Origin of the sequence: Halopenitus persicus (genome assembly GCF_900107205.1) — an archaeon.
Taxonomy (GTDB): Archaea; Halobacteriota; Halobacteria; order Halobacteriales; family Haloferacaceae; genus Halopenitus; species Halopenitus persicus.
Genome location: NZ_FNPC01000002.1, coordinates 281,211 through 335,648, shown reverse-complemented (window position 1 = coordinate 335,648; position 54,438 = coordinate 281,211). Strand labels below are relative to the sequence as shown.

Annotated in this window: 56 protein-coding genes and 2 tRNA genes (2 of these 58 running past the window's edge); 22 read left to right on the top strand and 36 right to left on the bottom strand. The window is 69.0% G+C overall.

Annotated features, from left to right (window positions below):
* A protein-coding gene (locus tag BLV25_RS04670) for a DUF7095 family protein (protein ID WP_021073157.1) crosses the window boundary here: on the top strand, nt 1-420 show its 3' portion. The gene continues 237 nt to the left of window position 1, outside the view; the window shows 420 of its 657 coding nt (coding positions 238-657); its start codon lies off the left edge, out of view; its stop codon occupies nt 418-420.
* A gap of 59 nt (nt 421-479) precedes the next feature.
* Here the strand turns inward: BLV25_RS04670 and BLV25_RS04665 are convergent, their stop codons facing one another.
* The 7 genes from BLV25_RS04665 to BLV25_RS04635 all read right to left on the bottom strand — a co-directional run bounded on the left by BLV25_RS04665 (nt 480) and on the right by BLV25_RS04635 (nt 6,922).
* Nucleotides 480-1,412 carry a class I SAM-dependent methyltransferase gene (locus BLV25_RS04665; protein ID WP_092731110.1) on the bottom strand — a complete coding sequence of 311 codons (933 nt, stop codon included), beginning with the start codon at nt 1,410-1,412 and terminating at the stop codon, nt 480-482.
* A gap of 50 nt (nt 1,413-1,462) precedes the next feature.
* Nucleotides 1,463-1,939, bottom strand: coding sequence for a hypothetical protein (locus BLV25_RS04660; protein WP_021073155.1), 477 nt, complete (start codon nt 1,937-1,939; stop codon nt 1,463-1,465).
* 90 nt (nt 1,940-2,029) lie between these two features.
* On the bottom strand, nt 2,030-2,869 hold the full coding sequence (locus BLV25_RS04655; protein WP_021073154.1) for a deoxyribonuclease IV: 840 nt from the start codon (nt 2,867-2,869) through the stop codon (nt 2,030-2,032).
* Between the two features lie 75 nt (nt 2,870-2,944).
* Nucleotides 2,945-3,763 (bottom strand): lipoate--protein ligase family protein, encoded by an 819-nt coding sequence (locus tag BLV25_RS04650; protein ID WP_039400046.1) that lies wholly within the window; start codon nt 3,761-3,763, stop codon nt 2,945-2,947.
* 164 nt (nt 3,764-3,927) lie between these two features.
* Complete coding sequence (locus BLV25_RS04645) at nt 3,928-4,827, bottom strand: metal ABC transporter permease (protein WP_081758098.1); 900 nt, start codon at nt 4,825-4,827, stop codon at nt 3,928-3,930.
* A gap of 53 nt (nt 4,828-4,880) precedes the next feature.
* Nucleotides 4,881-5,810 (bottom strand): metal ABC transporter ATP-binding protein, encoded by a 930-nt coding sequence (locus BLV25_RS04640; protein ID WP_092731240.1) that lies wholly within the window; start codon nt 5,808-5,810, stop codon nt 4,881-4,883.
* 2 nt (nt 5,811-5,812) lie between these two features.
* Nucleotides 5,813-6,922 (bottom strand): metal ABC transporter substrate-binding protein, encoded by a 1,110-nt coding sequence (locus tag BLV25_RS04635; RefSeq protein ID WP_092731108.1) that lies wholly within the window; start codon nt 6,920-6,922, stop codon nt 5,813-5,815.
* A 170-nt stretch (nt 6,923-7,092) separates the two neighbouring features.
* Here BLV25_RS04635 and BLV25_RS04630 point away from each other — a divergent pair, with 170 nt between their 5' ends.
* The 4 genes from BLV25_RS04630 to BLV25_RS04615 all read left to right on the top strand — a co-directional run bounded on the left by BLV25_RS04630 (nt 7,093) and on the right by BLV25_RS04615 (nt 11,738).
* Nucleotides 7,093-7,302, top strand: coding sequence for a hypothetical protein (locus BLV25_RS04630; RefSeq protein ID WP_021073149.1), 210 nt, complete (start codon nt 7,093-7,095; stop codon nt 7,300-7,302).
* Nucleotides 7,303-7,402: 100 nt separating this feature from the next.
* Entirely contained in the window at nt 7,403-7,837 is a 435-nt protein-coding gene (locus BLV25_RS04625; protein WP_092731106.1) for an acyl-CoA thioesterase, read from the top strand.
* Nucleotides 7,838-8,015: 178 nt separating this feature from the next.
* Nucleotides 8,016-8,927: a serine/threonine-protein kinase RIO2 gene (locus BLV25_RS04620; protein ID WP_092731104.1), complete on the top strand. Its 912-nt coding sequence runs from the start codon at nt 8,016-8,018 to the stop codon at nt 8,925-8,927.
* A 207-nt stretch (nt 8,928-9,134) separates the two neighbouring features.
* Nucleotides 9,135-11,738, top strand: a complete 2,604-nt coding sequence (locus BLV25_RS04615) for a heavy metal translocating P-type ATPase (protein WP_092731102.1) — start codon at nt 9,135-9,137, stop codon at nt 11,736-11,738.
* A gap of 31 nt (nt 11,739-11,769) precedes the next feature.
* Here the strand turns inward: BLV25_RS04615 and BLV25_RS04610 are convergent, their stop codons facing one another.
* On the bottom strand, nt 11,770-12,663 hold the full coding sequence (locus BLV25_RS04610; protein WP_092731100.1) for a DUF7260 family protein: 894 nt from the start codon (nt 12,661-12,663) through the stop codon (nt 11,770-11,772).
* Complete coding sequence (locus tag BLV25_RS04605; protein ID WP_143114384.1) at nt 12,660-13,091, bottom strand: DUF7552 domain-containing protein; 432 nt, start codon at nt 13,089-13,091, stop codon at nt 12,660-12,662. Before BLV25_RS04605 ends, BLV25_RS04610 begins: the two co-directional genes overlap by 4 nt.
* Nucleotides 13,092-13,225: 134 nt before the next feature.
* Between BLV25_RS04605 and BLV25_RS17270 the strand changes: the two genes are divergently transcribed.
* A complete protein-coding gene (locus BLV25_RS17270) occupies nt 13,226-16,480 on the top strand; it encodes a hypothetical protein (RefSeq protein ID WP_092731096.1) in 3,255 nt (1,084 codons plus the stop codon).
* 166 nt (nt 16,481-16,646) lie between these two features.
* Here BLV25_RS17270 and BLV25_RS04595 read toward each other — a convergent pair whose 3' ends face one another.
* The 5 genes from BLV25_RS04595 to BLV25_RS04575 all read right to left on the bottom strand — a co-directional run bounded on the left by BLV25_RS04595 (nt 16,647) and on the right by BLV25_RS04575 (nt 19,905).
* Complete coding sequence (locus tag BLV25_RS04595; RefSeq protein ID WP_021073142.1) at nt 16,647-16,877, bottom strand: hypothetical protein; 231 nt, start codon at nt 16,875-16,877, stop codon at nt 16,647-16,649.
* 197 nt (nt 16,878-17,074) lie between these two features.
* A complete protein-coding gene (locus tag BLV25_RS04590; protein WP_021073141.1) occupies nt 17,075-17,494 on the bottom strand; it encodes a hypothetical protein in 420 nt (139 codons plus the stop codon).
* Between the two features lie 112 nt (nt 17,495-17,606).
* A complete protein-coding gene (npdG, locus tag BLV25_RS04585; RefSeq protein ID WP_021073140.1) occupies nt 17,607-18,275 on the bottom strand; it encodes an NADPH-dependent F420 reductase in 669 nt (222 codons plus the stop codon).
* 134 nt (nt 18,276-18,409) lie between these two features.
* Nucleotides 18,410-19,282 (bottom strand): TIGR01548 family HAD-type hydrolase, encoded by an 873-nt coding sequence (locus BLV25_RS04580; RefSeq protein WP_021073139.1) that lies wholly within the window; start codon nt 19,280-19,282, stop codon nt 18,410-18,412.
* A 92-nt stretch (nt 19,283-19,374) separates the two neighbouring features.
* Nucleotides 19,375-19,905: a UPF0146 family protein gene (locus BLV25_RS04575; RefSeq protein WP_021073138.1), complete on the bottom strand. Its 531-nt coding sequence runs from the start codon at nt 19,903-19,905 to the stop codon at nt 19,375-19,377.
* Nucleotides 19,906-19,944: 39 nt separating this feature from the next.
* Between BLV25_RS04575 and BLV25_RS04570 the strand changes: the two genes are divergently transcribed.
* Nucleotides 19,945-20,466, top strand: coding sequence for an archaemetzincin family Zn-dependent metalloprotease (locus tag BLV25_RS04570; protein WP_021073137.1), 522 nt, complete (start codon nt 19,945-19,947; stop codon nt 20,464-20,466).
* 83 nt (nt 20,467-20,549) lie between these two features.
* Here BLV25_RS04570 and BLV25_RS04565 read toward each other — a convergent pair whose 3' ends face one another.
* Entirely contained in the window at nt 20,550-20,948 is a 399-nt protein-coding gene (locus BLV25_RS04565) for a secondary thiamine-phosphate synthase enzyme YjbQ (RefSeq protein ID WP_021073136.1), read from the bottom strand.
* A gap of 110 nt (nt 20,949-21,058) precedes the next feature.
* Complete coding sequence (locus tag BLV25_RS04560) at nt 21,059-22,183, bottom strand: DUF373 family protein (RefSeq protein ID WP_021073135.1); 1,125 nt, start codon at nt 22,181-22,183, stop codon at nt 21,059-21,061.
* A gap of 144 nt (nt 22,184-22,327) precedes the next feature.
* On the opposite strand from BLV25_RS04560, the gene BLV25_RS04555 reads away from it, so the two are divergent.
* On the top strand, nt 22,328-23,326 hold the full coding sequence (locus tag BLV25_RS04555) for a radical SAM protein (RefSeq protein WP_092731094.1): 999 nt from the start codon (nt 22,328-22,330) through the stop codon (nt 23,324-23,326).
* Between the two features lie 49 nt (nt 23,327-23,375).
* On the opposite strand, the gene pyrE is transcribed toward BLV25_RS04555, so the two are convergent.
* The gene (pyrE, locus tag BLV25_RS04550; protein ID WP_021073133.1) at nt 23,376-23,945 is read right to left on the bottom strand and encodes an orotate phosphoribosyltransferase; all 570 of its coding nucleotides are present in this window, start codon (nt 23,943-23,945) and stop codon (nt 23,376-23,378) included.
* A 249-nt stretch (nt 23,946-24,194) separates the two neighbouring features.
* Between pyrE and BLV25_RS04545 the strand changes: the two genes are divergently transcribed.
* The 4 genes from BLV25_RS04545 (at nt 24,195) to BLV25_RS04525 (ending at nt 27,826) form a co-directional block, all read left to right on the top strand.
* The gene (locus BLV25_RS04545) at nt 24,195-24,377 is read left to right on the top strand and encodes an HVO_0416 family zinc finger protein (protein WP_021073132.1); all 183 of its coding nucleotides are present in this window, start codon (nt 24,195-24,197) and stop codon (nt 24,375-24,377) included.
* Between the two features lie 284 nt (nt 24,378-24,661).
* Complete coding sequence (locus tag BLV25_RS04535) at nt 24,662-26,227, top strand: single-stranded DNA binding protein (protein WP_039400034.1); 1,566 nt, start codon at nt 24,662-24,664, stop codon at nt 26,225-26,227.
* 161 nt (nt 26,228-26,388) lie between these two features.
* The gene (locus BLV25_RS04530; protein WP_021073130.1) at nt 26,389-26,820 is read left to right on the top strand and encodes a histone family protein; all 432 of its coding nucleotides are present in this window, start codon (nt 26,389-26,391) and stop codon (nt 26,818-26,820) included.
* A gap of 1 nt (nt 26,821) precedes the next feature.
* Complete coding sequence (locus BLV25_RS04525; protein WP_092731090.1) at nt 26,822-27,826, top strand: histone deacetylase family protein; 1,005 nt, start codon at nt 26,822-26,824, stop codon at nt 27,824-27,826.
* Between the two features lie 95 nt (nt 27,827-27,921).
* Here the strand turns inward: BLV25_RS04525 and cca are convergent, their stop codons facing one another.
* Entirely contained in the window at nt 27,922-29,352 is a 1,431-nt protein-coding gene (gene cca / locus BLV25_RS04520) for a CCA tRNA nucleotidyltransferase (RefSeq protein ID WP_021073128.1), read from the bottom strand.
* A gap of 247 nt (nt 29,353-29,599) precedes the next feature.
* On the opposite strand from cca, the gene BLV25_RS04515 reads away from it, so the two are divergent.
* Nucleotides 29,600-29,703: transfer RNA gene (locus BLV25_RS04515), tRNA-Asn, on the top strand.
* A gap of 148 nt (nt 29,704-29,851) precedes the next feature.
* Nucleotides 29,852-29,927: transfer RNA gene (locus BLV25_RS04510), tRNA-Ile, on the top strand.
* Nucleotides 29,928-29,966: 39 nt separating this feature from the next.
* Here the strand turns inward: BLV25_RS04510 and BLV25_RS04505 are convergent.
* Nucleotides 29,967-32,651 carry a phosphoenolpyruvate carboxylase gene (locus BLV25_RS04505; RefSeq protein ID WP_092731088.1) on the bottom strand — a complete coding sequence of 895 codons (2,685 nt, stop codon included), beginning with the start codon at nt 32,649-32,651 and terminating at the stop codon, nt 29,967-29,969.
* Nucleotides 32,652-32,772: 121 nt separating this feature from the next.
* On the opposite strand from BLV25_RS04505, the gene BLV25_RS04500 reads away from it, so the two are divergent.
* Nucleotides 32,773-33,399, top strand: a complete 627-nt coding sequence (locus BLV25_RS04500; RefSeq protein WP_021073126.1) for an MBL fold metallo-hydrolase — start codon at nt 32,773-32,775, stop codon at nt 33,397-33,399.
* Nucleotides 33,400-33,479: 80 nt separating this feature from the next.
* Here BLV25_RS04500 and BLV25_RS04495 read toward each other — a convergent pair whose 3' ends face one another.
* Nucleotides 33,480-33,629, bottom strand: a complete 150-nt coding sequence (locus tag BLV25_RS04495; protein ID WP_021073125.1) for a 50S ribosomal protein L40e — start codon at nt 33,627-33,629, stop codon at nt 33,480-33,482.
* 135 nt (nt 33,630-33,764) lie between these two features.
* Complete coding sequence (gene trxA / locus BLV25_RS04490; RefSeq protein WP_021073124.1) at nt 33,765-34,040, bottom strand: thioredoxin; 276 nt, start codon at nt 34,038-34,040, stop codon at nt 33,765-33,767.
* A gap of 213 nt (nt 34,041-34,253) precedes the next feature.
* On the opposite strand from trxA, the gene BLV25_RS04485 reads away from it, so the two are divergent.
* The 4 genes from BLV25_RS04485 to prf1 all read left to right on the top strand — a co-directional run bounded on the left by BLV25_RS04485 (nt 34,254) and on the right by prf1 (nt 36,781).
* The gene (locus BLV25_RS04485) at nt 34,254-34,415 is read left to right on the top strand and encodes a preprotein translocase subunit Sec61beta (RefSeq protein ID WP_021073123.1); all 162 of its coding nucleotides are present in this window, start codon (nt 34,254-34,256) and stop codon (nt 34,413-34,415) included.
* A gap of 66 nt (nt 34,416-34,481) precedes the next feature.
* Complete coding sequence (pdxT, locus tag BLV25_RS04480) at nt 34,482-35,075, top strand: pyridoxal 5'-phosphate synthase glutaminase subunit PdxT (protein WP_021073122.1); 594 nt, start codon at nt 34,482-34,484, stop codon at nt 35,073-35,075.
* A complete protein-coding gene (gene hisE / locus BLV25_RS04475; RefSeq protein WP_021073121.1) occupies nt 35,072-35,425 on the top strand; it encodes a phosphoribosyl-ATP diphosphatase in 354 nt (117 codons plus the stop codon). The genes pdxT and hisE overlap by 4 nt, the downstream gene beginning before the upstream one ends.
* A gap of 105 nt (nt 35,426-35,530) precedes the next feature.
* Nucleotides 35,531-36,781, top strand: a complete 1,251-nt coding sequence (gene prf1 / locus BLV25_RS04470) for a peptide chain release factor aRF-1 (RefSeq protein WP_092731086.1) — start codon at nt 35,531-35,533, stop codon at nt 36,779-36,781.
* A 17-nt stretch (nt 36,782-36,798) separates the two neighbouring features.
* Here prf1 and BLV25_RS04465 read toward each other — a convergent pair whose 3' ends face one another.
* The 10 genes from BLV25_RS04465 to ahaH all read right to left on the bottom strand — a co-directional run bounded on the left by BLV25_RS04465 (nt 36,799) and on the right by ahaH (nt 46,281).
* The gene (locus BLV25_RS04465; protein WP_092731084.1) at nt 36,799-37,179 is read right to left on the bottom strand and encodes a DUF6276 family protein; all 381 of its coding nucleotides are present in this window, start codon (nt 37,177-37,179) and stop codon (nt 36,799-36,801) included.
* A 101-nt stretch (nt 37,180-37,280) separates the two neighbouring features.
* On the bottom strand, nt 37,281-37,958 hold the full coding sequence (locus BLV25_RS04460) for a V-type ATP synthase subunit D (protein WP_021073118.1): 678 nt from the start codon (nt 37,956-37,958) through the stop codon (nt 37,281-37,283).
* Nucleotides 37,959-38,120: 162 nt separating this feature from the next.
* Entirely contained in the window at nt 38,121-39,542 is a 1,422-nt protein-coding gene (locus tag BLV25_RS04455; RefSeq protein ID WP_021073117.1) for a V-type ATP synthase subunit B, read from the bottom strand.
* A 2-nt stretch (nt 39,543-39,544) separates the two neighbouring features.
* Nucleotides 39,545-41,317 carry a V-type ATP synthase subunit A gene (locus tag BLV25_RS04450; protein WP_092731082.1) on the bottom strand — a complete coding sequence of 591 codons (1,773 nt, stop codon included), beginning with the start codon at nt 41,315-41,317 and terminating at the stop codon, nt 39,545-39,547.
* 1 nt (nt 41,318) lies between these two features.
* Nucleotides 41,319-41,648 (bottom strand): V-type ATP synthase subunit F, encoded by a 330-nt coding sequence (locus tag BLV25_RS04445; protein ID WP_021073115.1) that lies wholly within the window; start codon nt 41,646-41,648, stop codon nt 41,319-41,321.
* Nucleotides 41,645-42,691: a V-type ATP synthase subunit C gene (locus BLV25_RS04440; protein WP_021073114.1), complete on the bottom strand. Its 1,047-nt coding sequence runs from the start codon at nt 42,689-42,691 to the stop codon at nt 41,645-41,647. Before BLV25_RS04440 ends, BLV25_RS04445 begins: the two co-directional genes overlap by 4 nt.
* On the bottom strand, nt 42,688-43,266 hold the full coding sequence (locus BLV25_RS04435) for a V-type ATP synthase subunit E (RefSeq protein WP_092731080.1): 579 nt from the start codon (nt 43,264-43,266) through the stop codon (nt 42,688-42,690). The genes BLV25_RS04440 and BLV25_RS04435 overlap by 4 nt, the downstream gene beginning before the upstream one ends.
* A 23-nt stretch (nt 43,267-43,289) precedes the next feature.
* A complete protein-coding gene (locus tag BLV25_RS04430) occupies nt 43,290-43,544 on the bottom strand; it encodes an ATP synthase subunit K (protein ID WP_021073111.1) in 255 nt (84 codons plus the stop codon).
* A 258-nt stretch (nt 43,545-43,802) separates the two neighbouring features.
* Nucleotides 43,803-45,944: a V-type ATP synthase subunit I gene (locus BLV25_RS04425; RefSeq protein WP_092731078.1), complete on the bottom strand. Its 2,142-nt coding sequence runs from the start codon at nt 45,942-45,944 to the stop codon at nt 43,803-43,805.
* A 4-nt stretch (nt 45,945-45,948) separates the two neighbouring features.
* Complete coding sequence (gene ahaH, locus BLV25_RS04420) at nt 45,949-46,281, bottom strand: ATP synthase archaeal subunit H (protein ID WP_039400020.1); 333 nt, start codon at nt 46,279-46,281, stop codon at nt 45,949-45,951.
* Between the two features lie 254 nt (nt 46,282-46,535).
* Between ahaH and BLV25_RS04415 the strand changes: the two genes are divergently transcribed.
* Complete coding sequence (locus BLV25_RS04415; protein ID WP_092731076.1) at nt 46,536-48,125, top strand: nucleotide-binding protein; 1,590 nt, start codon at nt 46,536-46,538, stop codon at nt 48,123-48,125.
* Between the two features lie 71 nt (nt 48,126-48,196).
* Here BLV25_RS04415 and BLV25_RS04410 read toward each other — a convergent pair whose 3' ends face one another.
* Nucleotides 48,197-48,940, bottom strand: coding sequence for a DUF502 domain-containing protein (locus tag BLV25_RS04410; protein ID WP_092731074.1), 744 nt, complete (start codon nt 48,938-48,940; stop codon nt 48,197-48,199).
* A 98-nt stretch (nt 48,941-49,038) separates the two neighbouring features.
* The gene (locus tag BLV25_RS04405; RefSeq protein ID WP_092731072.1) at nt 49,039-49,878 is read right to left on the bottom strand and encodes a proline dehydrogenase family protein; all 840 of its coding nucleotides are present in this window, start codon (nt 49,876-49,878) and stop codon (nt 49,039-49,041) included.
* A gap of 162 nt (nt 49,879-50,040) precedes the next feature.
* On the opposite strand from BLV25_RS04405, the gene BLV25_RS04400 reads away from it, so the two are divergent.
* Nucleotides 50,041-50,583, top strand: a complete 543-nt coding sequence (locus BLV25_RS04400) for a CDP-2,3-bis-(O-geranylgeranyl)-sn-glycerol synthase (RefSeq protein WP_021073104.1) — start codon at nt 50,041-50,043, stop codon at nt 50,581-50,583.
* A 132-nt stretch (nt 50,584-50,715) separates the two neighbouring features.
* Nucleotides 50,716-51,264, top strand: coding sequence for an SHOCT domain-containing protein (locus BLV25_RS04395; RefSeq protein WP_092731238.1), 549 nt, complete (start codon nt 50,716-50,718; stop codon nt 51,262-51,264).
* 17 nt (nt 51,265-51,281) lie between these two features.
* On the opposite strand, the gene BLV25_RS04390 is transcribed toward BLV25_RS04395, so the two are convergent.
* The 3 genes from BLV25_RS04390 to BLV25_RS04380 form a co-directional block, all read right to left on the bottom strand.
* The gene (locus BLV25_RS04390; RefSeq protein ID WP_092731070.1) at nt 51,282-52,847 is read right to left on the bottom strand and encodes a carboxypeptidase M32; all 1,566 of its coding nucleotides are present in this window, start codon (nt 52,845-52,847) and stop codon (nt 51,282-51,284) included.
* An 81-nt stretch (nt 52,848-52,928) separates the two neighbouring features.
* Nucleotides 52,929-54,140, bottom strand: a complete 1,212-nt coding sequence (locus BLV25_RS04385) for a M20 family metallopeptidase (RefSeq protein ID WP_092731068.1) — start codon at nt 54,138-54,140, stop codon at nt 52,929-52,931.
* A gap of 51 nt (nt 54,141-54,191) precedes the next feature.
* Nucleotides 54,192-54,438: the 3' end of a UbiA family prenyltransferase gene (locus tag BLV25_RS04380; protein ID WP_039400005.1), read on the bottom strand. 695 nt of this gene lie beyond the right edge of the window; only the last 247 of its 942 coding nucleotides appear in the window; its start codon lies beyond the right edge, outside the window; its stop codon occupies nt 54,192-54,194.

Below are 54,438 nucleotides of genomic sequence, written 5' to 3'. Positions count from 1 at the left end.
AAGACGATCCGCACGGAGTGGGCGCAACGGTATCCGGACCTGGTGCGGACGAACCCGAACGGGTACGCGGCCCCGGAGAAGTGTCTGGCCGCCCACCTCCTTCCGGCCGACGAGCCGGTCCACCTCGAGGTCTGCAACACGGGGTTCGACCGGAACGTCACCCAGCGGCTGAACGGCGCCGTGGCCCGCGAGACCTACGCGGAGGTCCTCGACCCGCGCGGGGTCTGCCTATGGGTCGACGGCGAGCGCGACGACGAGGCGCTCGAGCGGCTCCGGGAGGGGTCCTTCGCGATGCCGACGCTCGAGGAGGCGCTGTCGATGCTGGGTGCCGACGACGACGTCGCCGCCGAGGCGGCCGAGACGGTGCACCGCGAACGGGACCGATCGACCGGATCGTCGGTTCGCGGCGACGTGGTGTGACGATCGGGCAACGGCTGTGACGCTCAAGCAGGGTGGTCGACCCGACCAGGCCTCGCCCGTCAGGCCGACTCGACCCGGCCGACCGTCACGTCGAAGGGAACGACCTCGACGCGCTCGTACTCGCGGTCGCGCATCGCGTCGACGACGTCGCGGCCCATCGACCGCCAGCGCGACCGCAGGTCGTCGTACCCGGCCGGCGAGAGCGCCGCCTCGAGCTCGGCCCGGTGGTCGGCGAGGCCGGCGCCGCTGGCCTTGCGGGCCGCGGCCGCCAGGGACTGGTCGGTATAGGGCGGCTCGATCCGTTTCTCGTGGTGGTAGCGGCGGGTCGTGACCGACTCGAGGCCCTCGCGTCGGAACAGCTCCCGCACCCGGTCGCCCAGGGCGACGTTCGTGCCGACGCCGTCGAGGTATGCGTTCCGGGCCTCACGCTCCAGCCGCTCCTCGGCGTCGACCGTCGAGGAGACGCCGACGTCGGCGTTGTTCGGCTCGATCGCGGCCACGAGGTCGCTCGAGACGCGCCGGAACTCGCGGATCGCCGCCCGCGGGTCGGGGAGATTGATCAGCAGCGCCTGACAGACGACGAGGTCGACCGCCGCATCGGCGACGGGAAGTCGCGTCGCGTCGCCGGCGAGGTATGACGGACGGTCGGCCGTGCTGCGAGGCTGGGCGCGCTCGTCGCGATCACGGGTTCGGTCGGCGTCGTCACGGGCCCGGTCGGCGTCGTCACGGGTCCGGTCGGTATCGTCGACATCGTTGTGACCGCGACCGCGCGACCGCGCGACCCGGAGCAGTTCACGATCCGCATCGACCCCGAGCACGGTCGCGCTCGCGGGCGTCTCGGCGGCGAGGACGCGCGTCAGCTCGCCGGTCCCGCACCCGACGTCGAGAACGCACTCGCGGTCCGCAAGGCGAAGCGGCGTCAGAGCCTCCCGGTCGTCGTCCCACATCCCGCGGCGGGTCCGGTCGAGGTACTCGGGACTGAACCGTCGCACGGCGGAGGCTACGTCGCGACGAGGTTAACAGTTGTTGAGTGGCCCCGCGGTCACTCGCCCGCGCCTCGCCCGCCGCCCTCACGAAACGCGTCGAGCGCGAGGACGGCGGTGACGCCGGTGCAATAGCCGACGAACGCGCTTGAGAGGCCGACCACGGAGAAGCCGATCGAGAGGCCGATCGACAGCCCGAGGACCGTCGCGTCGGCGCCGGTGCCGGGGACGCCGAGCAACCCACCAACGACGACGATCGCGCCGAAGACGACGCCGGGAACGACGCCGACGGCGAGGCAGGACGGGGCGCCACACCGAGCGTACGCGCCGACCAGCGCGATCGGTGCGGGGAGGTACAGCAGGATCGACGGGAGTGCGTCGTCGGCGAGAAAGCTCGTGACGTGGTGGGACGGGGCCACGGATCCCAGCGCCAACACCGCGAGCACGGTGACCGCGGTGACGGCGCCACACGCGCCGATCAGCGACAGTCCCCGGCGACGCCCCGCGCCGAACAGCAGCGACTCGGTGGTGACCACGGCGGGACCGACGGCCAGCAGCTACAAAAACCCGGCCCCTCGCGGACGGTCGTGGTGGACCTCGTGCGGACCCGCTCGACGTTCAGACGTTCACTCGGCCGCCCGGAGTTCACGAACCCGCTCGACGTTCCAGGCGTAGCTCCGGCCGTCCTCGGTCGGCGTCTCGAGGACGAACGGGAGGTCCCGGAGGTCGGGATGGGTGACGATCCGTTCCATCCCGGCGTCGCCGATGTGTCCCTCGCCGACGTGGGCGTGTTCGTCCTTGTTTGTCCCGCACTCGTGTTTGGAGTCGTTGAGGTGGAGACATCGGAGGTGCTCGAGCCCGACGACGTCGTCGAACTCCGCGATCGTCTCGTCGACGCTCGCGGGCGTGGAGAGATCGTAGCCGGCGGCGAAGGTGTGGGCAGTGTCGAGGCAGACGTCGAGGTCCGTCTCGGCGAGGTCGAGGACGGTCGCGAGGTGTTCGAACTGCCCGCCGAGCTTCGTCCCGGAGCCGGCGTCGGACTCGATCAGGATCGTGACGTCCTCGGGCACGTCCAGGGAGTCGATGACGGCGGCCGCGTTCTCGAGCCCGGCCTCCACGCCCGCGCCGGTGTGGGCGCCGAGGTGAACGTTCACGTACGGGACGTCGAGGGCGTCGGCCGCATCGAGCTCCGCCTGCATCGACTCGCGGGACTTCTCGCGGAGGCCCTCCTTGGGCGTACAGAGGTTGACGAGGTAGGAGGTGTGGATCACCCACGGTCCCGCGAGGTTCTCGGCCGTTCCCGCACGGAAGCGCTCGGCCTCCTCGGTGCCGATGTTCGGGTCCTGCCAGACCTGCGGGGAGTGGGTGAATATCTGGCCGCAGTTGCCACCGACCTCGATCTGGTTGTCGATCGCGTTGTCGACCCCGCCCGCGATCGAGACGTGTGCGCCGATCCGGAGTGTCATACCGAAGGCAGGAGATCGCGAGTCAAAGCCGCTTCGGAACGCGCCGTCCCGTCCGTGCCTGAAAGCGCCGTCCGCCTATCGCGAGCCGGGCTGCTCGTGCACCCACGAGTCGGATCGATACTTCTCGTCCGCGCGTTCGCGCGCTCGCGAAAGCTCCGCCTCCGTCCACGATCCCTCCGCTGCCGAGGCCCACTCGGCGAGCGTCTCCTCGAGCGTCTCGACGACCTCGGCCCGGTCCAGGTCGACGAGCTCGTCCATTCCGACGACCCGATCGCGGAAGCCGTCCGGGCCGATCGGCGGGTCGTCGAAGACGCCGAGATGGCGCTCGGCGTCGACGCTGAACGTCAGGGAGCCGTGCTGGATCACGGCGTCGTTGCGCCGGTACTGGGCGTTGCCGGCGATCTTCCGGCGGTCGTCCGCGGGCCCCGCCACGACGTCGTGGGCCGGATGCAGCTCCCGGAGGTAACACGCCGGATGGTGGATCTCCGGAAGGGACTCGGCGACGTAGTCGGCGTCGATGCCGATGCGGGAGAAGAAGTCCAGGATCGGCTCACAGAGCTGGTGATAACACTCCAGCAGCTCGCCGGGGACGACGTCCGCCGGGACGGCGATCGAGTACGCGATGTCGCCGACGACGTCGTGATAGATGCCGCCGCCGCCGGTCTGTCGCCGGGTGACGTCGACCCCGTTGGCTTCACACCACTCCCAGTCGACCGTCCCGGGGTCCTGCCGGTAGCCCATCGTGAGACAGCTCGGGTCCCACCGGTAGACCCGGACCGTCCAGGGTCCTCCCTCGGCGGCGGTGTCGGCCGCGACCTCGTCGAGCGCCATCTGCATCGGCCCCGACCGGGCCTCCTCCCGGATGAGCCGCCAGTCGCCGTCTGGTGCGTCCATACGCCGCGTTCGGATCGCGCCCGAAAAACGGTTGTGTTCCGCGGAACGCCGTCGGTCGTCGCGGTCCATCGCCCGCCCGGACGCACCGGCCGTCGCGGTCGAATCCGTCCTCGGTCGAGTCAATCTCGGTCGAATCCGTCCCGGTCGAGTCGATCCCCATCCAGTCAGCCCTCGATCGCGTCCGTCTCGGGGGCCGACGAGTCGGTCAGCGCGTCCCCCAGCTTTCCGAGGACCGCCGCGACGACGTAGAGCCCGACGGCGACGAGTACGATGACCGGGCCGCCGGTCGCGCCGCCGTAGTAGGCGGCCGCGATCCCGAGGACCACGGCCAGCTCCGCGAGGACGACCGCGATCAGGATCGACTCGGTGAAGCTGCGGGCAAGCTGGGTCGCGCCCGCGACGGGGACGACGAGCATCGCCGCCACCAGGATCACGCCGAGGATCTGCATCGCGCCGACGACGACGAGCGCGGTGAGCACCACCAGCAGCCGGTTATACCAGTTCACGGGGATCCCCGAAACCGCCGCCGCGGTCTCGTCGAAGGTCACGTACAGGAGCTGGTTACGCGTGACGACGACCGTCGCGACGACGACCAGACAGAGCGCGAGCAGGACGACCGCGTCGAAGGGGGCGACCGTCGAGAGGTTGCCGAACAGGTACTGGTCGATCCCCACGGAGAGCCCGCCGGCGTTGAGGCTGATGAGCGTCGATCCGAGCGCGAACCCCGTCGAGAGGACGATCGCCATCGAGACGTCGTTATAGACGTCGGTCGCCTCCGAGATCAGCTCGATCGCGAGCGCCGCGATCATCGCGACGACGACCGCAGTCAGGTACGGCGAGATCCCGAAATCCAGCACCGCGTTGACGAACAGGCCGACGGCGACGCCCGCGAACGCGGTGTGGGCAAGCGCATCCCCGATGAGCGCGAGTCGCCGGTGAACCAGATACGTCCCGATGAGCGGTGCCATCACGCCGATGCACAGCCCCATCAGGATCGCCCGATAGAGGAAGGTGAAGCTCGGATCGAGGATCTCCAGCCCCGTGAGACCGTGGAGCCGTATCATCACCCAGTACCACAGGTCGAGCACGCGGTACAGCGGGGCGAGCGCGAGGTCGATCACTCGCGGTCACCCCCCGACGCCGCCGCTCGCTCACGGGACGCATCGTCGTCACCGGACGCATCGTCGTCACCGGACGCATCGCCGGGCGCGACGCGCTCGATGCCGCCGACCGTCGCGCCGAACGCCCGGGCGAAGGCGTCGCTGCCGAGAAACGCCTCCGTCGGGCCGTCGAAGCGGACGGTCCGGTTGAGACAGACGACGCGCTCGGCGTGGTCGGTGACCGCGCCGAGGTCGTGTTCGATGAGCACGATCGTCATTCCGTCGTCGTTGAGCGCATCCAGGAGACCGTAGAACGCCTCGACGGACTCGGCGTCCACCCCGACGGTCGGCTCGTCGAGGACGAGGAGGTCGGCGTCGCCCGCCAGCGCGCGGGCGATGAACGCGCGTTGCCGCTGGCCGCCGGACAGCTCGCCGATGCGGCGGGTCGAGAACCCCGCCATCCCCACCGTCTCGATCGCCTCCTCGACGGCCGCCCAGTCCGCGCTCGAGAGGCCGCGAACGCCGACGTGCGGGAACCGGCCCATCTTCACGACCTCGCGAACGGTGATCGGCATCCCGACGGCGGCGTCCGTACGCTGTGGAACGTGTCCGATCCGAGCCCCGTCGTCGAACGAACGCGACGGCTCGCCGAAGAGCCGAGCGGTCCCGGAGTCGGGGGCCAACAATCCGAGGACGACCTTCAGGAGGGTCGATTTTCCCGACCCGTTCGGCCCGACCACGGCGACGTACTCGCCGGGATCGACCGCAAGCGAGACGTCCTCGAGAACCGGCGTGGCCGTGTAACCGAACGTGACGTTCGACAGGTCGATGACCGGATCCGGAGAGGTGGTCGCGTCCGCTTCGGTGGCGTCCGGGGCGGCGTCCGTGGCGTCCGGGACGGCGTCCGTGGCGTCCGTGGCATCCGGGGCGGCGGTCGTATGCGGCATCGTCATTCGAAGTTCCGCCATTCGTCGGCCCAGCCGTCGGGCCCGACGGCTTCGGGGGCGGCGTTCCCGAGGACCACCTCGAAGGTCGGCATGTTTATCCGACGAGCGATCTCCTCGTAGCCCCAACCAGCGGCGACCCAGTCCTCGCGAACGCCGGCGTAGGGCGTGACCGGAAAGTAGGCCTCGACGGCCGTTTCCCGGAGGAGCTGCTGGGCCGGTCGTCGGGTTTCGAAGACGGCGGCGGCGATGTACTCGATGTCGTGGTCGTCGATGACCCGCTTCGCCTCGGTGATGTCGGTCGGCTTGACGTCGCCGCTCGCGGCCAGATTGACCACGAGCGGGCGCATCCGAACGTCGTAGGCGACGCCGAGGTACTGGAAGGCGTTGTGGGCGGCAAGCTGCACGACGTCGCGGTCGGCGGCCTCGAAGATCGCCCGGTACTCCGCGTCGATGCGCCCGAGGACGTCACGCTTGTACGCGTCGGCGTTCGCTCGGAGGGCGTCCTCGTGGTCGGGTGCGATCCGAGCGAGCCCGTCGGCGATGGTGTCGACCGACTGCATCGCCCGGTTCGGGTCGAGCCAGAAATGCGGATCCTTGCCGCGCTGCTCGCCGACTCCCTCCTCGTCGCGGTCGAGGCTGGCGGCCAGGCCGACGAGCTCGATTCCCTCGCGGGCGTTGATGAGGTCGGTGTCGACTCCGTCGGCCTCGATCGTCTCGATCGCGCGGTCGGCCCACGGCTGGAAGTCCGGACCGACGTGGATGAACGCGTCAGCCTCGATGATATCCCGGGTGATCCGCGCGTTCGGCTCCCACCCGTGGCCGTGGAGGCCGGTCGGAACGAGGTTCCGCACCTCGACCGGCGTTCCCGCAGCGATGTGACGGGCGAAATCGTAGAAGCTGAAGAAGGACGCGACCGCGACCGGAGAGTCATCGTTCTCGGTCGTGGTGCCCGCTACACCGTCGGTCGTCGCGTCGGACGACGTCGATCGGTCGCCGGGATCGGCGCTCCCGGCACAGCCGGCCAGCCCGGCCGTGAGGAGCCCCCCGCCGGCGGCGAGCGCGCCGCGCCGTGAGAACCGGCGTCGTTGCCGCTCCGAGTCCGTGTTGGACATACGTGCCTCGGGGTAGCACGCCTAACTAGATAATTCTTTGTATCAAAGTATATCTTTAGAGGAATCTAATTATGGCCGACTCATCGTGTCGTGGGGAAGCGGACGGTTCGCCGAGTCCGACGCTGGGATACACCCCTCAGGCTTAATCCCGTTCGCCGTCTAGACTCAGTATGAAGTCCCGAATCACTCGAGCCGTGAACCGTGCGAAATACGCCGCCATCGGCGCCGCCGTCGGCGCCGGGATCGGCGGCCTGTTCGGTCGAAGCACCGCCAGCAGCGGCGGCGCGCTGGGCGCGCTCGTCGGAGCGACGCTCGGGGAGAAGGGTCTCACGCCGAGCCTGCTCGCCGAGAAAGTGGAGACCGCGACGGACGACGAATGACGGACGACGAGTGAGGAGAACCGGCTGACCGTCACGTTCGCCGTCCGTCGCTACCTCGTTCGGCGGTGGTTTTCATACGGGAGCCGACCGAATCCGGGGTATGGTCGATTTGACCGAGACCTTCATCGAGGACCGGAACCGGATCCAGCCGCACCACGCGAACAACCACGGCACCGCACACGGGGGGAACGTTCTGCGATGGATGGACGAGGTCGGCGGAATGAGCGCGATGCGGTTCGCCAGCGAACCCTGCGTCACCGCCCACATCAACTCCGTGGACTTCGAGCTGCCGCTCGAGCTCGGCGACATCGCCTTCATCGAGGCGTACGTCTACGCCGCCGGCCGAACCAGCGTTCGCGTTCGCGTTCGGGTCTACGGCGAGGATCCCCTCACCGGGGATCGAGAGCTGACGACGGAGTCGTACTTCGTCTTCGTGGCGATCGACGAGGACCGATCCCCGGTCCCCGTGCCCGATCTCACCGTCTCGACGTCGGAGGGCGAACGGCTGCGTGACCAGGCGTTGGCCGACGAGTAGCGCGCCGACCGAACGGGAACGAGCTTCGACCCGGCCGCAAACCGACCGGACGTGGCCGACGCCGTTCGTGGTCGGAGCGAAGTCGTCGCCCCCGATTTTTATATCGCGGTATGGGATTTATAACAGGGGGAAGTCCGGATCGCACGGCCCTTTTAGGAGTCGCCGGAGTACGGGCGATATGGTCAGGAACATCGCGGGATTGATGGCCGACCTCGAACCCGAGGACTTCTATCTCCTCTCGGGGGTCGAGCAGGGGATGCGCTTCTCGGAGTGGGTCCGCCGCGACAAGCTCCCGGAGTACTCCGAGCTCACGGCCGAGGAGGTCGACTACCGGATCGACCGGTGTCTGGACGAGGAGCTGATCGAGCGGAAGACGATCCAGTACGAGGGCTACCAGCTGACCTTCGAGGGGTACGACGCGCTCGCGTTGCGCACCTTCGCCGAGCGGGACACCGTCGAGGGGATCGGCGCCCCGCTGGGCGTCGGCAAGGAGAGCGACGTCTACGAGGCCCGGTCGTTCAAGCCGCTCGCGTTGAAGTTCCACCGCGAGGGGTACACGAACTTCCGCGAGGTGATGAAGGAACGCGAGTACACGGCCGACAGACAGCACGTCTCCTGGCTGTACACCGCCCGGCAGGCGGCCGAACGGGAGCACGAGGCACTGGAAACGCTGTATCCGGACGTCTCGGTGCCGCGACCGATCGACTGGAACCGGCACGCGATCGTGATGGACAAGTTCGAGGGGGTGGAGCTGGCCCGCGCGAAGCTCGAGGCCGAACAGGTCGTGGACGTGCTCGATCTGGTGCTCGCCGAGTTGACGACCGCCCACGAGGAGGGGTGGGTCCACGCGGACATGTCCGAACACAACGTCGCGATCGCGGAAAGCGGCATCACGATCTTCGACTGGCCCCAGGCGGTGCCGACCGACCACGAGAACGCGCGGGAGTTCCTCGAGCGCGACGTCGGGAACCTCACGCGGTATTTCGCCCGGAAGTACCCTCACGAAACACCCGATCCGCTCGAGACGTCGACGATCGCCGACGCGATCGCGGACGGATCCTTCGAGACGGTTCGGGTGTACGAGGCGTGATAAACTATATACCGCGATAGGAAATTCGTCATCGGCCGGAACGGAGCCTGTGAGTGGGCTCTCCAACACAGGAGTCGGGAGCGGTCGAAGACGTTCCGATAGTTTTGGTCGGAACGCGACACGGTTTGGATTCGAAACTCGTAGAGGGAGATCGCTGAATATTCAAAAGGGAAACCCCGTTGAATACGGACCCCGTATATACGAACAATGAGCCAGCGAAAAAGCCAAATCAACATCCAGGGGATGAGTTGTGCGAACTGTTCGCAGACCATCTCCGACGCCGTCGGCTCGCTCGAGGGCGTCTCGGAGGCGACCATCAACTTCGCCACCGACGAGGGGTCGGTCACCTACGATCCCGAGCAGGTCTCGCTCGGCGAGATATTCGACGCGATCGAGGAGGCGGGCTACTCGCCGGTGACCGACTCGGTCACGATCGCGGTCACCGACATGTCGTGTGCGAACTGCTCGGAGACGATCCGGGACGCGCTCGAGGGGACGCCGGGCGTCGTCGACGCCGACGCCAACTACGCGACCGACGAGGCACGGGTCACGTACAATCCCGCCGAGGCGGACCGTGGGGACTTCCACGACGCCATCGAGGACGCCGGCTACTCGCCCGTCCGAGAGGAGGGAGGGACCGACGATGGCGCAGGCGGCGATGCTCAAGAGGCGGCGCGCCAAGGAGAGATCCGTCGACAGCTCCGGCTAACGCTGTTCGGCGCCGTACTGTCCCTGCCCCTGCTGGCGTTTATGGTCGACCACCTGCTGGGGCTCGGACTCCTCGGTGACGAGGTCGTCGGCCTGCCGTCCGGATGGGTCATGTTCGCCCTGGCGACGCCCGTCCAGCTGGTGCTCGGCAAGCCGTTCTACGAGAACTCCTACAAGGCACTCGTCACGAACGGCCGCGCCAACATGGACGTGCTGATCGCGCTCGGTTCGACGACCGCGTACGTCTACTCCGTGGCGGTCCTGCTGAAGGTGATCGCCGGCGGGCTGTACTTCGACACGGCCGCGTTCATCCTCGTGTTCATCACGCTCGGGAACTACCTCGAGGCCCGCTCGAAGGGGCAGGCCGGCGAGGCGCTCCGGAAGCTCCTCGAGATGGAGGCGGACACCGCCACCGTGGTCGACGAGGACGGCAACGAGGAGGAAATTCCCCTCGAGGACGTCGACGTCGGCGACCGGATGAAGGTCCGTCCCGGCGAGCAGATCCCCACCGACGGCGTGGTCGTCGACGGCCAGTCGGCGGTCGACGAGTCGATGGTGACCGGCGAGTCGGTCCCCGTCGAGAAATCGGAAGGGGACGAGGTCGTCGGGTCGACCATCAACGAGAACGGCGTGCTCGTCGTCGAGGCGACGAAGGTTGGAAAGGATACGGCGCTCCAGCAGATCGTGCAGACGGTCAAGGAGGCACAGTCGCGCCAGCCCGACATCCAGAACCTCGCGGACCGCATCTCCGCGTACTTCGTCCCGGCGGTCATCGCGAACGCCGCGTTCTGGGGCGTCGTCTGGTACCTGTTCCCCGCGACGCTTGCGGGCGTCGTCGACGCGCTCCCGCTGTGGGGCCTCGTCGCGGGGGGCCCCGTCGCCGCCGGCGGCGTCTCGGTCTTCGAGTTCGCGGTCATCGTGTTCGCCTCGTCGGTGCTGATCGCCTGTCCCTGTGCGCTGGGCCTGGCGACGCCCGCGGCGACGATGGTCGGAACGACGCTCGGTGCGCAAAACGGCGTCCTGTTTAAGGGCGGCGACGTCCTCGAGCGCGCGAAGGACGTCGATACGGTCGTCTTCGACAAGACCGGGACGCTCACGAGAGGCGAGATGGAGCTGACCGACGTCGTCGTGCTCGGTGACGACGGTCGGTCCGTCGCGGATGGCGGAAACACCGCTCCCGATGGAGGACAGCTGGCTGCACGTGAGCGACTCGGCGAGGAGGAGGTGCTTCGGCTCGCGGCCGTCGCCGAGAGCGGGAGCGAACACCCCCTCGCCCGGGCGATCGTCGACGGCGCCGAAGCCCGCGGCATCGACGTGACCGACCCCGACGACTTCGAGAACGTCCCCGGTCACGGCGTCAAAGCGACCGTCGATGACGGCGAGGTGTTGGTCGGCAACCGGAAGCTCCTCCGCGACAACGGGATCGACCCCGCACCCGCCCGGGAGACGATGGAGCGCCTCGAGAGCGAGGGCAAGACGGCGATGCTCGTCGCCTACGAGGGCGAACTCGTGGGCGTCGTCGCCGACGCCGACACGGTCAAGGAGAGCGCGACGGAGGCCGTGAGCCAGTTACAGGAGCGCGGCATCGACGTGATGCTGATCACCGGCGACAACGAGCGCACCGCTCGCGCGGTCGCCGAGCAGGTCGGGATCGACCCCGAGAACGTCCGTGCGGAGGTCCTTCCCGAGGACAAGTCGGACGCCGTGGAAGCCATTCAGGAGGACGGCCGAAAGGCGATGATGGTCGGCGACGGCGTCAACGACGCGCCCGCGCTGGCGGTCGCGTACGTCGGCACGGCCATCGGCTCGGGCACGGACGTCGCCATCGAGGCCGCCGACGTCACGCTGATGCGCGACGATCCGGTCGACGTCGTGAAGGCGATCCGCATCTCGGAGGCGACGCTCGCGAAGATCAAACAGAACCTCGTGTGGGCGCTGGGGTACAACACGGCGATGATCCCGCTGGCCTCGCTCGGCCTGCTCCAACCGGTGCTCGCCGCCGTCGCGATGGCGATCTCGAGCGTCTCCGTGCTGACGAACAGCCTGCTGTTCCGGCGGTATACGCCGGACCACGACTACAAGCTGCTCGCCCGATTCCGATAGGCAACCGACGGAACAAGCAGGATTCGAACGATCAAACCCGGCGTGTGAGATGGTCACGAACCGAGCGCTGGCACGACTCACAGCAGTCGATCAGCCGGACGACGGTCGAGACAACCGGGTACGGCGTTGGGAAGCCATCGACATCGTAGAGGTGGGCAACGAGCGAGCGGTGCGTGAGGCCGGCGTCCGCGCCGTGGCCGGTCGCGGATCCGAGCGTCTCCTGCCGGGATTCGAGACGCTCAGCACAGCGTTCGCGGTGGCGTTCGAGGGTCTCGTGACGGTCCCGAAGCGCCTCGAACCCCAGGTCGGACAGCGGCGTCTCGTCCGCACGAGCGATCCAGGAGACGATCGCGTCGACGTCCTCCCGCGCCGATCGGAGCGACTCGCGCTCCCGATCGAGGGCGTCACGGAGCGCGCGAAGCTCCGCACGCCGCGTCGCGATGGCCGACCGAACGGCCCGCTTGACGGCGGGCGTGAACCCGGCGTCGGTGCCGGGCGCGAGGACGACCGCGATCTCGTCGCCGAACTCCGAGCGGATCGCCCGAACGACTGCCGCGGCGGACGCGTCGGACGCGTTCGACCCCTCGTCGCGGGCGGACAGCACCGTCTCCGCGAACGCGTCGCGAACCGACCCGGTCCGGTCGGCTGCCTCCGCACCTCCGGCGACTCCTGCGTTTCCGGTGACTCCCGCGGCACCGTCGGGCGTTCCGGGGCGACCGGGCTGGCGATCGTGGTGATGCGCCGCGGTGATCCCGCCGTCGGCCAGTCGCGTCGGCTCCCCGGACGAGGAGGCGTGGCTGCCGACCGGGTCGAGATCGCGGACCGCCGCGTCGAACCGCCGAAATGCGGGCGTCAGCGAATCGACGCGCTCGGTCTCGGCGTCGACGCGGTCGAGCGCCGCGTGAACCGCCGTCTCGACGCTCATAGCCGATCACCGGCCGTGTCGGTCGCGTCGACGTCGGCCGCGTCGGCATCGGCTGTGTCGGCACCGGTCGCGTCGGCATCAGCTGCGCCAGCGTCACCAGTGTCGGCATCGGCCGTGTCGGCATCAGCTGCGCCAGCGTCACCAGCGTCGACATCGCCTGCGTCGGATCGGGGATCGGCGGACGCCGCAACGCGGCGTTCGTGGACGACGAGGTCCCGGTACGGGACGGAGTCGTCGTACCGCCGGAGCGATTCCCGATATCGCCGGCACGCCCGGGCGGCTCGAGCCGCCACCTCGCGGCTCTCGAAGACGAGCCCCGCAACGGGCGTCGGTCGATCGCCGGTTCGGGCGCAGGCGAGGTAGTACCGACCGGCGTCGCTGGCGAGCGATTCGATCCGCCGGCGGGTGTCGGCGAGCGTCTCCTCCATCATTTAGGTCGTCCTAAAACACGGGAGAGTAAATAGTTTTAGGTACACCTAATCATTGGAGGAGAACGCGGATGGGACAAACGCGGGTTTGAGCCATCACAATCGCTTTTGGGTGAACCCGTGTGGGTCCGCGTATGGTGAGACCCTCCAGACGGGACTTCCTCGGCGGAAGCGCCCTGACGCTGGCCGCGCTCACGGGAACGCTCGATCCCGACCGCGTGGCCGACTCGACGACGCCAACCGATCGGCGGAGCCTCGATGAGCTGCCCGACTCGGCCGCGAGCGCGATCGCGGCGCTGCCCGACGATGATTCGCTCGATCTCTCGTATCGATTGGTGGTGACGACGGACGTGGCGGATGCGGACGTGGCCGAGGACCTGTCACACGAGGCCCGCGTCGTGACGCGGGAGCTCGACGTCGCGGCCGCCGACCTCTCGACGGTCGTCACGGCGATCACCCACGACTACCGGCGCCGGATCACGGTAGCCGCCGGCTCCATCGACCGGCTGGACCGCGGCGAGGAGGTGGCGACCGTCGGCGACTGGCGGGTCGCCGACGACGGGGACCGCGAGGGGATGACGACCGTCAGCACCGACGGCGTCGCGGCGTTCGTCGCGGGCGAGGACCGATCCGGCCGCGTCGAGGCGGCGCGGGCGATCGCGACGGCGGCCGCGGGCGAAGCGGACGGGGAGGCCGCCGATCGACTGGTCGACGCGAACGCCGACGCCGATGCGGCGTTCGGGCTGGTCGAGTCGTTCGACACCGTCCTGTTCGCACCGGACGCCGCGGAGTCGGGCTTTCAAACCCCGGGCGCCTCCGCGGTCGGAACCGGAGCGATCCGCGCGTTCGCCGGGGGCTTCGAGATCCATCCGGCGCGTCTCCACGGCTCGGACGACCGCGCCGAGAACCGCTACCTGTTTTTCACCGACGATCCCAGCACGCCCGGCGACCGGGCGGTTCGCTCCCTGATCGAGGCGATCGGAACCGGGATCGTCGAGGAGGCGACGATCGACCGGTCCGGCGAGACGATCCGGGTCGACGCGGTTCTCGAGGCGCCGCCGGAGCACGACCACGAGAACGCGCCCGACGTCCGGGTCGGGACGACGGTCGCCGGAGAAGCTGACGGGACGTCGGGCGACGGAGAAGCTGACGGGACGGGGAGTGGCCAGGAGACGGGCGGCGTCACCCTCGAGCACCGCGGCGGCGAGACGGTCACGGGCGACGCCCTCGAGGCGCTCCAGCTGTGGGTCGACGGCGAGCTCGTCGACCGCCAGCCGGCCGACCGACTGGACCGGTTCGAGCCGGGCGACACGCTGACCGTCGAGACCGATCCCCTCGCGAGCGTCGTGCTCCGCTGGTTCGACGCGGAACGCAACGCCCACCGCGTCTACGCGAACGAGGCGATCGGCGCCGAGGCGTTCGCGATCGACCACGACGTCGAGGCGGAGACGGTCACGATCACCTACGTCGGCGACCGCGAGGCCGACGCCGGGAAGGTGGCGGTGACGCACCGGTCGGACGACGGAACGGTCCGAACGCCAGCCCCGTCGTTCGGGGATGGAGGCGGCGGGACCGCGGACGGGAGCGACGCGCTCACGAACGGGGACGCGGTCACGATCGAGGACGTCGGGATGGGCGACGTGGTTTCCCTAACCCTGACCGTCCCGTCGATCCCGGGCGTCCACCGGCGTCCGTTGCAGCGGTTCCGCGTCACGCCGCCGCGGATCCACGTCCACGACCATCCGGATCGGGGACTCATCGCGGCCTATCACGGCGAGGAGGACTACGACGCGTCCGCGTTCCGCGTGCTCGTCGACGGCGAGCCGGCCGACCGGCAGATCGCCGACGAGATCGAAACGCTCTCCCGAGGGGCTGAGATCCCGCTCGGCGAGTACCCGGTCGACAGCACGGTCACGATCGAGTGGCTCGACCCCGAGGAGCCGGTCGTCGTGGCCGAACACGAGGTGGTTCCCGAGGCGTTCGTCGACCTCGAGTACGACCCCGAGGCGGGGACGGTTCGGGTCGAGCACCGCGAGGGCGACGCGATGGCGGCCGACCGCGTGAAAATACGGGCGGACGGGGAGCCACTCGGGACGCAGCCGGCCGACGAGTACGAGGAGTTCGGTCCCGGCGATTCGCTGGCCGCCGAGGTCCCGCCGTTCGCCCGAGTCGAGGTCGTCTGGGTCGGCGCGGACGACGACGCGGAGAGCGGGACCGACGACGATGCGGCGGGCGGAAGGGACGAGCGGGACCACCACCTCGCCGGAACCACGACCGCACGCGAGGCGCTGAAGGCGCACTACGACCCCGGCGCCGCGGAGATGCGGCTGACCTACGTCGGGGCGCAGCCGGCCGACCCCGAGGGGCTGCAGGTCACGACCTACTCGCCGGCGGACGATTCGAGCGACCGCACGAGCGGCCGCCCGAGCGGCGGCGAGCGCGAGACCCTCGTGGTGGCCGAGGAGTACGACGAGCTGACGAGTGGAGACACGATCACCCTCACGGACGTCGAGATCGGCGACCGCGTGACCGTCAGCATCCGGACCGAGACGGCGAATATGGTGAGCGAGCGGTCGGTCGGCCACTACCCGACCGAGCCCCGTCACGGCTTCACCTTCCAGCCCGGCTCGGAGCTGGAGGCCGGAACGGGAGCTGACGGCCGGGAGACCGGAACGGGGACCGACCAGCGGGAAGCCGTTCCCGACGACGGCATCGCGGCGGTTTACCGCGATCCGGTGAGTCGCGACGCCGCTGAGTTCCGGCTGCTCGTCGACGACGAGCCGGCCGACACGCAGCCGGCGGACGAACACGACGTGCTCGAGCGCGGGGACGTCATTTCGCTGGGCGAGTTCGAGCCGGGAACGACGTTCGCCGCGGAGTGGACGCCGCCGGCGGAGCCGGTCGAGGCCGGCAGCCACGTGATCGCGCCGACGGCCGACTTCGCGGTCGACTACGACGCCGCGGACGGGTCGGTGACCGTGACCCACGACGGCGGCGGCGCGATCGCCGCCGAGCATCTCTCGGTCGTCGTCACGCCGGATCCGGGCCGGCCCGAACCGTGGAGCGGCGATGAGGCGGACGGATCGATCGACGAGGGCGATTCGACCACGGTCGAGGTGGGCCAGGATCCCCACCGCGCGTTCGTGCTGTTCCGTGAGCACGAGGTCATCGCGGAGAAACGGCTCGCCGAGAACGAAACGAACGAGACACGGGACGAGGGCGGCGAGACGGACGAAGCACGAACCACGGAAACCGGGACCGCGAAAGCGGAGGCGTCGGCTTCGGGATCGGCCGAATCCGCAGCCGAGGCATCAGGCGGAGCCTCGGACGGCAGTTCTGCCGAATCGTCCGCCGGCGCCGAAGCAGCCGCGGACGCCGAGGCGGAGTGACGGCCCGACGATCTGGTGACGTTCCGGTTCGGAGCCGAATTGCTTATAAATAAACTCCGACGGTCCGCGAACGGCTTATAAATCACGCGCCGACCAGCGGAAAGCCGGCGAGCGAGCTGACGGCCGTCCGCCGAAGTTGCTTATAAATGGACGTCGGCGGGCGACGTCAGTTCTCGATCGCGAAGCCGAGCGACCCGCCACTGCCCGCGGCCAGCGCCTCGTGGTTCCGGCGGGAATCGATCACCGTTTCGCAGGCGGGGCACTCGTAGGTGAGGGAATCGGCGCGAACGTGGATGACCCAGTCGCCGTTGATGCGACTTTCGTGACCGCACGCAAAGCAATACAGCGTCGCCTTGTCGGGCGGCCGTCGCTCGGCGGTGGATGGAGAGGGCGTCATTTCCCGAACTACTCCCCGAACGGGGATAACCGTATCGTCCGGTCCCCTCGCGTGCCAACTCCTCACCCGGGAAACGAGGCGGATCCGGCGACGAGACCGGCCAGTTGCGGGACCGGACCGTCGTTCGTGGGACCGAGCCGTCGTCCGTGGGACCGGACCGTCGTTTGTGAGGGCCGATCAGTCGGCGGCGAAATCGGTCAGTCGTCGGCCGGCGCGACGCCGGTCGGGCCGGATCCCGGCCCGGTCGCGTCCCGGGTCGCGGCGACGTAGGCCATGATCAGCATCGCGACGATCAGGGCGCTGCCCCACAACAGCGTGGTGGGAACGAGAAACGCGAGCCCGAGGCCCTCGCCGAGCCAGACGGCGCCGGGAACGCCCCACTGCCCCGCGAGGAAGAGTCCGGTGACGGCGGTTCGAAGCGTCCCGGTTACCTCGAGCGCGGGGACGGCAAAGCCCATCACGATAGCGAGGATCGACAGGACGCCGAGGTGGGCGTGGCCGCCGATCATCCATCGCGGCACGGCGTCGCCGCCGGCGAGGATCATCGCCTGGTGGAGGCCGACGGCCATCATCACTGCCAGTCCGACGAATCCGGATACCTTGAGCACCTTCGTCATATCCAGCGGGATTACCCGATTCACCACCAATAAATATCGGGGACGGAAGCAACGTTCTCCGGGACGTGGACGTGCAATCGAGGGGCTGTGAACCGGGTTCGGCGACCGGAGCCTAGGAGAACCGGACGCCGAGGTCGTGGAGCCCGTCGTTGTGCATCGCGAGGGTGACCAGCAGGGGCGTGATCGACTCGACCTCGGGAGCGTTGGCGATCCCGCCGGCGTCGAGCGCGCGGAGCCCGTCGATGTCCTCCGCGAGCATCCGGACGATCTCCTTCGCGTCCTCGTCGTCGCCGAGGATCAGGGTGTCGATCCCGAGGTCGGCGTCGAGGTTCGCGAGCCGGGCCGCGGCGAGGTTGTGGAACGCGCCGACGACCGACACGTCGTCGGGCGCGGCGTCGGCGGCGATCCGCGTGACGCTCCCCGCGCCGGGACGGTGGTAGCGGAACCCCTCCTCCTCGCGTTTCATCCCGACCGCCGGGGAGACGAGCACGTCGTCGTCGTCGAGCTTCCCGGCGATCGACTCGACCGTGTCGCCGACGTGGTACGGCGGGACGGCGAGGACGATCACGTCCCCGCGGTCGGCCGCCATCCCGTTCTCGAAGCCGTTGATCGTGACGTCGACGCCGCGGCTGTCGAGCTCGGTCTCGTACTCGTCGGCCTTCGCGTGCGCCTTCTCGGCGTCGCGGGAGCCGATGACGACGTCGTGGTTCGAGTGGAACGCCCACCGGAGCGCCAGCCCTTCGCCGATGTCGCCGGTGCCGCCGAGGATGGAGATGCGCATACCGGGAGTGGTCGTGGCTCGCCCTTAGCGGTTGCGTCACTGGAAACATCGGACGGTGGCGGAGGAAACGGAGTTCGAGGCACCTCGCCCGCGACCGCGGTTGTTCGGTTGTTCGCTCGAGGGCGGGAACGGCGTCACTCGAACAGCTCGGGCAGCGCGTTCACGTCGTCGACCACGGCGTCGGCGCCGGCGTCGACGTACTTGCGCCGCCCGGACTCGCCGGTCAGTCCCCCGGTCAACACGCCGATCCCGTAGTAGACGCGCTCGGAGTCGACCTCGTCGGCGTTGCGCGCGGTCCGGACGTCGTCGAGCGTGTCGCCGACGAAGGCCACGGTCGTCGCCTCGAACCGGTCGGCGAGGGTGACGAGCGCGGCGGGGTGCGGCTTGCCCTCCGCCCAGTCGTCCATCGTGAACCGGTGGATCTCGGGGAGGTCGAGCCCGACGCGGTCGAGGGCGATCTCGGCCTCGGCCGCCGGACGGCCGGTAACCACTCCGACGTCGAAGCGCTCCTGCAGGGCGTCGATGGTGCCGGGATCGACGAGCACCGGCTCGTCGTGGATGTACCCGTCCGCCTCGATCGGGGGATCGCCCCCTTCGAGGTCACGATAGAGCTCGGACCCGAGGTACAGCGCCTGAAAGATCGCCCGAAGCCGGTCGGGATCCCAGGCCTCGCGAACCGCGTCCCACGCCGCGGCGTCGAGCGCGTCCGCAAGCACCGCCTTCGCGCCCGCGAGTCCGCCCCCGGCCTCGGCGACGCGGTCGGCGAACGCCTCGACCGTGAGGTCGATCCCGGGGTCGCGGCGGCCGGCGAGCACGTACAGCGCCGCGGCGTCGGTCAGCTCCCAGTCGTTGTTGAACCCGCCGGCGTCCTTGAAGGGCTGGACGTCCTCGCGGGCGATCGTCGCGCCGTAGACGCGGTCGATCGACTCCACGATCGCCCGCCGGTAGGAGTCGGCGACGTCCACGAGCACCCCGTCGATGTCCAGCACGACTGCGTCGACCTGCATACCCCCGACTCCGAGGGCCGCGAGAAAAACCGTTCCGACTGGCGTCGGGCCGCCGTCGGCACGGTCGGCGATCCAACGAGCCCGACGAGCGGTCAGTCCGCGAGAACGAAGACGGTTTCCGGTCCCGCCGATCGACGCTCGAGCGAGGGCGGCAAGGACGGGGAGGGGACCTCGAACCCGAGCGTCGTGAACGCGAGCGGGGCGCCGATCCGGCTCGCGAACCGGGCGGTCGCGGGCTGTATCTCCGCCGGGAGGTTTCGCGCGTAGACGGCGTCGACCGCGGGGGGCGAAGGATCCCCCGGGCGGTCGTCCGCGGTTGATGACGATCCATCAGTAACGGACGACGAGCCGTCGGCGAGGGCGTGCACGTCCGCTCGGATGAACCGGACCCCGGACGGAACGTCCCGTTCGGTGACGTCGATCGCGATCACGTCGTGTCCCGCGTCCGCGAGCGTGCGGGCCGCGTCGTGGCGATCCCCGATCCCGACCTCGACGACGGTCAGTCCCGCAGCGGCCGCTCCGGGGCTCGAGGCAGCATCCGATCCGTCGTCCGCGACCGGCCGGTCGCGAGCGAGGAGCTCGGCGACGGCGGCGACGATCGGCGGTGGGTCGGATCCGGTCACGTCGGGCCATTTATGACAGGGGGGAGCATAACGGCTTCCATGCTCGTGGACATCGTTCCGGTCGGCGAGGTCTCCGCACGGGTCAAACGGGAGGCCTCGAGCGCGCTGCGGTCGGTCTACGACTGCGAGGTGACCGTACACGACGAGCAGTCGATCCCGGCGTCCGCCTACGACGACGGGCGCGACCAGTACCGCGCGGAGGACCTGATCGAGACCGTGAGCCGCGTCGGGGGCGGCGAGAAGAACATCGGGATCACCGCGCGGGACCTGTTCTACCGCCGCCGGAACTACGTCTTCGGGCTCGCGTACCTCAACGGAAACGGGTCGGTCATCTCGACCTACCGGCTCCAGACCTCCTCGGACGGCGGGATCACCTCCAAACCCCAGCGCGAGGTCGTCGACGACCGGGTCCGCAAGGAGGTCGTCCACGAGATCGGCCACACCCTCGGGCTCGAACACTGCGACAACAGCAAATGCGTGATGTCCTTTTCGCCGACCGTCCGGGAGGTCGACGTCAAGGAGGAGAACCTCTGCGGCTCCTGTTCGCGGTCGATCCGCTGATCGCCTTTCCGCTCGGTTCCACGTCGGTCACCGGTCCCGTCCGGTTCCACGTCGGTCACCGGTCCCGTCCGGTTCCACGTCGGTCACCGGTCCCGTCCGGTTCCGTGTGGGATCACGTCGATCGACCGCGTTCGCGGCCCGTCACACTCCACCAGCAGGACCGCCTGCCAACGCCCGAGGTCGAGCGTCCCGTCCGAGACGGGAACCGTGACGCTCTCGCCGAGCAGCATCGCACGCAGGTGGGCATCGGCGTTGTCGTCGAGTCGGTCGTGTTCCCAGCCCTCGTCGGGCACCAGCTCCTCGAGGAACGTTTCGACGTCGCCGAGCAGCCGCGATTCCGGCTCGTTGACGACGACGCCGGCGGTCGTGTGCCGAACGAAGACGGTCACCAGCCCGTCCGCGTCCGTCGTGATCGCGGCCTCGACGCGGTCGGTGACGTCGTGCACCGCGGTTGGTCCGTCCGTCTCGATGGAGATGGGCATCGTACGCGACCGAACGCGGGCGACTCCGAAAACGACACCGGACGACGTCGGCGGACGTTCGAGACCGAGCCGGCGTGGTCGGCCGTCAGTTCCGGCGATCCGGTTCGAGATCAGGCCGGATCCGCGGGGCGGTCCTCGGTCCGTGACTCGGCGACCGCGAAGGTGAGCGTGCTCAACACGCCCAACAGCGTGCCGGCCGTGAGCACGAGCGCGAGGTCGCCGAGCAGGAACGACCGCACGCCTGCGACCGGCGGGAGGAAGAAGCCCGACAGCGCGTAGAGCACGGCGGCGATCGACACCACGTAGACGGGCGCGTTGAGGTACCGCCAGCGGAACCGGCCGGCGAGGTACTCGTCGGTGATCTGCCCGAGGCTGGAGGTGATCCCCGCGGCGGCCAGCCACTGGACGGCCCCGTGGACGACGGCGGCGACCGCGGGACCGACGGGCATCGGGTCGTCGGGGGCGATCGTCGCGCGGACGGTCTCGAAGGTCTCGTACCCCTGTACGCCGCCGATCACCAACAGCGCGAGCGCGACGACGTAGGTGATGAGCGTCACGCGGCCGGCGTAGAGGACGTTCCGGACGCGGTCGGCCGTCGTGTCGACGGCGGACTCGAGCCCGAGGCCGCGGAACAGCGAGTACAGGCCCAGCAGGGCGGAGATGATCCCGAGCACCATCGCGCCGGCGACGTCGAAGAGGTTCGCCAGGACGACCAGCGGATAGATGAGCAGCAGGATGCCGAGCGGGACGAGGATGGTCCCGCGCGTCTCGGGGTCCGCAAGCACCTGCTTCATCGTGTAGTACATCGACTCCAGGTTCTGGGCCTGCCGAACGACGACGCGGCGCACGCCGTCGACCGGCAGCCGGGAGCGGATCACCGGGAGGACGGACTCGTCCTGGGCGCCGTCGGTGATGACGATCGCGCTGACCTCCTCGCCGCTGGACAGCTCCGCGAGCACCCGGTCGACCTCCTCACCGACCTTCCGGTTGGCCTGGACGTCGGAGCCGTCGACGCCGGTGACGGCGGCGACGGCCACCTCCTCGTCGCTCGTGGCGGCGAGCTCGTCGTGGACGGTGACTCCCTGAAAGAGGACGTTGACGTCCGAGTCCTCCGGGTCGACCGTCGCGAGCGCGACCGCGGCCTCGGTGACGGCGTCGCGGCCGATGACGGGGGTGTCGGTCCCCGTCTTCCGGCCGAGGTCGTCGTCGAGGTCGACGCAGAGGACGAGCAGCATCGGTGACGGCTACGGGGCGGGCGGGCATATGCTTTCGGCCGATCGGCCGCCACTGGCGGCCGCGGTCCATCGATGAGCGAGCGTGCCACACCGGGATCGTCGGTTCGGACGGTTTTTGAGGCCCGAGCCGCTATCGTGGAGTAGATGATATCGAAGGGCTGTGAACAGTGCGCCAAGGGCGGGAAGATGGTCCTGTTCGTCTACGGCTACTGTGACCAGCGGGACTGTTTCTACTGTCCGCTCGGCGAGAAGCGCAAGAACGTCACCGACGTCTACGCCAACGAGCGCCTCGTGGAGGACGACGAGGACGTCATCACCGAGGCCAAGCGGATGGACGCGCTGGGGACCTCGATCACGGGCGGGGAGCCCCAGGAAGCCCTCGAGAAGACCTGCCGATACCTGCGGCTGTTGAAGGACGAGTTCGGCGAGGACCACCACACGCACTTATATACCGGGATCCCGGGCGGCCGGGAGAACATGCGCCGCCTGAGCGAGGCCGGCCTCGACGAGATCCGCTTCCACCCGCCGCTGGAGCTGTGGGGCGACCTCCACGGTACCGAGTGGGAGGAGATCCTGTATATCGCCCGCGAGGAGGGGCTCACGCCGGCCTTCGAGATCCCCGGCATCCGCGCGGAACCGGAGTTCATCGAGTTCCTCGAGGAGGGCGCCGCCGAGTTCTGCAACGTCAACGAGTTCGAGATGAGCGACGGCAACTACCGGCGGATGCAGGAGGAGGGCTTCGAGCTTCAGGAGGGACACATGTCCGCGGTCGAGGGCTCGAAGGACGACGCGATCGTCTCGGAGATGGCGAGCCACGAGAAGGTCTACTTCTGTACCTCCGTGTTCAAGGACGCGGCCCAACACCGGAACCGCCTCAAGCGGATGGCCAAGAACGTCCGCCGGGAGTTCGACGAGGTCACCGACGACGGGACGCTCGTCTACGGGAAGGCGTACGCCGACCCTGACCGCTTCGATGCCCTGGGCGTTCCCGAGGAGTTCTACACGGTCAAATCGAACCACGTCGAGGTCGCCTGGTGGCTCCTCGAGGAGATGGTCGAGGAGGGGGACCTCGACGAGGGGGAGATCATCGAGCAGTACCCGACGGTCGACGGGACCGTCGTCGAGCGGACGCCGGTCGCATAATCCGGCAGCGGCTTCTCCTCGCGTTTCCGTCGCGTCGTTCCGGCTCTCCTTAGTTGCGGTCGGCGTCGGCCAGCAGCTGCGAGGCGTTCACGAGCGACTCGAGCTCGACGTCGTGGTCGGCGAGCAGCTCGGCGGCACCCTCCTCGCGGTCCACGACCACGAGGACGCGGTCGACCACGGCGCCCGCATCGCGCAGCGCCTCGACGGCGTCGAGCGCCGATCGGCCGGTGGTCGCGATGTCCTCGAGGACGACGACCGACTCGCCGTCGGCCAGCCGGCCCTCGATCCGGTTACCGGTGCCGTACTCCTTGGCCTGCTTGCGCGCGATGACGTAGGGGCGGTCGAGCTCGGCCGCCGTGACCGCCACGAGCGGCACGGCGCCCAGGGCGACGCCGGCGAGCTTCGCGTCCACGTCGGCGAGGCGGTCGGCGAAGGCGGCCGCGATCAACCGGAGACACTCGGGGTCGGTCTCGAAGAGGTACTTGTCGACGTAGTAGTCGCTCGTGCCGCCGTGGGAGAGCTCGAACTCGCCGAACCGCACGGCGTCGGCCGCACGCAGCGCGGCGATGAGGTCGGCGGTCTCCGCCGTCGAACCGGATCGCGTCTCCGTCTCGTCCATACGTCGGTAGCGCGCTTCCGGGAGTATAAACCGGTCGAAACGGCCGAACCGAGCGGGCACGGCCCGGCCGAATCGGGCGGGTATGGCCCGGCCGAACCGAGCGGGCACGGCCCGGCCGAATCGGGCGGGTATGGCCCGGCCGAACCGAGCGGCCGTGAATCGCCGACCGGAACGATCGTGGCGCCGGCAAACGGACCCCATTGCGCGATCGGAAAAACTAAAGTACTGTCACGGTATACCATACCGTGTATGTCGTCAGCACCCAGCACGAGCGACGGTCTGTTCGACGAATTCCTCGAGGACCGCGGTCACGAGACCGAGATCGTACGCTGGGAGCGATCGTATAACAAAAAGCAGTGTCCCGAGTGCGGCGGCCTCCACGAGGAGTCGGCCAGCGAGTGCCGCGTCTGTGGCTGGGACCCGTACGCCTGAGCCGGAGACGCACGGCGAACGTCCGCGACCCTTTTTATGCGATACCGTCACCATCGGTGAGTGATGACCGAACGACGATCGGTACCGATACCGGAAACGACCGTATCGGAGCAGCCACCGGAGACGATCACGGGAGAACGGACGCCGGGGACGACCCGAAACCGGAGGCGGCGGACCGGACGGACCGAACGACGGCAGCCGGTCGCCGACGCGACCGGGTCGGTCGGCGTATCGGGGCAAGGACAACGCTTAACCGCCGAGTCACCGTTCCGTGAGGTACGACTATGGGTGTGATCGAGGACGTCTACGAGGACCTCGAGACCGACGTCGAGTTCGACGCGTTCGAGGCGGCGGTCGAGGACAAGGTCGAACAGATGGGCGGGCTCGCGGACGAGGAGACGGCCGCGATGCTCATCGCCCACGAACTCCGCGACGAGGAGGTCGAGACGATCGCGGACATCGAGCCGGGGATGGACGACGTGAAGTTCCTCGGCAAGGTCACCTCGATCGGCGAGATCCGGACCTTCGAGCGCGACGATGACGACGACCGGGAGGAGGGACGCGTCTGTAACGTCGAGATCGCCGACGAGTCCGGCTCGGTCAGGGTCGCCCTCTGGGACGAGATGGCGACCGGCGCCGCCGAGGAGCTCGAGGTCGGCGACGTGTTGCGCGTGATGGGGCGCCCGAAGGAGGGCTACAACGGCCTCGAGGTGAGCGCGAACAAGGTCGAACCCGACGCGGACGCGGAGGTCGACGTACAGCTTCTGGACACCTACCGCGTCGAGGACCTGACGCTCGGCGCCTCGGACGTCACGCTGGTCGGCACGGTGCTCGAGGCCGGCGACGTCCGAACGTTCTCCCGGGACGACGGCACCGAGGGACGGGTCGCGAACCTCACCCTCGGCGACGAGACCGGCCGCGTCCGCGTGACGATGTGGGACGACCGGGCCGACCTCGCGACGGAGTTCGAGGCGGGCGAGGTCGTCGAGGTCGTGGACGGCTACGTCCGCGAGCGGGACGACGACCTCGAGCTCCACGTCGGGAACCGCGGATCGATCGAGTCCGTCGACGAGGCGGTCGAGTACGTTCCGGAGACGACGGACATCGCCGACCTGGAGATCGGCGAGACGGTCGATCTGGCCGGCGGCGTGATCGAGACCGACCCCAAGCGCACCTTCGACCGCGACGACGGCTCCGAGGGACAGGTCCGCAACGTCCGCATCAAGGACGACACCGGCGAGATACGGGTGGCGCTGTGGGGCGAGAAGGCCGACGCCGGGATCGAGCTGGCCGACGAGGTCCTGTTCACCGACGTCGAGATAAGCGACGGCTGGCAGGACGATCTCGAGGCGTCGGCCAACTGGCGGTCGACCGTCAGCGTCCTCGAGACCGGGAGCGCGACCGACGGCCACCGGACGGGGGGATCGACGGCCGGTGGGACGACGGAAGCGGCCGAGACTCGACCCGAAAGCGAGGGACTCGACGCGTTCGCCGACGGCGCCGACGAGGCCGCGACCGAGGGGACCGGCACGGAGCGTGCACAGTCCGACGGCGGCCCGGCGGCTGCGGCGGCCGCCGCGACCGACGCTCCCGTCTCGGACGGGGCCGACGGATCGGCGACCGGCAACGGGACGGAAGCGACCGGCAACGGGGCGAAAGCGACCGACAACGGGACGGAGACGACGGTCGAGTTCACCGGGACGGTCGTCCAGGCCGGAAACCCGGTCGTGCTGGACGACGGGGACCGAACGAGGAGCGTCCGGACCGACGAGACGCTGCGCCTCGGCGAGGAAGTGACGGTACGCGGCCCCGAACGCGACGGTCGGATCGACGCCGAGGACGTCTTCTAGACGGCGGTCGACGCCGCCGAGCGGATCCGGAGCTCCGCCGACCGATTTCGAGCGGGGCGAGCCACGGGAATGACGGCACGTATACCCCCGACAGCACCTAACGAAAACGGAGACGGCGAGTAACGGAAAGCGTTATACGGCGGAGCGACCCGAGTGTGTGTATGAGTGTCGAGTTGCCGTTCGCCCCGGTCGACCAGATCATCCGGCGGAACGCCGGCGACCTCAGGGTCAGCGCGGACGCGGCGGAGGCGCTCGCGCGTCGCGTCCAGGACCACGGCGCGTCGCTGGCCGTCGACGCCGCCGAGCGCGCGACGGCGGACGGACGGAAGACGCTGATGGCCGCGGACTTCGACGTCGAGCAGGTCGTCGACCGGGAGACCCTCACGCTCCCGGTCGCCCCGGTCGACCGGATCGCGCGATCCCGCATCGACGACCGCTATCGCGTCGGGATGGACGCGCGGATCGCGCTGGCCGACGTCCTCGAGGACTACGCCGATAACGTGGCGAGCGCGGCGGCCACGCTGGCGCGACACGCGGACCGACGGACGATCCAGGCCGAGGACATCGAGACCTACTTCGCCCTGTTCAACTAACATGCAGTTCGGCTACTCCGAGGTCTGTCTGGAGCACGACACCGGCGAGCGGCACCCGGAGACCCCGGACCGGCTCCGGGCGATCCGCAAGGGACTCCGGCAACGCCACGGCGTCTCCTACCACGAGGCGACCCCGGCGACCCGGTCCGCAGTAGCCGCGGTCCACGACGAGGACTACGTCGACGAGGTCGAGGCGTTCTGTGCCGACGGCGGCGGGAACTGGGACCCCGACACGGTCGCCTGCGAGGAGACGTGGGACGCCGCGCTCGCCTCGGCCGGGCTCGCCCAGTGGGCGGCCCGGGAGGCGCTCGCGGGCGCGACCGGTCGGGACGCGCCGTTCGCGATCGGCCGACCGCCGGGTCATCACGCGGTGGCCGACGACGCGATGGGGTTCTGTTTCGTCAACAACGCCGCCGTCGCCGCACAGACGGTCATCGACGAGGAGCCGGTCGACCGGGTCGCGATCTTCGACTGGGACGTCCACCACGGAAACGGAACCCAGGACATCTTTTACGACCGCGGCGACGTCCTCTACGCCTCGATCCACGAACAGGGGCTGTATCCCGGTACCGGCGAGATCGACGAGACGGGGACCGGCGACGGCGAGGGCGCCACGGTGAACGTGCCGCTGTCGGCCGGCGCGGGCGACGTGGAGTACTGTGCGGTGCTCGATGAGGTGCTCGATCCGATGCTCGCGGCGTTCGATCCCGACCTCCTGCTCGTCTCGGCCGGATTCGACGCCCACCGCCACGACCCCATCTCCCGGATGCGGGTCTCCTCCGAGGGGTACGCGCTGCTCACCGACCGGGTCCGCGACATCGCCGACCGGATCGGCGCGGCCCTCGGATTCGTGCTCGAGGGCGGCTACGGGCTCGACACCCTCGCGGAGGGCGTCGGAATGGTCCACGAGACGTTCGACGGCCGCGAGCCGGTCGAGCCGGAGGGCGAGCTCAACGGGTCGACGCGCGTGCTCATCAACGACGTCGAGTCACAGTTCGACCGCTGACCGGATCGCCTCCCGGATCGCCGCGCGACCGCCGATAGCCGCCAACCGGTCGGCTCCGCGGTTCCGAACCGCACGCCCCGAACCGCACGCGTACGTCAGGGCCGCGGCTCGAAGTAGGAGCGAAGCTGTCTCCCGAACCCGTCCGCCAGCGACGCGACGTCGTCGCCGACGAGCACCTCCCGGTCAGCGATCGCGTCGACCAGCTGCGCGCCGAGGCCGACGTCCGAGAGGTCCTCCTCGGCGAGGAACGCGGCAGCGCTCGTGATCGTTCGCTCCCGCTCGACGACGTACCGGTCGCCGTCGAGGAACGGGCCGTAGGTGTACGGGTCCCCGTCGTCGGCGTAGGCGTCGTAGAACCCCTCCGCGTGTTCCCGCACCGCGACCGGGGGGCCGCGGTGGGTGGCGACCGCGGGCAGCGACTCGCGGAGGGGTTCGATGAGGATGACGGCGCGGCCGCGGTCGGCGGAGCCGGTCCCCCGTGCACGGTCCGCGGCAGCCGGCTCGCCCTCGACCATCGTCCGCGACCGGAGCACCGGAAACTGGCGGTCCTCGAGGGCGCGGACGATCCCGTCGCGCGACTTCCGGAGCTGCGGCCACAGCTGGTCGTCGACGAGCGCCGGCGGCTCGAGGACGATCGCTATCGGAGTCGTTCCGCGCCGGTCGACGTGCTCGCGGACCGCGTCGGCCGAGATCGGCTCCCGGGCGGGCGGGAAGAAGGGCGTCGGACTCGGGTCGGCGAGGTACGCGCGGGCGTGGTGTTGCAGCCGGGCGAGGTTGCGACCGGAGCAGACGGCCGCCACGTTCCGCTCCGGATCGGTGGGATCGATCACGACGAGCGGGTCGTCGAAGGTCGCCGTGCCGTGGTCCTCGGGGTCGAGTCGAACGGGCGGGTGCCAGTCGGCGGCGGCCCGCAGGAGCGGCTCGAATCCGCCGTGCTCCACGACCAGCAGCTCCGTCAGATAACCCGAGAAACCCCGCGTCCGGAGGTCGCTGCCGTAGGCGCCGATTCCCTTGAGGAACCGCTTCGCGAGCAGCACGTCCGCCGCGAGATCGTCGGTGAGCCGTGCGGAGAGGTAGGCGTCGTGAAACGGCGTGCGGTCGACGGCCGATCGGATCTCGCTCGCGTCCGCGACGTCGTAACACGGGACGAGATCGACGTCGAACCCCTCGAGGGTGCCCGTGACGTAGGGGTGTTCGGCGTACTCCTCGTGGCCGTCCGGCAGGACGGCGTGGCCGATCGAAAGTCCGTACCGCTCGAGGTCGGCCCGGGGCAGGTCGGTCGGGAACCGGACGAAGAGGTCGATGTCCCGGTCCCCCGACAGCCACGTGCCGCGGGCGGTCGACCCGACGCGAACCACGTCGACGTCGCCATCGGGGCCGGCGGTCAGGTCGGCGTCGAGCTCCGCGACGGCCGCCCGCGTCCGGTCGACGAGTCGGGCGGCGACCGACTCGAGGCGTTCCCGCTCGGCCGGGTCCGGCGTGATGCGGTCGAGGACCGACCGCCGAACCGATTCCGGATCGCTCATACGGACCGCTTCAGCCGGTCGGCGTGAAAGGATGTCGGTCGGAACTGGCTCGCGACGGGCGACCACGTCCGGATCCGCGACCGGACCGTGACGATCGGCTCGCAACTCGATCCGTACCCCGGGCCGCGGCGATCGGGTGCCGCTGGCGTGACGCGTGGAACCGACCGACGCGACGCGTGGAACCGACCGACGTCGGCGGGTGAAAACGAAAGCCCTATCAAAAGGAGACCAGTATGAACGCGTGCAAGCCGAAGTAGCTCAGTTGGTAGAGCGCCTCGCTGTTAGGACGATCGGCTTTCCCCGTTCGTCGCAGTCACGAGGCGGTCCCAGGTTCGAGTCCTGGCTTCGGCGCTTCTTCCGTCTCCCAACTATGGAGCGTTTCGTCCCGGGAACGGACCCGGATCCGATCGGTTTCGAGGCGTCCGAGCCTCGAGGTGTCAGATCCGGCAGTGGCCGAAGGCGGTAGGCTAAAGAGGCATCGACGGATAGCCCGTGATGAGGGCCCTTAGCTTAGTCCGGCTGAAAGCGACTCGCTCATAACGAGTTGAGCGTTGGTTCAAATCCGACAGGGCCCATCAAAACGGTGGTCGATTCGGAGCCGACCGCACCCGTCCTCATCCCGTCGTTTTCATCCCGGCGGCGATGCCCTTGACGGTCAGCCGGAGCGCCCGGTCCTCCATCGCCGATCGGGAATCTCGGTCGAGCAGCCGAACCTGCAGCAGGTTCAGCGGGTCCACGTAGGGGTTGCGTCGCTCCAGGCTCTCCGTCAGCCAGCCCCGCTTGACCAGCGTCTCCCGGCCGGTGATCGCCCGAACCAGCTCGACGGCCCGGTCGTGCTCCTCGCGGATCCGCCCGAAGACGCGGTCGCGAACGTCGGGATCCGCAAGGGCCGCGTACTCGGCGGCGATCTCCAGGTCGGTCCGGGCCAGCGAGAGCGCGGCGCTGTCGAGGATCGTCCGGAAGAACGGCCACGACTCGTACATCGCCGCGAGCGTCTCGACGTCGCCGCCCGATTCGAGGTACGCGTCGAGGCCCGTCGCCAGCGAGTACCAGCCCGTGATCGGACACCGCGTCTGCGTCCACGCGAACACCCACGGGATCGCGCGGAGGTCCTCGACGGTCCGTTCCCCGCTCCGGGAGGCCGGCCGCGACCCGAGGTTCAGCTCCTCGATCACCGAGATCGGCGTCGCGTCGCCGAAGTACTCGAGGAACCCGTCGGTCGCGAGCAGCTCGCGGTACGCCTCACGGGCGGCGTCGGCCGCCGTCTCCATCGCCGCCTCCCACTCCGGCTCCACGGGGTCGGCCTCGCCCTGGAGCGCGCGCAGCCGCGCGCGAATCTGGGCGTTCAACAGCCGCTCGAGCTCGCGGGTCGCGATCCGCGGGTTCGCGTACCGCTCGGCGATCGCCTCGCCCTGCTCGGTGTACTTCACCGCTCCCGTCACCGTCTCGGGCGGCAGCGACAGCAGCGACTCCGCGACCGGACCCCCGCTCCGGGAGATCGAGCCGCCCCGACCGTGAAACAGCCGGAGCTCGACGCCGTGCTCCTCGGCGATCGTCGACAGCCGCCTCTGGTTGCTGTACAGCGCCCACTGGGCCGCGAGGTAGCCGTTCTCCTTGTTCGAGTCCGAGTAGCCCAACATCACCTCCTGGACGTCCCCGCGCGCGGCGACCGCGGCCGCGTACGCCTCGTTCTCGAACAGCGTCCCCATGATCCGCCGGGCGTCCGAGAGCGCGTACTCGGTCTCGAGCAGGGGGACGACGTCGAGCCCGCTGTGCTCCGGTAGGTCGACGACCCCGGCCGCCGCGGCCAGGAACAGCACCTCCAGGACGTGGGATGGCTCCTCGCACATGCTGATGCAGTAGGTGTCGATCGCGTCCGCGCCGTACTCGCGCTGCCAGTCGGCGAGCTTCGCGAACCGCTCGAGCACGCGAGCGGTCGTGTCGGAGCCGTCCGCGAGCGCGTCGAACGCGACGAGGTCGGGGGCGTCGTCCATCGCGGCGGTCAGGAACCGGACGCGCTCGGACTCGTCCATCGCCGCGTAATCGATCCCCGCGCGGTCGAGCGCCTCCGTAACCGCCTGCGTGTGGTTCTCCTGATGATCCCGGAGGTCGAGGCTCGCGAGGGTGAAGCCGAACGTCGCGACGGTGCGAACCAGCGGGTCGACGTGGGTCGCGGCGACGTCGCTCGCGTCGTTCGCCCGCAGGTCGGCCGCGAGCGCCTCCAGGTCGCGTCGGAACGCGTCCGCGTCCGCGTAGCCGCCGGGGCGAACGTCGCCGACGCGGTCGAGCCGCTCGTGGATACACAGCAGCTTCTGGCGGTACGGCTCGTTCGGGTACCGCGACTCCGCGCGCTCGGCGACGTCCGGTAGTTGGTCCTTGTCGCGGGCGAGCGACTCCCGGACGTCGTCGCCGAGTTCGAGCCGGCTGGCGTCCTGGCTGAGCACGTTCGAGAGCGACCGCACGCGGTCGCGGTAGCCCTCGAGGGCCGCCTCGCGCTGGCGCTCGAGCGTTTCGGCGGTCACCGCGGGCGTGACGTGCGGGTTGCCGTCCCGGTCCGACCCCGCCCACGACCGGAACTCCAGGAGGGTCGGACCGGCGGGACCGTCGTCGGCGAAGGCGGCGACCGGCTCGAGGACGTCGCCGACCACGTCGAAGAGGACGTTCTCGAGGTACCACTGGACGTTCGACACCTCGTCGATCGGCTCGGGTCGACGGTCGCGCACCTGCGGGGTCTGCCAGAGGCTGGTCACGTCCGCGCGAAGCTCGCGTTCGAGCCGGTCGCGCTCGTCGTCGGTGAGCAGACGCTCGTCGAGCTCCGCCAGCGTCCCGGCGACCGACCGGAGTTTGGTCTTGACGGTCTTGCGGCGCGCCTCGGTCGGGTGGGCGGTGAACGTCGGCTCGACGAGGACGTCCGAAAGGACGCGTTCGGCGACCTCCGGATCCGCCTCCCTCAGCAGGGCGATCGCCTCCGCGAGGCCGTCGTCGGGGACGTCGGCCTGCGACTGCTCGCGGAGCGCCCGAACGCGCTCGCGCTCCTCGGCGAGGTTGATCAGCTCGAAGTAGGCGGTGAACGCGCGGGCGACGACCAGCTGCCCGTCGGCGCCGCTCGCCGCGAGCGTCGACCGGAGCGGGTCGCGCGAATCGAGCGCGTCCTCGGACGAGCGGTACGCGATCGCGTCGGTCCGGAGGGCTTCGACGGTCTCGAAGGCGTCCGCGGACGCCTGTTCGGTGAGTACGTCCCCGACGAGCGCCCCGAGATCCCGGACGTCTCGTCGGATATCACGTCGGTACAGGTCCATACGGGCCACCTGCGCCGGACCCTCATTAAACGTGTTCCTTGCTAACACAACACATTCTATGGCGGACACGTCGTGGTCGGAACGGCGGCTTATTTAAGTGAGCCGTCGCCGAACGCCGTATATGGAACCGATCACCGTCACGGCGGCCGCGAAGGGGTTCACCTGCAACGCCTATCTGGTGCCCGGATCGACGACGACGCTGGTCGACGCCGGCACGATGTCCGGCGTCGAGGACGTCATCGCCGACCACGTCGACGACCTGGACCGGGTCGTCCTCACGCACCAACACGCCGACCACGTGGGCGAGCTGGACGCCGTCCTGGACGCCTTCGGGGCCGACCTGTACGCTTACGGCGACCACCCGCGCCGGGACGTCGCGATCGCGGACGGCGACGAGGTCACGGTCGGCGACGAGCGATGTGAGGTGGTGTACACGCCGGGCCACGCCGTCGACCACGTCGCGTTCGTCGGGACGGACCGGCTCTACAGCGGCGACGTCGTCGTCTACAACGACGGTGCCTTCGAGGACGGCTCCTTCGGCCGCACCGACATGACGGGCCAGTCACGCGAGCGGCTGATCGAGAGCCTGCAGGACCTCCTCGACCGGCTTCCGGACTCCGTCTCCGAGCTGTACGCCGGCCACGGCGACGTCTATCGGGAAGCCGAGGGCGACGAGTCCGTTCACGCCGTGATCGAACGCGCGCTCGACCGGGCGGAGCGGCGGGAGCCGAAATACCCCGACGAGTAGCGCATCGGCCGGGACCGACGACTCCGGCGGAGAAAAACGGGAAAACGCGGTGGTGGCGCTGCGCGGCGATCGCGCGTCGGCTAGGCGGCGCGGCGCTCGGTCGCCTTCGGACGGAGGTTCTTGTATCCGCACTTGCGACACTCGTCGGCGTCCTTCGGGTTGCGGGCGTTACAGCGCATACACACGAGCTTCTCGAGCGTTCGCTTCTTCGCGGCGTCGAAACTGGCCATACGTGCCGATACGCGGGTACGCGCTAAAAGCTTGCGAGACGGAGACGCAACTCCGGGAAGCCGGAGACGTAACTCGGGACCGATGCGGGAAATCGAGAAACGACCGTCGGGATACGCTCCGGATCGTGTGAACGATTACGCGGCCGCGGCGGCCTGCGAGATGGCGTCCTCGAGGTCCTCCTTCTGGGTGACCCCGACGAACCGGTCGACGACGCCGTCGTCGGACTCGACGATGAGCGTGGGCAGCGACCGGACCTGGTACTGGTTGGCGACGTCCTGCTGTTCGTCGACGTCGATCTTCTGTAGCTCGAAGGCGTCCCCCAGCTCCTCCTGCAGTTCTTCGAGGATCGGGTCCTGGGTCTTACACGGGCCGCACCAGTCGGCGTGGAAATCGAGGAGTCGAACGGTCATAATGCGCTATGGATGATAGCGTCGGCGCGTGCATAAGGGTTACTCACGCGGCAGCACCGTTGGCGGTCGACCGTTCGGACCGGCGGGTCCCGCGGCGTCGAGTCGGACCAGCGTCGAACCGGTTCCGGTCCGCGTCAAACGGTTCCGACCCGCGTCGAACCGGTCCCGGCCTGTGTCGAAACGTTTACGCGAGTGGCAGCCGGAGGTCGGGGTATGAGCAGCGGTCAGAACTCCGGCGGGCTGATGTCCAGCGCGGGACTAGTCCGGTATTTCGACTCCGAGGGCCGGGACGCGATCAGGATCGACCCGAAAACGGTGATCGCCTTCGCGGTCCTGTTCGGCGTCCTCGTCCAGATCGTCTCGTTGACTATCTGATCCACGGAACCGAGCCGAGCGGGAGAGAACGCGCCCTTTTTGGGAGCCGCACGCGGAGTGACGGGTATGAAAGCAGGCGTCCTCGCCGTGCAGGGCGACGTGTCGGAACACGCCGCGGCGATCCGGCGTGCGGCCACGGCCCACGGGGAGTCGGCGGAAGTCGTCGAGATCCGGGAGTCGGGACTCCTTCCGGAGTGTGACGTCCTCCTGTGTCCGGGCGGGGAGTCGACGACGATCTCGCGGCTGATCCGCCGCGAGGGGATCGCGGAGGAGATCCGCGAGCACGTGGCCGCCGACAAGCCCGTGCTCGCGACCTGTGCCGGACTCATCGTGCTCTCGGCGGACGCCAAGGACGACCGCGTCGAGACGCTCGGACTGATCGACGCCACCGTGGACCGGAACGCCTTCGGTCGACAGGCCGACTCCTTCGAGGCCCCGCTCGCGGTCGACGGGCTCGCGGACCCGTTCCACGCGGTCTTCATTCGCGCGCCGCTCATCGACGCGGTCGGCGATGGCGTCGAGGTGCTGGCGAGCTGGGAGGACCGCCCCGTGCTCGTCCGCGACGGACCGATTCTCGGCTGTTCGTTCCATCCCGAGCTGACCGACGACCCGCGGATCCACGACCTCGCCTTCTTCCCGGAGGTGGCGGCGACCGTATGAGCGACGAATCAGCGGGCAGCGAATCCAACGGGACGGCTGCCGACGCGACGACCGACGGGACGACCGCGGACGTCCTCGACGATCTCTGCGCGACGATCGAGGACCGGAAGCGCGAGCTGCCCGAGGGTTCCTACACCGCCTCGCTGTTCACCCACGAGAAGGGGGAGAACGCGGTCCTGGAGAAGCTTGGCGAGGAGACGACGGAGACGATCCTCGCGGCCAAGGACGACGACGACGCGGAGCTGCTCTCCGAGAGCGCCGACCTCGTCTACCACCTGCTGGTCCTCCTGGCGGTGAAGGACCTCGACGTCGACGACCTCCGGGACGAACTCGAGTCCCGGTTCGGCTAGCACGTCCGATTCCGCCGGCGGATTCCGCTTCTGCCGGCGGACGCGCCGCTCCCACGAACGGGCAGGTCAAAGCATACTTACCGCCAGCGCGGCGATGACTACCCAATGAGTACCGAGACGGAGGGGACGACCGAGGACCGGCGGAAGTACGAGTTCCGCAAGGTCATCGAGGAGCTCCAGGACTACGAGGGCTCCGGCACGCAGCTCGTCACGATCTACATCCCCGAGGACAAACAGATCGCCGACGTCGTCGCCCACGTGACCCAGGAACACAGCGAGGCGTCGAACATCAAGTCCAAACAGACCCGGACGAACGTCCAGGACGCCCTGACCAGCATCAAGGACCGTCTGCGGTATTACGACACCTACCCGCCAGAGAACGGGATGGTCATCTTCTCGGGAGCCGTCGACTCCGGCGGCGGCCGAACGGAGATGGTCACGAAGACGCTCGAGTCTCCCCCGGACCCGATCGAGTCGTTCCGCTACCACTGTGACTCGAACTTCCTCACCGAGCCGCTCGAGCACATGCTCGCGGACAAGGGCCTGTTCGGGCTCATCGTGCTCGACCGCCGGGAGGCCAACGTCGGCTGGCTCAAGGGCAAACGCGTCGAGCCCGTCAAGTCCGCCTCCTCGCTCGTGCCGGGCAAGCAGCGGAAGGGCGGCCAGTCCGCACAGCGGTTCGCCCGCCTGCGGCTGGAGGCGATCGACAACTTCTACCAGGAGGTCGCGGAGATGGCGAACGACCTGTTCGTCCCGAAGCGCCACGAGCTGGACGGCATCCTCGTCGGCGGCCCCTCCCCGACGAAGGACGAGTTCCTCGACGGCGACTACCTCCACCACGAGCTGCAGGACACGGTGCTGGGCAAGTTCGACGTCTCCTACACCGACGAGTCCGGCCTCTACGACCTCGTCGACGCCGGCCAGGAGGCGCTGGCCGACCAGGCGATCGTCGACGACAAAAACCAGATGGAGGAATTCTTCGAGAACCTTCACACCGGCGAGAAGGCGACCTACGGCTTCGAGCAGACCCGCCGGAACCTGATCATGGGCTCCGTCGATCGACTGCTCCTCTCGGAGGACCTCCGCTCGGACGTCGTGGTCTACGAGTGCCCCAACGGCCACGAGGAGTACGAGGTGGTCGACAGCCGCCACTCGACGCCGGACCACGAGTGCGCCGAGTGCGGCGAGGAGGCGGCGGTCCAGGAGCGCGAGGACGTCATCGAGCATCTGATGGCGATCGCCGAACAGCGCGGCACCGAGACCAAGTTCATCTCCACCGACTTCGAGAAGGGCGAGCAGCTGCTCGACGCCTTCGGCGGGATCGCCGGCCTCCTGCGGTACTCCACCGGCGTCTAGAGAAACTCGTCGGGCGGCTAGAGAAACTCGTCAACCTGTTCGAGTCGTCTCGACACGTCGAAGTGGGGTTTTTGAACCGTTTCCGCCAGCCGGTCGAGCGTCAGGTAGACGTCGACGCCCGCGTCTTCGGCGTACTCGAACAGCTCGACGATCGCCGACCGGTTGAGGGCCAGCGATCCGAGCTTTCCGCAGGCGAGCAGGAACGCCACCCCGCCCTCGCCGTCGGGGATCGCCTCGTCGACGTCGGCCGGGGTGCCCGGGTCGGCGGTATCAGCGTCGGCTGGCTGGACGCGGAGACAGCCCCGACAAACCGCGACCGTCTCCGACCCGGCGTGGTCACGCAGGTCGACGGGAACCCGCAGCGCGACGCGATCGCTCCCGCAATCGGGACAGGACATGGCGGGCGTTGGAACCGAGCGACGGTAAAAGGACGCGACATCGAGGTCGGATGCGGAAGGAAAAACGAGAACGGAACCCGTGACCGGGAAAAACGGGAGTCTCAGTCCGCGGAGACGGCCTCGGCCTCCGCGGCGGCCTCGGCTTCCTCCTCCTCTTCCTCCTTTTTCGCCTTGATCTTCTTGAGGCGGAAGATCTCCTCGCGCTCCTGTTCCTCGAGCTTCTGCTCGATGTACTCCTGGTTCTCGTAGAGCTGCGGGAGCAGGGTGAACTCGAGGGCGTTGACGCGGCGCTTGGTCGTCTCGATCTCCTCGAGCATCTTCTTCATCGCCGTCTCGACCTCGGCGGCGAGGATGATCGTCTCGAGCAGCTCCTCGTAGGCGTCGGCCGCCTCGTCGATCCGCGCCGAGGAGCCGAGCAGGCCGTAGCCGCGCTCGTCGAGCGACTTCTTGACCTTCGAGGACTCGATCTGGGGCACCACGACGCCCATAATGTTCTTCGACTGGGTCGTGATCTCGGGGTGCTCCTTCAGCGCCGCCGCCGCGCCGCGAACCGCCACGTCGCCCTCCATGGCGCGCGCCATATCGATCTTGCGCTGGGCGGTCTCGTAGTCGTCGCTCAGATCGGAGCGGACGTCCTGCGCCTGGTCGAGGATGTCCATGAACTCCATGATGAGGCCGTCCCGCTTCTGTTCGAGGGTGTCGTGGCCCCGCTCGGAGAGCTCGATGCGATCCTCGATCGCCATCAGGTTCTTCCGAGTGGGTTTGACGTCCTTGGCCATCTGTTGGCGGATCGTAGCTTCCGGAGGAGGTTAATAGTTGTCTGTTCGGGCCGTAGCGGCACGGATCGAACGCCAGCACGAGGAGGCCCGAACGGGACGTCTCGCGCCGCCGGTCGTGCAACGGAACCGATCGGAACCGGGAAAACGTGGCGGTCGACGGTATCAGTCGGCCGCTTCGACGATCTTTCGCTCGGAGTCGTCCTCGCGGTAGTACGTCTCGATGAACTCCTCGTCGACGCGGTTGAGCTCCTCCTTCGGCAGCATCGAGAGGAGGTCCCAGCCGATCTCCAGCGTCTCCTCGAGATCGCGGTTCTGGTCGAAGCCCTGGTCGACGAACTCCGTCTCGAAGGCGTCCGCGAAGTCGAGGTACTTGTTGTCACGCTCCGAGAGCGCCTCGCGACCGACGATGTTCACCAGATCGCGGAGGTCCTCGCCCTCCGCGTAGGCGGCGTACATCTGGTCGGAGACGTCGCCGTGGTCCTCGCGGGTGAGTCCCTCGCCGATGCCGTCGTCCATCAGCCGCGAGAGGCTGGGCAGGACGTTCACCGGGGGTTGGAGCCCCTGGCTGTTGAGGTCGGGGTCGACGTAGATCTGGCCCTCGGTGATGTAGCCGGTCAGGTCCGGGATCGGGTGGGTGTCGTCGTCGCCCGGCATCGTGAGGATCGGGATCTGCGTGACCGATCCCTCACGGCCCTCGATCCGGCCGGCGCGCTCGTAGAGCTGCGCCAGGTCGGTGTACATGTATCCGGGATAGCCACGCCGGCCCGGAACCTCCTCGCGGGCCGCGCCGATCTCGCGGAGCGCCTCGCAGTAGTTGGTCATGTCCGTCAGGATGACGAGGACGTGGTAGTCCTTCTCGAAGGCGAGGTACTCGGCCGTCGTCAGGACCATCCGCGGAGTGACCGTCCGTTCGACGGCGGGGTCGTCCGCGAGGTTCATGAAGACGACCGACCGCTCGAGCGCGCCGGTGCGCTCGAAGTCCTGCATGAACTCGTTGGCCTCCTCCTGGGTGATCCCCATCGCGCCGAAGATGACGGCGAACTCGGATCCCTCGCCGTCACCGGACTCCTCTTCCTCCGGCACGCTCGCCTGCCGCGCGATCTGCATCGCCAGCTCGCTGTGCGGCTGTCCGGAGCTGGAGAAGATCGGCAGCTTCTGGCCGCGGACGAGCGTGTTCATCCCGTCGATGGCGGAGACGCCGGTCTCGATGAACTCCTCGGGATACTCCCGGGAGTAGGGGTTGATCGCCGCGCCGACGATGTCCTGTCGCTCGTCGGGGACGATCTCCGGGCCGCCGTCGATCGGCCGGCCCGACCCGTCGAGCACTCGCCCGAGGAGGTCCTCGGTGACGGGCATCTTCATCGTCTCGCCGAGGAAGCGAACCGACGCGTTCTGGTCGATGCCGCTGGTGCCCTCGAACACCTGGATGGCCACGAGGCCCTCCGAGGATTCGAGCACCTGGCCGCGCAGGGTGTCGCCCTGGGCCGTCTCGATCTCGACGATCTCGTCGTACCCGATCGCCTCGTCGACCTCGGCGTACACCAGCGGGCCGCTGATCTCGGTGATGGTTTGGTACTCTTTCATTGTTAGTAGAGACTCCGGAGTTCCTCGGTGATCTCGGCTTTGAGATCCGCGACGTACTCCTCGTAGTCCTCCTGGACGCCGATCCGGTTGATCTTCGGAGCGGCGTCGATGTCGATGATCTCCTCGACCGGGACGCCGGCCTCGAGCGCCGCGAACGCCTCGTCGTTGAACGTCTCGATCGTCGTCAACATGAGGTACGTCTTCTCCGGCGGACAGTAGGTGTCGACCGGGTGGAAGGCGTTCTGCTGGAGGTACGCCTCGCGGAGGTAGCGCGCGACCTCGAGGGTCAGCTGCTGGTCCTCCGGCAGCGCGTCCTTGCCGACGAGCTGGACGATCTCCTGCAGCTCGGTCTCCTCGTCGAGGACGTCGACCGCCCACTGGCGCTTGTCAGGCCAGTCCTCGGCGACCTCCTCCTGGAACCAGGGGTCGAGCTGGTCCTTGTACAGCGAGTAGGACTCGTTCCAGTTGATCGACGGGAAGTGACGACGCTCCGCCAGGTCCGCGTCGAGCGCCCAGAACGTCTTCACGATGCGCAGCGTGTTCTGGGTGACCGGCTCGGAGAAGTCGCCGCCAGGGGGACTCACCGCGCCGATCGCGGAGACGGACCCTTCGGTCCCGTTGATGTTCTCGAAGTAGCCGGCGCGCTCGTAGAACTGCGCGAGCCGGGCGGCGAGGTATGCGGGGTACCCCTCCTCGCCGGGCATCTCCTCGAGCCGGGAGGAGATCTCGCGCATCGCCTCCGCCCACCGCGAGGTGGAGTCGGCCATCAGCGCGACGTCGTAGCCCATATCGCGGTAGTACTCAGCGATCGTGATGCCCGTGTAGATGCAGGACTCACGCGCCGCGACGGGCATGTTCGACGTGTTGGCGATGAGCGACGTCCGGGCCATCAGCGGGTTGCCGTTGGCCGGGTCCTCCAGCTCGGGGAAGTCCTCGATGACCTCGGTCATCTCGTTGCCCCGCTCGCCGCAGCCGACGTAGACGATGATGTCCGCGTCGGCGTACTTGGCGAGCTGGTGCTGGGTGACCGTCTTTCCGGATCCGAACGGCCCCGGAATCGCTGCCGTACCGCCCTTCGCGATCGGGAACAGGCCGTCGAGGATGCGCTGACCCGAGACGAGCGGCTGTCGGGGCGTGCGCTTCTCGACGGTCGGCCGGGCCTCACGAACCGGCCACTCCTGGCGCATCGTGACCTCGACGCCGTTCGACAGCTCCGCGACGGTCTCGGTCACGTCGAAGGAGCCGGACTCGATCGCGACGACCTCGGCGGTCTCGTCCGCCTCGAGGGCGTCCGGCGGCACCATCACCTTGTGGTCGATGGTGACCGTCTCCTCGACGACGCCGACGACGTCGCCGCGGCCGACCTCGTCGCCCTCGTCGACGGTCGGCTCGAATCCCCACTCCTCCTCGAGGTCGATGCCGGGTGCGTCGACCCCGCGGTCGAGGTAGGGGCTGTCCATCTTCCCCTCCAGCACGTCCAGGGGACGCTGGACGCCGTCGTAGATGGCGTCGAGCATTCCCGGACCCAGGTCGACCGACAGCGGCTCGCCCGTGTTCTCGACGGGTTCGCCGGGGCCGACGCCGGAGGTCTCTTCGTACACCTGAATGGTCGTGACGTTGCCCTCGATCTCGATCACTTCCCCCATGAGTCCTTCGTCGCCGACGTAGACGACGTCGTTCATGCGGGCGTCGAGGTCGCGGGCGCTCACGACCGGACCGCTCACGCTCTGGATGACACCGTTGTCGGTGGTCTCCGTGGATTCTGCTTTGCTCATATTAGTCGTCCTCCTCCATCAGGTCGATCCCGATGGCTCGTTTGATCTGGTCGCGCAGCCCGCCCCCGCCGGCGCCCGATGCGCCGAGCGTGACTAAGACGGGCTCGATGCTTCCCTCGACGCGCTCGCGAACGCCACGCGAGAGGTGCGAGAGGTCCTCCTCGTGCATCACGATGATGCCGACCCCCTCGTCCTCGAGCGTTCGTTCGACCGCGTCGTCGAGCTCCTCGTCCTTCCGGTCGTCCGGCACGTTCTCGAAGGTCCGGACGCCGGCCAGACGGAATCCCGTCGTGAACTCGGGGCTGCCGATGACGGCGATCTCCTGGCTCATAGTATCACCAGTTCCTCCTCGATCTCGGCGTCGCTCAGGCCGGCTTCCTTCCCGCGGGCGATCGCCCGAATGTTCTGGACCTCGCGCTCCTTGGCGAGGATGTAGGAGATGACCGGCGTCACCGAGACGGGGTGGATCGTCCCGAGCTGGTCGCCGTAGGCCAAAAGCGCCGCGTCGGTCGCGTGCTCGAACGCGATCAGGCTGTCGGCCTCCTCGAGCTCACGCAGCGCGGGCCCGAGGTCGTCGGCGTACTGGCTCTCGGCGATGTACTCGACGAGCTCGTCCAGGTTCCGGGCGAGTCGGGCGAGCGTGTCGCGGGTGAAGAGGTCGCCGCCCTCGATGAAGTACTCGGCCGGGTCGATGTCGGCGCCCGACCGGGCGAGCCGAAGCGCGTTCCGGGCGTTCCGGAAGTCGATCTCGGCCGTCAGGAACGACTCGTACTGGCGGGTCGGCTCGTCGCGGCCGAGCTCCGAAAGCAGGTGGTCGTAGAACGTCCGGTCGACCGCGTTCTCGAGCGGGACGAGAATGCCCGACTCCTCGTAGGCCGGGTAGGCCTCCTCGAGGGCCGGGCCGTAGATGGTATCGTCGAGGACCTCGATGACGCCCTCGATCGACTCCGCCTCGAGGAGACGCCGGATGCGCCGGTCGTCGAACTCGCCGGCGCGGATGAGGTCGACCTCGATCTCCTCGGTCGACGCGTCGACGTAGATGCCCCGAATGACGGTCTTGACGTTTCGCGCGTCGAACTTCCGGAGATATCGGGCGATCAGGTCGTAGAGGCGCCCCTCGCTCCAGTCGAGGATGCCTTCGAACTGCTTGGCGAGGTTGCGGTTCAGGGCGTACTCGATCAGGTCGACGCCGCCGTGGCGGCTCCCGAGCGCGTTGATCTCCGCCTCGTAGGTCGATTCCTCCATGAAGCGGGCGATCTCGGCGGGCCCCATCCGGGTGAGCTTGCGATACTCCTCGTCGCTGTACAGCTTGCCGCGGCGGGCGCGAACCCTCGCCACGACGTACTCCGGGTTCGAGCTGCCGACGGCACTCATTGGTCGAACAGTCGCTCCGAGAGGTTCTTGAGCTCGTCGTCCCAGACGTCCTCCAGGACGGAGTCGAAGGTGTTGTTCACGCGAACGCGGGAGGAGTCGCTCTCGCCGACGACGCCGCCGAGGCAGTCGACCGGGTCGCCGACCTCGGCGTCGCGGTCCTCGAGAAGCTCCTCGAGGAGGTCGAGATCCGCCTCGCGGGTGGCGACGACGACGTCAGCGTCGTCGTCGAACTCCGCGAGGGTGGCCTCGAGCAGCGTCTCGGTGAGCTCGCGCCGACGGTCGTCATCGAGGTCGGCGATCGCCGCCTCGACGTCCGCACGGACGTCCTCCAGGACGTCGCGGCGGGCGCCGAGCCGCTCCTGTTTGGCCTCGAGCTTGGCCGACGAGAGCGTCTGCTCGCGCTCCCGCTCGATCTGGCGTTCGACCTCCGCGAGCTTCTGCTCGCGGATCCGGTCGGCGTCGGCCTCGGCCTCGGCGATGATCTCCTCGGCCTCCGCGTCGGCCTCCTCGCGGATCTCCTCCGCACGCGCGCGGGCCTCTTCTCGGATATCCTCAACGACGGTGTCCAAACTCATTGGTTGGAAAGAGGGGGGGCTGGTTAGACCAGGAAGACGACGACCAGCGCGAGGATAACGAGCGTTTCGGGCAGCACCGTCAGGATGAGGCCGTTGACGAACAGCCCCTCGTCCTCGGCCATCGCGCCGACGGCGGCGGATCCGATGCCTCGTTCCGCATAGCCCGCGCCGAGCGCCGCGAGACCGACCGCGAGCGCGGCGGCAGCCGACGGGTTCGTGAGCGTGCCTTGACCTTCCTGCAGTACGACGTTCCCGAGTTCGCTGGTAGCTTCAAACATTGGTAGTAGTTGCGGTTGCTCGTCTCCGAACAGTTCGTATTCCCCCTACTGGAGACATAAAACTTCCCAAAACGAACGAGGAAAACGACCGCGAGAACCCCTCAAAGCGACGGTTGTGAGGAGTACACACACCCGTCGACAGGTCGGAGGGCGGTGGCGATACGGGACGATGGAATCGAGGATGAGTCAGGAAAGTCGGCCGGAAAACCCTCGAACGGACGACCGAATCGGAATCGAAGGGAGGAGCGCGTCGATCGGCTACTCGTTCGCCGTGTACTCCCGGTCGTAGCCGAACGGGGTGTACGGCTCGCCGCCGCCCTCGTAGAACTTGCCGAAGAACTCGACGTACTCGAGACGCACGCCCTGAATGCCCGCGGACGTGATGCCCAGCAGGAGCACGACGACGTGCCCGACGATCGCGACGAGCACGCCGACGACGAGCCCGACGATGGGCATGTCGGGAGCGGTCGTCAGCCCCGCGAAGACGAGCTCGTAGGAGTCGGGATGGCTCTGCACGTACTCGAGATGGCTCGGCGTGAAGATGAAGTGGAAGCTTCCCTCGCCGCCCTCGCCGATGTACGCGCCGAACGCCAGCAGGTTCACGGCCAGCGCCATCCCGCCCTTCGCGAGCAGCACGGCCATGATCCGGGCGTAGGAGACGACGTTGACGATCGGCGAGAGCACCTCGACGAGTTCCGCGGGTTCGCCGATGGCCAACAGCAGGGCACCGACGCCCGCAAGCGCCAGCCCGAGGTAACCGACGACGACCGGGAACCCTGAGAACTCGATCGCGCCCAGGGTGAGCACGGAGATCGAGTCGAAGAGGAACCCCGGCTTCGGTCCGGCGACGTGCTGACTGAAGATCCAGAGCCACGCGCCGTTGAGCAGCAGCAGCCACGAGCCGCCCTCATAGAGCGCGTGCTCGAGGTCGTGGATCCGGTAGTTCTTCAGGAACGACAGGACGAACCCGACGTTCAGATGCAGGATGCCGAACAGCACGCTGAGCACGAGCCAGCTCAGCGCCCATTCGGTCGCACCCGGACCCAGACCCTTGGAGATCGCCCAGTGTTCGAACCCGAAGTGGGGGTAGGCGTGGTAGCCGAAGATGTCGAACCCGTAATACACGCCGAACAGCATCGTGAACAGGCCGGCCCAGATGGCGATCGCACCCATCTCGCGGAGCGTGTCCTCGAAGGACGTGTACAGGTACACGCCGATGCCGGCGTACAGGATGCCGTAGCCGAGGTCCCCGATCATGAAGCCGAACATGAGCGGGAAGGTGAGGAACACGAGCAGCGTCGGGTCGAACTCGGAGTACTTCGGCCGGCCGAAGCTCTTGACGAGCAGCTCGAACGGCCCGGCGATGTCGCCGTTGTCCTGGACGACCGGCGGCGTCTCCTCGCTGGCCTCGGGGCCGCCGTCGGTGGCGGCCTCCCGCCCCTCGTCGTCGTGAACGGCCTCGGTGTGGTGGTCGCCGTCCGGGGTGAACTCGGCCCGTTCGACCTCCTCGACGTCGGCGTGGTCGCCGACCGCGTCGTCGATGGCGGCGGCGAATTCGTCGACCGTCGAGGTCGGGATCCAGCCCTCCGCGATGAAGGCGTTCTCGGTCGTCGCGAACGAGAGCGGGGCCTGCTTCTGCTCGGCCTCGATCGTGAGCTGCTCCTCGGCGCGTAGGAGGAAGCTCGCGGCCTCCTCCCTGACGGCGTCGAGTTCCGTCTCGACGTCCTCGAGGTCGGCCTCGAGCTCGCGCTTTTCGGCCTCGAGCTCGTCGACGTACTCGGTCGGACTCGTCTCGGCCTCGGGCACCTCGAGCAGGGCGATGTCCACGCCGACCAGCGCGTCCTGCAGGACGTCGTCGTCGGCTCCCTCGGCGGGATACGCGAACGCCGCGACGACGCCGTTTCCGGCGAAGACCTCGAAGGCCCGGATCCCGTCGGCCGCGGCGAGCGCGTCCTCGACGGGATCGGCCTTGGCTTCGCCGACGACGACCTCGAGTGAGTCGTATCCGCGGAGCAGATCGAGGTCGATCCCGAGGGCCGCGAACGGCTCCATCCGGTCGATCTCCTCCTGGAGGTCGCGGACGCGGTCGCGGAGCTCGTCCCGCCGGTCGGTGAGCTCGTTGACCCGCTCGCGGACGTCCGCGAGCTCCGCCTCGAGCTCGTCGTCGTCGAGCACGCCGGTCGGCCCGGCGTCCTCGTCGTCGACCTCGAGGATGCTCTCGAGGGAGCGGACGGTGACGAGCCGGTCGTTGGCCTCCTCGGCGCCCTCGAGCGACTCGCCCGGCTCGAACCCCTCGTGGGAGCCGTCGTAATCGGTGACGTGCAGCGAGTGATGCTCGTAGGCCGTCTCGATGACCTCGTCGATGACGCGCTTCGAGCCCGTCACCGACACCTTGCTCATCCGCTCAGGCCTGAGCATTCACCGCCTCCTCGAACCGGTCGATGGCGTATTCGACCACCTCGTCGACGCGGTCCCGTGCGTCCGCTTCGAGCGCCTCCCGGTCGGCGCGCCCCTCCTCGAGGATCTCTTCACGCCGGGACTCGATCTCTTCGCGAGCGGTTTCGAGCCGCTCGTCGGCCTCCGCGGACGCCTCGGCCTCGGCCGTCGAGCGGATCTCCTCCGCCCGCTCGCGGGCGTCGGCGAGGGTCTCCTCGGCGTCGGCTTCCGCCTCGGCGATGATGTCGTCCGCCTCGCGTTCGGCCTCCGTCACTCGTTCGAGCACCTCTGGTCTCGGCATACTCACTAATCGTCAGAAAATCCAGGAGCGACGTATAAGGTGTTTGCGAAAGCCATCGACGGCGCGTCCGGCGCGCAGTCGACCCGTACCGTCGGTCCGAACCGCTGACACGTACCGTCGATCCAACCGCTGACACGTACCGCCCGGGCGACCTGGATACCGGACTGCATTGCCGCCCCTATCGCGGGCATCACCGCCCGTACCGTGGAGCCTCCTCGCGTACTTTTAAGTACTCGCTGCCGGTCCAACGAGGTATGGCAACGGTGTATACGGTCGCCTCGGCGAAGGGCGGCGTCGGCAAGACGACGACGGCGGCCGCGATCGCGACGCTGCTGGCGGACGCGGGAGCGTCGGTCGTCGCGATCGATGCGGATCTCGGGATGGCGAACCTCGCCGGCGCGCTGGGGATCGACGTCGAGGGAGAGACGGTCCACGACGTGCTCGCCGGCCGTGCGGATCCCGAGGCGGCGGTCCAGGAGGGCCCGCGGGGACTCCGCGTGCTCCCGGGAGAGACCGACCTGGACGCCTACGCCGACGCGGATCCCGCCGGCCTCGCCGACGTCGTCGCGGCGTTCGCGGACGCCGACTACGTGATCCTCGACGCCGGCGCGGGGCTGTCACACGACTCGGCGCTCCCGCTCGGGATCGCCGACCGAACGCTGCTCGTGTCCACTCCCGAGCGGGAGGCGCTGCGCGACACGGCGAAGACGGGCGAGCTGGCCGACCGCCTCGGCGGTACGGTCGACGGCGCGGTGATCACCCGCGTCGACCCCGACGACCCGCACGGCCACGACGACCTGATCGTCTCCCATCTCGACGTCCCGATCCACGAACGGATCCCCGAGGACGAGGCGGTCGGAGCCGCGGTCGCGGCGGGCGAGCCGCTGGTCGTCTTCGCGCCGTCGGCGCCCGCGACTCGGGGCTACCGTTCCCTGACCGAACGACTTACTGACGTCGACCTCCCGGAGCCGGAGTCGGCGGTCGCGGACGACGACGCAGCGGGCCGGGGAACTGACGCCGTCGCCGGCGACGACGAGCCAGACGCCGGGCCGGAACCGACGGCGACGGCCGGATCCACTGCCGACGTCGAGATGACCGTCGGCGATCTCACTGAGTCCAGCGAGGACGAAACCGACGAGACGGACGCGGTCAAGGCAGACGAGACGGACGCGGTCAAGGCAGACGAGACGGACGCGGACGAGGCAGACGAGGCGGACGCGGACGAGGAGAACGAGGAGGACGCGGACGAGGCGGACGAGGCGGAGGCGGAGGCGGAGGAAGCCACCGTCGACCAACCGGCCGACCCGGTGATCCGAAACGCCGAGGACGAGGACGCGAACGAGCGCGCTGCGGACGGAACGTCGATCGAACACGACCAGATCGACGGAATCGTCGAGGCGACGGACTCCGAGGGGTCGACCGAACCGCCCGAGGCAGTGCTGCCGGACGCGGACGGGCAAATCGGTGCGGACGAACGAACGGAAGCTGACCGGGGCGAACGGTCGGAGGCTAACGAGGACGAACGAACGGAGGCTAACGAGGACGACGAGGAATCGATCGACGGGGGCGAAGCGGCCGACGATTCGAACGATCCCGGCGTCGAGAGCGTCCCCTTCCGGGAAGACGCCGATGTCGAGTCGACGTCCACGGGATCGACCCGACGACCGGCTCGAGACGATGAAAACGACGCGGAGCCGGGCGACGGACGCGACGATGTGGGCGACGGGAGCGAGGCGGATGACGAGAGCGAGGCGGATGACGAGAGCGAGGCGGATGACGAGAGCGGGGACGACGGCAGCGAAAGCGACGGCGGAGGATTCTTCAGCCGATTATTCGGACGGTGAGCGGCGGTTTCGGGGCTCGGAATCAACTACCGACGACCGCGGTCGATAACGTGACCGGTCGTCGTCGGGACTCAAGCGCCCGCGTCGGGATCGCCGCGACCGCCGGGGGGCGGTGAGTCGGATGCGTCGCCGTGGTCGGTCGACTCGTCGCGACCGCCGCCGACGGGGTCGGCATCGGTCGGCACGTCGACGCCGTCACCGGACGGAGCGTCGCCCGGCTCGCCGTCGACGGAGACCTGATGGGTCGACTCGGCGAAGCCGGCAGAAAGGATCCGCGTCATCGCCTCCTCGACCGACTCCCCCGTGTCGGTGACGCGCTCCGGCTCGACCTCGATGACGTATCCGGAGGTGATGTTCGGCGCGGTCGGCATGAAGAGGACGAGCTTCCCGTCGCGGGTCTTCTTGCCCGTCTTGAACGCGGTCATCCGGATGCCCTCCCAGGTCTCGAGGTGGACGGGATTCTGGAGATCCTCGGTTCCCGAGAGCGCGGTCTCGACGGCGAGCTTGGACGCGTTGTAGACGACCCGGAGGGCGGGAATGTGGTTGATCGAGTCGTCGATCCGGGCCTCGACGATCCGACCGAGGGTGGTCCGCATGAAGTAGCCGACGGCGAGCACGAGGGTCGTGAAGACGACGAGGGCGATGACCACGCGGTACAGCGGGAGGATCGGCTCGAAGAGCCAGTCGGGTTCGAGCGTGCTGATGAGCGGGATCGACGCGATGTGCCGGTAGATCCAGCCGATGACGAGCAGGAGGACGATGAGCGGCACCAGCACGATGAGCCCGCTCCCGAAGTCGCGTTTCCACGTGGACATTCAGTTACGCCGATATGCGTCGCCGGGCCTTATCAGGTCTTCTGAACGGGCGCCGACCCTCGTCCGGCGGCAGACGGGGGGAGTCGGTCGGGGAGCGTTCAGCGGCCGAGGATCGCCCGGAGCGCGAACAGCGCGTTCCCCTTCCGCTCGCGGACGCGCCGGTAGAAGTACGAGAGCCACTTTCGCCCATAGGGGGCGTACTGCTGGACGTCGACGCCCTGGGCGGCGAGGTCGCGCTGGGCGTCCTCGCGGACACCCATCAGCATCTGTATCTCGTAGTCGGTTCCGTGCTCCTCGCCGAGCCGGCGGGCGAGCGACACCATCTCGGGATCGTGGCTGCCGACGGCGACGCCGCGGTCGCGATGCTCGAAGAGAAACGTGATGTCGTCGCGATACGCCTCGTTGACCCGGGATTTCTCGGTGTAGGCGATCGATTCGGGCTCGTCGTAGGCGCCCTTGACGATCCGGATCGCGCCCGGGACGTCGGCGACGCGTTCGAGGTCATCGCGCGTGCGTTTGAGGTTCGACTGGAGACATTGGCCCACGGTCCAGGGGTGGTCCCGCGCGACGTCGACGAAGGTGTCGAGGGTGGCGTCGGTCGTGTCGGCGTCCTCCATATCACACCAGACGAAGACGTCGTGGTCGTTGGCGTGGGCGACGATCGAGCGGTAGTGCTCCGCGAACAGGTCCTCGGAGACGTCGAGGCCGATCTGGGACGGCTTGATCGAGACGCAGGCGTCGAGGTCGGTCGACGCGACGTCCTCGATGAGCGTGTGGTAGGCCGCGACGTCGGCCTCGACGTCCTCGGGGTCGTCGTAGTGCTCCCCGAGCAGGTTCAACAGGACCCCGATCCCGTCGTCGTTCATCGATCGGGCGTGGTCGAACGCGGCGGCCGCGGTCTCGCCGGCGACGAACCGGTTCGCGATCGGCGGGAGCATATCGCGATCCTTTCCACGGGACGGTAATCAGCGTTGTCGTGGCTCCGGAGCGGGAATCAGCGTTGTCGTGGCTCCGGAGCGGGAATCAGCGTTGCAGTAGGCGGGATGCCCCGCCCGCACGACACCACAGGAGCTAACACCGGCCCCCGTCTCGGGGCGCGTATGGTCGGGTCACTCATCGCGAGCGCTCTCTGGGCGATGTTGCCCGCGTACGTTCCCAACAACGCCGCGGTGCTGGCCGGCGGCGGTCGCCCGATCGACGGCGGCCGGACGTGGAACGGCGCGCGCGTGCTCGGCGACGGGAAAACGTGGCGGGGGACGGCGGCCGGAACGGCGGCCGGCGTCCTGCTCGCGCTGGCGCTGAACGCGGTCGTCGATCCCGCCTCGACCGCGCTCGGGGTCGATCTCCCGACGTTTCCGCTTCGCGCAGCCATCGGGCTCGCGTTCGGCGCGATGGTCGGAGACGTCGCGGCCTCGTTCCTCAAGCGTCGGTCGGGCCGCGAGCGGGGCGCGGCGTTCCCCGGGCTCGACCAGCTTGACTTCGTCGTCGGCGCGCTGGCGTTCGCGTGGCTCCTCGCCCCGGGCTGGTTCGGCGAGTGGTTCACGCCGCCGGCGATCGCCGTCGTTGTCGTCGTCACGCCGATCCTTCACGTCGTGACCAACGTGATCGGGTTCGCGATCGGCGTGAAGAACGAGCCGTGGTAGCGGGGCTCGACCCGGACGCGACAGCGGGGCTCGACCCGGAAACGTGGTTCCGGAATCGACCGGGAAGCGCGACGCGTATCCGACGCGCCGGGATCGACTTTTTACCTGATGCGGAAGAACCGATCGCCGGGAATGACCGCCGATCCGCCGCGAACCGAGCGAACCGCCGACGGCCCGATCGACCGAGCCAGGGAGAACCTCACGGGAATCGTCTCCGTCCTCGTGACCGGGATCTGGCTTGTCGCGTTGGTGACCAACCAGGACTGGTGGCTCGGTGCCCTGCTGTTCGGCTACGTCGTGGTCGTCCCGCTTGTCGCCCTGCTGTTCGGCGACGAGGCCGACGTCGCGGAGTGGTGGGACGATGAGGACGCGGCGGAGACGGCGACCGAGTCGACGCGATCGGAGGACGAGAGGGCGGAACATCGCCGCGAGAGGACCGACGACAGCACGGACGACGCCCTCGAGACGCTCCGAGAGCGGTACGCACGCGGCGAGCTGACCGACGAGCAGTTCGAGCGGAAGCTGGAGCGACTCCTGGAGACGGAGACGCTGGAGGACGCGGCGGACCGAGCGGGCACGGCGGACCGAGCGGATACGGCCGGTCGGGCGACGGACGCGACCGACTCCCGTGAACGGGAAGCGGTGGAGACGAAGCGGGACGAGCGGGCGACCGAGGGCTGACCGACGACGGCAGGGGGTCAGACCGAGACGTCGTACAGCTCGCCGTACTTCGACTCGACGTAGTCGGTGAACGCCGCCGCCGAGAAGTCCTCGCCGGTCGCTCGCTTCACGAGCTCGTTCGTCTCGTAGCGCGACCCGTGGCGGTGGACGTTCTCGGCCAGCCAGTCGTGGAGGGCGTCGAACTCCCCGGCCGCGATCCGCTCGTCGAGGCTCGGTCCATCCATCGCGGCGACGTCGGCCTCGGCGGCCGCGTACAGCTGGGCGGCCATCGCCGACCCGAGCGAGTAGGTCGGGAAGTACCCGAAGTTGCCGTGGCTCCAGTGGATGTCCTGCAGGCAGCCCTCGGCGTCGGTCTCGGGGCGGACGCCGAGGTACCGCTCGTACAGGTCGTTCCACGTCTCGGGGACGTCCGCCACGTCGAGGTCCCCGCGGATCAGGTCGCGTTCGATCTCGAACCGAACCAGGATATGCAGGTGGTAGGTGAGCTCGTCGGCCTCGACGCGGATCAGGTTGTCCGGGTGGACCTGATTGACCGCCTCGTAGGCGTCGCCGACGGACGCGTCCGCAGTGCTCGGGAAGCGGTCCTGGAACGTCGGCAGGAAGTGGTCCCAGAACGCCCGGCTCCGGCCGACGTGGTTCTCCCAGAGCCGCGACTGGGACTCGTGGACCGAGAGGTCGCGCGGCTCGCCGAGCGGGGTCCCGTACTGCTCGTCCGGAAGCCCGAGGGTGTACAGCGCGTGGCCGAACTCGTGGATCGTCGACCCGAGCGCGGAGAGGGGGTCGGACTCGTCGAACCGCGTGGTGATCCGGCAGTCGAACTGGTTCCCCGAGGTGAACGGGTGCGAGGAGACGTCGAGCCGGCCGCGGTCGAAGTCGTAGCCGAGCCGGTCGAGCGCCTCCCGCGCCAGCTCCTCCTGGGTCTCCGTCGCGAACGAGCCCTCGAAGGTGTCGCCCGCGAGGTCGGTGTCCGACGCACGGATCGCATCGAGCAGCGGGACGAGCGTCTCGCGCAGCTCCTCGAGGACCGCCTCCGCGCGCTCGAGCGGGAGACACGGCTCGTACTCCTCGAAGAGGACGGCGTAGGGGTCCCGGTCGGGGTCGATGTGTGCGGCGTACTCGCGTTTGAGCTCGACGTTGCGCTCGAGGTGAGGTGCGAACGCCTCGAAGTCGTCCGCGGCCTTCGCCTGCTCCCAGGCGCCGAGCGCCTCCGTGGACGCCTCGGAGATCCGCTCGACGAGGTCCCGCGGGACCGCGTCCGCGCGCTCGTACTGGCGGCGGATCTCACGGACGGCGGCGGACTGCTCGGCCGTCAGATCGGCGTCCGCGAGCTCGGCGAGGAGCTCGCCGGTCTCCGGAGCGGTGAGGAGGTCGTGCTGCAGCGAGGACAGGACCGAGAGCTGCTTCGACCGCGCGGGCGTCCCGCCCTCGGGCATCATCACCTGTTGATCCCACGAGAGCACGCCCGAGGCGCTCGAGACGGCGTTCCAGCGGCGGGCACGATCCAGAAGGGCCTCGTAGGCGTCGGGGGCGGCCGCCGGGTCGGCGGCTTCCGACGCGTCGGTCGTATCGGCGGAGTCGCTCATCAGGGGTCGATACGGCGCCACCACAAAAGAACGTCGCGTCTCCGGCGACAGCGCGCGCCGCCGGGCCGCTGGCCGAGCGGACTACTCGCGGTCGGGGATCTCCCGCTCCGCGATCCCGCGGTAGATCCGTCGACATCGACGGAGCACGTCGAGCGAGACGCTCTCGGTTTCGGTATGGGCCTGGCCGGGCTCGGCGGGCCCGCAGACGACGCAGGCGGCGCCGGCGTCCGCGAGCCAGCCCGCGTCGGTCGCGTGCGGCTTCACGACGTGCTCGGGGAGAACGGTCCCCGGATCGTCGGTCGACGCAGCCTCCGACTGCTTCGACGCAACCTTCGACTCGCGGCCGTCCCCCGCCTCGTCGTCGGCCCGGTGAGCCGTCCGAGCGGCGTCGAGAACGGCGTCGGCGAAGCCCGCGTGGGCGCACGCCATCGGCGGGAGATCCCCGTCGACGGTCCACTCGACCCCCTCGATCGTCTCGACGCGCTCCAGGGGCGCACGCTCGCCCGGCACGGTCCGTTCGTCGACGGTGACCGTACACCGATCGGGGATCACGTTCATCGCCGTCCCCCCCTCGATCTCGGTGACCGCGATCGAGCCGGCGACGTGCTCGCCGAACACCGTCGTTTCGGGTGCAGGGAGGTCCCGGACGACGTCGACCGCGTCACAGGCGCGATAGACCGCGTTCTCGCCGGCCGCGGTCTCGGAGGCGTGTGCCGCCTCCCCGGTGGCGACGAGCGTCGACCCGCGCCGGCCCTTGTGGGCCACCGCGACGTCCGTGACGACCGCGGCGGGCCGGTTCGGCGGCGCCGAGTACCCGGTCGATCCCTCCGCGACCACGGCGAAATCGGGGGCGAACCCGCGGTCGATCGCCGCCCGCGCGCCGACGCCGCCGTCCTCCTCGCCGACGAAGGAGGCGAACACGAGCGCCCGGTCGTCGGGGATCGTCGCGTCGCGAAACGCGAGCAGACAGGCGGCGAGGGCGCCCTTCATATCCGCCGTGCCCCGGCCGTGAAGCCGTCCCTCGCGCTCGTCGACGACGTACTCCCCGTCGTCGTCGAGCTGCCGGTCCGCCGGCGGGACGACATCGTGATGGCCGACGAGCGCGAGGCTCGTCGACGCGTCGGGGTTCCGCCGCGCGATGACGTTGCCGTCCGGGTCCCGATCCACGACCGCGTCCGTCTCGGACCGGAGCCACGATTCGACCGCGTCGCCCGCGGCGGTTTCGTCCTCGTGGCTCGGTATCGAAACCAGCCGGCGCGTGAGATCGCGGAGCTCGCCGTCGCGTTCGCTCATACGGGTGCGTCGGTCGGCGGGCGCTTAAAAATGGAGGCGGAAAGTGGCCGATCAGATCCCGAGGGTGATGAACACGAGCACGCCGAGGGCCGGGACCCGGGAGAGTTCGGCGGAGAGCGCGAGCCGTCGTTCGGCGTCGCTCCGACCGAGGAAGGCGACGGTGCCCAACAGACAGCCGATCCCGACGGCGAGCGCCAGCGTCGCGGCCGTGGAGAGGAACCCTTGCAGGAACGCGTACGCGAGCAGCCCCAGCGTGAGCAGCGCGACGCCGTACAGCGACTGCCGCGTCCGGCGCACG

Coding starts and splice junctions, on each gene's coding strand:
- BLV25_RS04655 (WP_021073154.1), bottom strand. CDS start 2,869: ATGACACTCCGGATCGGCGCACACGTCTCGATCGCGGGCGGGGTCGAC.
- BLV25_RS04650 (WP_039400046.1), bottom strand. CDS start 3,763: ATGGACGCACCAGACGGCGACTGGCGGCTCATCCGGGAGGAGGCCCGG.
- BLV25_RS04645 (WP_081758098.1), bottom strand. CDS start 4,827: ATGATACGGCTCCACGGTCTCACGGGGCTGGAGATCCTCGATCCGAGC.
- BLV25_RS04640 (WP_092731240.1), bottom strand. CDS start 5,810: ATGCCGCATACGACCGCCGCCCCGGATGCCACGGACGCCACGGACGCC.
- BLV25_RS04635 (WP_092731108.1), bottom strand. CDS start 6,922: ATGTCCAACACGGACTCGGAGCGGCAACGACGCCGGTTCTCACGGCGC.
- BLV25_RS04630 (WP_021073149.1), top strand. CDS start 7,093: ATGAAGTCCCGAATCACTCGAGCCGTGAACCGTGCGAAATACGCCGCC.
- BLV25_RS04625 (WP_092731106.1), top strand. CDS start 7,403: ATGGTCGATTTGACCGAGACCTTCATCGAGGACCGGAACCGGATCCAG.
- BLV25_RS04620 (WP_092731104.1), top strand. CDS start 8,016: ATGGTCAGGAACATCGCGGGATTGATGGCCGACCTCGAACCCGAGGAC.
- BLV25_RS04615 (WP_092731102.1), top strand. CDS start 9,135: ATGAGCCAGCGAAAAAGCCAAATCAACATCCAGGGGATGAGTTGTGCG.
- BLV25_RS04610 (WP_092731100.1), bottom strand. CDS start 12,663: ATGAGCGTCGAGACGGCGGTTCACGCGGCGCTCGACCGCGTCGACGCC.
- BLV25_RS04605 (WP_143114384.1), bottom strand. CDS start 13,091: ATGGAGGAGACGCTCGCCGACACCCGCCGGCGGATCGAATCGCTCGCC.
- BLV25_RS17270 (WP_092731096.1), top strand. CDS start 13,226: ATGGTGAGACCCTCCAGACGGGACTTCCTCGGCGGAAGCGCCCTGACG.
- BLV25_RS04595 (WP_021073142.1), bottom strand. CDS start 16,877: ATGACGCCCTCTCCATCCACCGCCGAGCGACGGCCGCCCGACAAGGCG.
- BLV25_RS04590 (WP_021073141.1), bottom strand. CDS start 17,494: ATGACGAAGGTGCTCAAGGTATCCGGATTCGTCGGACTGGCAGTGATG.
- npdG (WP_021073140.1), bottom strand. CDS start 18,275: ATGCGCATCTCCATCCTCGGCGGCACCGGCGACATCGGCGAAGGGCTG.
- BLV25_RS04580 (WP_021073139.1), bottom strand. CDS start 19,282: ATGCAGGTCGACGCAGTCGTGCTGGACATCGACGGGGTGCTCGTGGAC.
- BLV25_RS04570 (WP_021073137.1), top strand. CDS start 19,945: ATGCTCGTGGACATCGTTCCGGTCGGCGAGGTCTCCGCACGGGTCAAA.
- BLV25_RS04565 (WP_021073136.1), bottom strand. CDS start 20,948: ATGCCCATCTCCATCGAGACGGACGGACCAACCGCGGTGCACGACGTC.
- BLV25_RS04560 (WP_021073135.1), bottom strand. CDS start 22,183: ATGCTGCTCGTCCTCTGCGTCGACCTCGACGACGACCTCGGCCGGAAG.
- BLV25_RS04555 (WP_092731094.1), top strand. CDS start 22,328: ATGATATCGAAGGGCTGTGAACAGTGCGCCAAGGGCGGGAAGATGGTC.
- pyrE (WP_021073133.1), bottom strand. CDS start 23,945: ATGGACGAGACGGAGACGCGATCCGGTTCGACGGCGGAGACCGCCGAC.
- BLV25_RS04545 (WP_021073132.1), top strand. CDS start 24,195: ATGTCGTCAGCACCCAGCACGAGCGACGGTCTGTTCGACGAATTCCTC.
- BLV25_RS04535 (WP_039400034.1), top strand. CDS start 24,662: ATGGGTGTGATCGAGGACGTCTACGAGGACCTCGAGACCGACGTCGAG.
- BLV25_RS04530 (WP_021073130.1), top strand. CDS start 26,389: ATGAGTGTCGAGTTGCCGTTCGCCCCGGTCGACCAGATCATCCGGCGG.
- BLV25_RS04525 (WP_092731090.1), top strand. CDS start 26,822: ATGCAGTTCGGCTACTCCGAGGTCTGTCTGGAGCACGACACCGGCGAG.
- cca (WP_021073128.1), bottom strand. CDS start 29,352: ATGAGCGATCCGGAATCGGTTCGGCGGTCGGTCCTCGACCGCATCACG.
- BLV25_RS04505 (WP_092731088.1), bottom strand. CDS start 32,651: ATGGACCTGTACCGACGTGATATCCGACGAGACGTCCGGGATCTCGGG.
- BLV25_RS04500 (WP_021073126.1), top strand. CDS start 32,773: ATGGAACCGATCACCGTCACGGCGGCCGCGAAGGGGTTCACCTGCAAC.
- BLV25_RS04495 (WP_021073125.1), bottom strand. CDS start 33,629: ATGGCCAGTTTCGACGCCGCGAAGAAGCGAACGCTCGAGAAGCTCGTG.
- trxA (WP_021073124.1), bottom strand. CDS start 34,040: ATGACCGTTCGACTCCTCGATTTCCACGCCGACTGGTGCGGCCCGTGT.
- BLV25_RS04485 (WP_021073123.1), top strand. CDS start 34,254: ATGAGCAGCGGTCAGAACTCCGGCGGGCTGATGTCCAGCGCGGGACTA.
- pdxT (WP_021073122.1), top strand. CDS start 34,482: ATGAAAGCAGGCGTCCTCGCCGTGCAGGGCGACGTGTCGGAACACGCC.
- hisE (WP_021073121.1), top strand. CDS start 35,072: ATGAGCGACGAATCAGCGGGCAGCGAATCCAACGGGACGGCTGCCGAC.
- prf1 (WP_092731086.1), top strand. CDS start 35,531: ATGAGTACCGAGACGGAGGGGACGACCGAGGACCGGCGGAAGTACGAG.
- BLV25_RS04465 (WP_092731084.1), bottom strand. CDS start 37,179: ATGTCCTGTCCCGATTGCGGGAGCGATCGCGTCGCGCTGCGGGTTCCC.
- BLV25_RS04460 (WP_021073118.1), bottom strand. CDS start 37,958: ATGGCCAAGGACGTCAAACCCACTCGGAAGAACCTGATGGCGATCGAG.
- BLV25_RS04455 (WP_021073117.1), bottom strand. CDS start 39,542: ATGAAAGAGTACCAAACCATCACCGAGATCAGCGGCCCGCTGGTGTAC.
- BLV25_RS04450 (WP_092731082.1), bottom strand. CDS start 41,317: ATGAGCAAAGCAGAATCCACGGAGACCACCGACAACGGTGTCATCCAG.
- BLV25_RS04445 (WP_021073115.1), bottom strand. CDS start 41,648: ATGAGCCAGGAGATCGCCGTCATCGGCAGCCCCGAGTTCACGACGGGA.
- BLV25_RS04440 (WP_021073114.1), bottom strand. CDS start 42,691: ATGAGTGCCGTCGGCAGCTCGAACCCGGAGTACGTCGTGGCGAGGGTT.
- BLV25_RS04435 (WP_092731080.1), bottom strand. CDS start 43,266: ATGAGTTTGGACACCGTCGTTGAGGATATCCGAGAAGAGGCCCGCGCG.
- BLV25_RS04430 (WP_021073111.1), bottom strand. CDS start 43,544: ATGTTTGAAGCTACCAGCGAACTCGGGAACGTCGTACTGCAGGAAGGT.
- BLV25_RS04425 (WP_092731078.1), bottom strand. CDS start 45,944: ATGAGCAAGGTGTCGGTGACGGGCTCGAAGCGCGTCATCGACGAGGTC.
- ahaH (WP_039400020.1), bottom strand. CDS start 46,281: ATGCCGAGACCAGAGGTGCTCGAACGAGTGACGGAGGCCGAACGCGAG.
- BLV25_RS04415 (WP_092731076.1), top strand. CDS start 46,536: ATGGCAACGGTGTATACGGTCGCCTCGGCGAAGGGCGGCGTCGGCAAG.
- BLV25_RS04410 (WP_092731074.1), bottom strand. CDS start 48,940: ATGTCCACGTGGAAACGCGACTTCGGGAGCGGGCTCATCGTGCTGGTG.
- BLV25_RS04405 (WP_092731072.1), bottom strand. CDS start 49,878: ATGCTCCCGCCGATCGCGAACCGGTTCGTCGCCGGCGAGACCGCGGCC.
- BLV25_RS04400 (WP_021073104.1), top strand. CDS start 50,041: ATGGTCGGGTCACTCATCGCGAGCGCTCTCTGGGCGATGTTGCCCGCG.
- BLV25_RS04395 (WP_092731238.1), top strand. CDS start 50,716: ATGACCGCCGATCCGCCGCGAACCGAGCGAACCGCCGACGGCCCGATC.
- BLV25_RS04390 (WP_092731070.1), bottom strand. CDS start 52,847: ATGAGCGACTCCGCCGATACGACCGACGCGTCGGAAGCCGCCGACCCG.
- BLV25_RS04385 (WP_092731068.1), bottom strand. CDS start 54,140: ATGAGCGAACGCGACGGCGAGCTCCGCGATCTCACGCGCCGGCTGGTT.